The organism is Mesobacillus boroniphilus JCM 21738, assembly GCF_000517385.1.
GTDB lineage: Bacteria > Bacillota > Bacilli > Bacillales > Cytobacillaceae > Mesobacillus > Mesobacillus boroniphilus.
In genome coordinates this window covers 1-57,671 of sequence record NZ_BAUW01000005.1, presented here as the reverse complement: position 1 = coordinate 57,671, position 57,671 = coordinate 1, and the positions used below count along the sequence as shown (strand labels likewise).

Annotated in this window: 49 protein-coding genes and 12 pseudogenes (1 of these 61 running past the window's edge); 49 read left to right on the top strand and 12 right to left on the bottom strand. The window is 41.0% G+C overall.

Annotated features, from left to right (window positions below):
• From JCM21738_RS02965 to JCM21738_RS02955, 3 genes are all read right to left on the bottom strand, one after another.
• Nucleotides 1–7: the 5' end (the start) of an N-acetylmuramoyl-L-alanine amidase family protein gene (locus JCM21738_RS02965; protein ID WP_023613742.1), read on the bottom strand. Its footprint begins 2,222 nt before the window's first position; 7 of the gene's 2,229 nt are visible here — the first part of the coding sequence; its start codon is at nt 5–7; its stop codon lies beyond the left edge, outside the window.
• Between the two features lie 242 nt (nt 8–249).
• Entirely contained in the window at nt 250–1,254 is a 1,005-nt protein-coding gene (locus tag JCM21738_RS02960; protein ID WP_023613743.1) for an LCP family protein, read from the bottom strand.
• Nucleotides 1,255–1,334: 80 nt separating this feature from the next.
• Nucleotides 1,335–1,982: a YigZ family protein gene (locus JCM21738_RS02955; RefSeq protein ID WP_023613744.1), complete on the bottom strand. Its 648-nt coding sequence runs from the start codon at nt 1,980–1,982 to the stop codon at nt 1,335–1,337.
• A 420-nt stretch (nt 1,983–2,402) separates the two neighbouring features.
• Here JCM21738_RS02955 and JCM21738_RS02950 point away from each other — a divergent pair, with 420 nt between their 5' ends.
• The 26 genes and pseudogenes from JCM21738_RS02950 to JCM21738_RS27620 form a co-directional block, all read left to right on the top strand.
• A complete protein-coding gene (locus JCM21738_RS02950; protein ID WP_023613745.1) occupies nt 2,403–3,545 on the top strand; it encodes a sensor histidine kinase in 1,143 nt (380 codons plus the stop codon).
• A 55-nt stretch (nt 3,546–3,600) separates the two neighbouring features.
• Nucleotides 3,601–4,284 (top strand): response regulator, encoded by a 684-nt coding sequence (locus JCM21738_RS02945; protein ID WP_023613746.1) that lies wholly within the window; start codon nt 3,601–3,603, stop codon nt 4,282–4,284.
• Nucleotides 4,285–4,421: 137 nt separating this feature from the next.
• Nucleotides 4,422–4,583: a sporulation histidine kinase inhibitor Sda gene (gene sda / locus JCM21738_RS22965; RefSeq protein ID WP_081742020.1), complete on the top strand. Its 162-nt coding sequence runs from the start codon at nt 4,422–4,424 to the stop codon at nt 4,581–4,583.
• 261 nt (nt 4,584–4,844) lie between these two features.
• A complete protein-coding gene (locus JCM21738_RS02940; RefSeq protein ID WP_023613747.1) occupies nt 4,845–5,684 on the top strand; it encodes a DegV family protein in 840 nt (279 codons plus the stop codon).
• A 552-nt stretch (nt 5,685–6,236) separates the two neighbouring features.
• Nucleotides 6,237–7,582, top strand: a pseudogene (locus tag JCM21738_RS02935) (ATP-dependent helicase ComFA).
• A gap of 292 nt (nt 7,583–7,874) precedes the next feature.
• A complete protein-coding gene (locus JCM21738_RS25175; RefSeq protein WP_243462863.1) occupies nt 7,875–8,285 on the top strand; it encodes a ComF family protein in 411 nt (136 codons plus the stop codon).
• A 28-nt stretch (nt 8,286–8,313) separates the two neighbouring features.
• A complete protein-coding gene (locus tag JCM21738_RS02925) occupies nt 8,314–8,718 on the top strand; it encodes a TIGR03826 family flagellar region protein (protein ID WP_023613750.1) in 405 nt (134 codons plus the stop codon).
• Nucleotides 8,719–8,796: 78 nt separating this feature from the next.
• Nucleotides 8,797–9,066: a flagellar biosynthesis anti-sigma factor FlgM gene (gene flgM, locus JCM21738_RS02920; protein WP_023613751.1), complete on the top strand. Its 270-nt coding sequence runs from the start codon at nt 8,797–8,799 to the stop codon at nt 9,064–9,066.
• 206 nt (nt 9,067–9,272) lie between these two features.
• Nucleotides 9,273–9,743 (top strand): flagellar protein FlgN, encoded by a 471-nt coding sequence (locus JCM21738_RS02915; protein WP_023613752.1) that lies wholly within the window; start codon nt 9,273–9,275, stop codon nt 9,741–9,743.
• Between the two features lie 18 nt (nt 9,744–9,761).
• Nucleotides 9,762–11,344: pseudogene (flgK, locus tag JCM21738_RS02910) on the top strand (flagellar hook-associated protein FlgK).
• A gap of 10 nt (nt 11,345–11,354) precedes the next feature.
• A complete protein-coding gene (flgL, locus tag JCM21738_RS02905) occupies nt 11,355–12,245 on the top strand; it encodes a flagellar hook-associated protein FlgL (RefSeq protein ID WP_023613754.1) in 891 nt (296 codons plus the stop codon).
• 43 nt (nt 12,246–12,288) lie between these two features.
• Entirely contained in the window at nt 12,289–12,879 is a 591-nt protein-coding gene (locus JCM21738_RS02900) for a DUF6470 family protein (RefSeq protein ID WP_023613755.1), read from the top strand.
• A gap of 14 nt (nt 12,880–12,893) precedes the next feature.
• Complete coding sequence (gene fliW, locus JCM21738_RS02895) at nt 12,894–13,334, top strand: flagellar assembly protein FliW (RefSeq protein WP_023613756.1); 441 nt, start codon at nt 12,894–12,896, stop codon at nt 13,332–13,334.
• A 6-nt stretch (nt 13,335–13,340) separates the two neighbouring features.
• Nucleotides 13,341–13,559 carry a carbon storage regulator CsrA gene (gene csrA, locus JCM21738_RS02890; RefSeq protein ID WP_023613757.1) on the top strand — a complete coding sequence of 73 codons (219 nt, stop codon included), beginning with the start codon at nt 13,341–13,343 and terminating at the stop codon, nt 13,557–13,559.
• A 141-nt stretch (nt 13,560–13,700) separates the two neighbouring features.
• Nucleotides 13,701–15,014 (top strand): flagellin N-terminal helical domain-containing protein, encoded by a 1,314-nt coding sequence (locus tag JCM21738_RS02885; protein WP_023613758.1) that lies wholly within the window; start codon nt 13,701–13,703, stop codon nt 15,012–15,014.
• 342 nt (nt 15,015–15,356) lie between these two features.
• Nucleotides 15,357–15,470 (top strand): annotated as a pseudogene (locus tag JCM21738_RS25170) (flagellin); the annotation flags it as partial.
• Between the two features lie 97 nt (nt 15,471–15,567).
• Nucleotides 15,568–16,221 (top strand): hypothetical protein, encoded by a 654-nt coding sequence (locus tag JCM21738_RS02875; protein ID WP_023613760.1) that lies wholly within the window; start codon nt 15,568–15,570, stop codon nt 16,219–16,221.
• A gap of 223 nt (nt 16,222–16,444) precedes the next feature.
• Nucleotides 16,445–16,747: a hypothetical protein gene (locus tag JCM21738_RS02870; protein ID WP_023613761.1), complete on the top strand. Its 303-nt coding sequence runs from the start codon at nt 16,445–16,447 to the stop codon at nt 16,745–16,747.
• 227 nt (nt 16,748–16,974) lie between these two features.
• Nucleotides 16,975–17,889 (top strand): tyrosine-type recombinase/integrase, encoded by a 915-nt coding sequence (locus JCM21738_RS02865; RefSeq protein ID WP_081742019.1) that lies wholly within the window; start codon nt 16,975–16,977, stop codon nt 17,887–17,889.
• A gap of 5 nt (nt 17,890–17,894) precedes the next feature.
• Entirely contained in the window at nt 17,895–18,209 is a 315-nt protein-coding gene (locus JCM21738_RS24125) for a DUF960 family protein (protein WP_031307683.1), read from the top strand.
• A 646-nt stretch (nt 18,210–18,855) separates the two neighbouring features.
• Entirely contained in the window at nt 18,856–19,341 is a 486-nt protein-coding gene (locus JCM21738_RS02855) for a hypothetical protein (protein WP_023613765.1), read from the top strand.
• Between the two features lie 106 nt (nt 19,342–19,447).
• A complete protein-coding gene (locus JCM21738_RS22140; RefSeq protein WP_023613766.1) occupies nt 19,448–22,027 on the top strand; it encodes an AICE element replication initiation protein in 2,580 nt (859 codons plus the stop codon).
• A gap of 142 nt (nt 22,028–22,169) precedes the next feature.
• Nucleotides 22,170–23,027, top strand: a complete 858-nt coding sequence (locus JCM21738_RS02845) for a tyrosine-type recombinase/integrase (RefSeq protein WP_023613767.1) — start codon at nt 22,170–22,172, stop codon at nt 23,025–23,027.
• Nucleotides 23,028–23,041: 14 nt separating this feature from the next.
• Nucleotides 23,042–23,854, top strand: a complete 813-nt coding sequence (locus tag JCM21738_RS02840; protein ID WP_243462862.1) for a hypothetical protein — start codon at nt 23,042–23,044, stop codon at nt 23,852–23,854.
• A gap of 218 nt (nt 23,855–24,072) precedes the next feature.
• Nucleotides 24,073–25,380, top strand: a complete 1,308-nt coding sequence (locus tag JCM21738_RS26535; RefSeq protein WP_081742025.1) for a flagellin N-terminal helical domain-containing protein — start codon at nt 24,073–24,075, stop codon at nt 25,378–25,380.
• Nucleotides 25,381–25,724: 344 nt separating this feature from the next.
• Nucleotides 25,725–25,781: pseudogene (locus tag JCM21738_RS27620) on the top strand (hypothetical protein); the annotation flags it as partial.
• Nucleotide 25,782: 1 nt separating this feature from the next.
• Here JCM21738_RS27620 and JCM21738_RS02830 read toward each other — a convergent pair.
• Nucleotides 25,783–26,796 (bottom strand): hypothetical protein, encoded by a 1,014-nt coding sequence (locus JCM21738_RS02830; RefSeq protein WP_023613771.1) that lies wholly within the window; start codon nt 26,794–26,796, stop codon nt 25,783–25,785.
• Nucleotides 26,797–26,932: 136 nt separating this feature from the next.
• Between JCM21738_RS02830 and flaG the strand changes: the two genes are divergently transcribed.
• The 10 genes and pseudogenes from flaG (at nt 26,933) to prfB (ending at nt 35,716) form a co-directional block, all read left to right on the top strand.
• Nucleotides 26,933–27,298: a flagellar protein FlaG gene (gene flaG, locus JCM21738_RS02825; protein ID WP_023613772.1), complete on the top strand. Its 366-nt coding sequence runs from the start codon at nt 26,933–26,935 to the stop codon at nt 27,296–27,298.
• 21 nt (nt 27,299–27,319) lie between these two features.
• Nucleotides 27,320–27,748 carry a flagellar cap protein FliD N-terminal domain-containing protein gene (locus JCM21738_RS25150; protein ID WP_052019547.1) on the top strand — a complete coding sequence of 143 codons (429 nt, stop codon included), beginning with the start codon at nt 27,320–27,322 and terminating at the stop codon, nt 27,746–27,748.
• A gap of 155 nt (nt 27,749–27,903) precedes the next feature.
• Nucleotides 27,904–28,897, top strand: a pseudogene (gene fliD / locus JCM21738_RS26995) (flagellar filament capping protein FliD).
• 26 nt (nt 28,898–28,923) lie between these two features.
• Nucleotides 28,924–29,325 (top strand): flagellar export chaperone FliS, encoded by a 402-nt coding sequence (gene fliS, locus JCM21738_RS02815; protein ID WP_023613774.1) that lies wholly within the window; start codon nt 28,924–28,926, stop codon nt 29,323–29,325.
• The gene (gene fliT, locus JCM21738_RS02810; protein WP_023613775.1) at nt 29,325–29,669 is read left to right on the top strand and encodes a flagellar protein FliT; all 345 of its coding nucleotides are present in this window, start codon (nt 29,325–29,327) and stop codon (nt 29,667–29,669) included. The genes fliS and fliT overlap by 1 nt, the downstream gene beginning before the upstream one ends.
• Complete coding sequence (locus JCM21738_RS02805) at nt 29,670–30,059, top strand: DUF8042 domain-containing protein (RefSeq protein WP_023613776.1); 390 nt, start codon at nt 29,670–29,672, stop codon at nt 30,057–30,059.
• A gap of 175 nt (nt 30,060–30,234) precedes the next feature.
• Nucleotides 30,235–30,779: pseudogene (hpf, locus tag JCM21738_RS02800) on the top strand (ribosome hibernation-promoting factor, HPF/YfiA family).
• 117 nt (nt 30,780–30,896) lie between these two features.
• Nucleotides 30,897–31,739, top strand: a complete 843-nt coding sequence (locus tag JCM21738_RS02795) for a DUF1028 domain-containing protein (RefSeq protein ID WP_023613778.1) — start codon at nt 30,897–30,899, stop codon at nt 31,737–31,739.
• 207 nt (nt 31,740–31,946) lie between these two features.
• Nucleotides 31,947–34,457 (top strand): annotated as a pseudogene (gene secA, locus JCM21738_RS26530) (preprotein translocase subunit SecA).
• Between the two features lie 149 nt (nt 34,458–34,606).
• Nucleotides 34,607–35,716, top strand: a pseudogene (prfB, locus tag JCM21738_RS02785) (peptide chain release factor 2).
• A 96-nt stretch (nt 35,717–35,812) separates the two neighbouring features.
• Here prfB and JCM21738_RS24120 read toward each other — a convergent pair.
• From JCM21738_RS24120 to JCM21738_RS02775, 3 genes and pseudogenes are all read right to left on the bottom strand, one after another.
• Nucleotides 35,813–35,986 carry a hypothetical protein gene (locus tag JCM21738_RS24120; protein ID WP_156315497.1) on the bottom strand — a complete coding sequence of 58 codons (174 nt, stop codon included), beginning with the start codon at nt 35,984–35,986 and terminating at the stop codon, nt 35,813–35,815.
• A gap of 139 nt (nt 35,987–36,125) precedes the next feature.
• Nucleotides 36,126–37,082, bottom strand: a complete 957-nt coding sequence (locus JCM21738_RS02780; protein ID WP_023613781.1) for an NERD domain-containing protein — start codon at nt 37,080–37,082, stop codon at nt 36,126–36,128.
• A 315-nt stretch (nt 37,083–37,397) separates the two neighbouring features.
• Nucleotides 37,398–39,970 (bottom strand): annotated as a pseudogene (locus JCM21738_RS02775) (CoA-disulfide reductase).
• A 599-nt stretch (nt 39,971–40,569) separates the two neighbouring features.
• Between JCM21738_RS02775 and JCM21738_RS02770 the strand changes: the two are divergent.
• From JCM21738_RS02770 to tnpA, 10 genes and pseudogenes are all read left to right on the top strand, one after another.
• Complete coding sequence (locus JCM21738_RS02770) at nt 40,570–41,433, top strand: YitT family protein (protein ID WP_023613783.1); 864 nt, start codon at nt 40,570–40,572, stop codon at nt 41,431–41,433.
• A gap of 50 nt (nt 41,434–41,483) precedes the next feature.
• A pseudogene (gene cccB / locus JCM21738_RS02765) lies at nt 41,484–41,797 on the top strand (cytochrome c551).
• A gap of 446 nt (nt 41,798–42,243) precedes the next feature.
• Nucleotides 42,244–42,930, top strand: coding sequence for a cell division ATP-binding protein FtsE (ftsE, locus tag JCM21738_RS02760; RefSeq protein WP_023613785.1), 687 nt, complete (start codon nt 42,244–42,246; stop codon nt 42,928–42,930).
• A pseudogene (ftsX, locus tag JCM21738_RS02755) lies at nt 42,920–43,812 on the top strand (permease-like cell division protein FtsX). Before ftsE ends, ftsX begins: the two are co-directional and overlap by 11 nt.
• A 99-nt stretch (nt 43,813–43,911) precedes the next feature.
• Nucleotides 43,912–45,237 carry a murein hydrolase activator EnvC family protein gene (locus JCM21738_RS02750; RefSeq protein WP_023613787.1) on the top strand — a complete coding sequence of 442 codons (1,326 nt, stop codon included), beginning with the start codon at nt 43,912–43,914 and terminating at the stop codon, nt 45,235–45,237.
• Nucleotides 45,238–45,440: 203 nt separating this feature from the next.
• The gene (locus JCM21738_RS02745; protein ID WP_035208856.1) at nt 45,441–46,895 is read left to right on the top strand and encodes a S41 family peptidase; all 1,455 of its coding nucleotides are present in this window, start codon (nt 45,441–45,443) and stop codon (nt 46,893–46,895) included.
• Between the two features lie 439 nt (nt 46,896–47,334).
• Entirely contained in the window at nt 47,335–47,685 is a 351-nt protein-coding gene (locus JCM21738_RS25125) for a hypothetical protein (protein WP_243462860.1), read from the top strand.
• Nucleotides 47,686–47,785: 100 nt separating this feature from the next.
• Entirely contained in the window at nt 47,786–48,256 is a 471-nt protein-coding gene (locus JCM21738_RS25120) for a hypothetical protein (protein WP_243462859.1), read from the top strand.
• The gene (locus JCM21738_RS25115; protein ID WP_243462858.1) at nt 48,253–48,525 is read left to right on the top strand and encodes a zinc metalloprotease; all 273 of its coding nucleotides are present in this window, start codon (nt 48,253–48,255) and stop codon (nt 48,523–48,525) included. Before JCM21738_RS25120 ends, JCM21738_RS25115 begins: the two co-directional genes overlap by 4 nt.
• Nucleotides 48,526–48,768: 243 nt before the next feature.
• A pseudogene (gene tnpA / locus JCM21738_RS22940) lies at nt 48,769–49,250 on the top strand (IS200/IS605 family transposase).
• Nucleotides 49,251–49,495: 245 nt separating this feature from the next.
• Here tnpA and JCM21738_RS02720 read toward each other — a convergent pair.
• The 5 genes from JCM21738_RS02720 to JCM21738_RS25110 form a co-directional block, all read right to left on the bottom strand.
• Entirely contained in the window at nt 49,496–50,962 is a 1,467-nt protein-coding gene (locus tag JCM21738_RS02720) for an IS1182 family transposase (protein WP_031307689.1), read from the bottom strand.
• A 433-nt stretch (nt 50,963–51,395) separates the two neighbouring features.
• Nucleotides 51,396–51,782 (bottom strand): DUF6262 family protein, encoded by a 387-nt coding sequence (locus JCM21738_RS02715; RefSeq protein WP_023613795.1) that lies wholly within the window; start codon nt 51,780–51,782, stop codon nt 51,396–51,398.
• A gap of 21 nt (nt 51,783–51,803) precedes the next feature.
• Nucleotides 51,804–53,777 (bottom strand): tyrosine-type recombinase/integrase, encoded by a 1,974-nt coding sequence (locus JCM21738_RS02710; protein WP_232215846.1) that lies wholly within the window; start codon nt 53,775–53,777, stop codon nt 51,804–51,806.
• Nucleotide 53,778: 1 nt separating this feature from the next.
• A complete protein-coding gene (locus tag JCM21738_RS02705; RefSeq protein WP_243462857.1) occupies nt 53,779–54,498 on the bottom strand; it encodes a phage lytic cycle repressor MrpR family protein in 720 nt (239 codons plus the stop codon).
• 113 nt (nt 54,499–54,611) lie between these two features.
• Entirely contained in the window at nt 54,612–54,851 is a 240-nt protein-coding gene (locus JCM21738_RS25110) for a transposase (protein ID WP_052019543.1), read from the bottom strand.
• A 602-nt stretch (nt 54,852–55,453) separates the two neighbouring features.
• Here JCM21738_RS25110 and JCM21738_RS02700 point away from each other — a divergent pair.
• The 3 genes from JCM21738_RS02700 (at nt 55,454) to JCM21738_RS02685 (ending at nt 57,545) form a co-directional block, all read left to right on the top strand.
• Nucleotides 55,454–56,005 (top strand): sigma-70 family RNA polymerase sigma factor, encoded by a 552-nt coding sequence (locus tag JCM21738_RS02700; RefSeq protein ID WP_023613799.1) that lies wholly within the window; start codon nt 55,454–55,456, stop codon nt 56,003–56,005.
• A gap of 224 nt (nt 56,006–56,229) precedes the next feature.
• On the top strand, nt 56,230–57,030 hold the full coding sequence (locus tag JCM21738_RS02690) for a hypothetical protein (protein ID WP_148296046.1): 801 nt from the start codon (nt 56,230–56,232) through the stop codon (nt 57,028–57,030).
• 89 nt (nt 57,031–57,119) lie between these two features.
• The gene (locus JCM21738_RS02685) at nt 57,120–57,545 is read left to right on the top strand and encodes a hypothetical protein (protein WP_035208848.1); all 426 of its coding nucleotides are present in this window, start codon (nt 57,120–57,122) and stop codon (nt 57,543–57,545) included.
• Nucleotides 57,546–57,671: the final 126 nt, after the last annotated feature.

The following is a 57,671-nucleotide window of genomic DNA, read 5'->3' as shown; positions in this document are numbered from 1 at the left end:
TTTTCACATTATCCCTCCGTTTGGTATTTTTCGCTTCAATTACACATTCTATCAAAATATGACAAATGTTCCAATCGTAATAAAGTGCTAGTTGTCTTGGTAATATTTGCATACAGATAGGATGATAGATGCTTCATAGACTTTTATCGGACAAAAAAAATCTAGGTTAAGAATATATAGAGAATTCCCAAATGGTAAATTTAACCGAAAATTAGACAAAAAAAGAAACCTATCAAAGGTTTCTACAAATTATTCATTATCATTATCCGAATTTTGACTTTCGTGAACGACTGATCTTTTGTCCAAAGTATAATTTACTTTCTGGCTAATCTCATCTAAAGAAGCTTGATCAGGGATATAATAATAAACATCATTAATATTATCATCGTAGCCCTTCAGCGATAAGTTCTGGATATTATTGTCTTTTAATTTAGAATAGAGCTGAATGAAACTGACAAATTTGCTTGGTGGTATATCAGTCCTGACGTTTTCGCCAAGATCATTCATAATATCATCAACCTTGGTTATTGATTTGAAAGATGTTCCTTTGTCGATAATTGCTTTTATGACTTGCTGTTGCCTTTCATTTCGCCCCATGTCACCCTTAGGGTCAGATTTTCTCATTCGAACATAAGCCAAAGCTTCATTCCCATTGAGGTCCATTTCTCCTTCATTGTATGTTTTCCACTTCAAGCTGCCTGTAAGCTGAGCTTTAAATGTGAAAGGCACATCTACTGTTACTCCACCAAGTGTATCGACGACATCTTCAAATCCATCAAAATTTGTTGTGATATAGTAATCGATAGGAACATCAAGCATATTTTCGACAGTTTTCATAGTCGCTGATATGCCGCCATGTCCGTATGAATGAGTGATTTTTGAGTCATATCCGGCATCTGGAATATACGTCCTCGTATCTCGTGGAATACTCAAAAGATATATTTCTTCCGTTTTTGGATTGACTGTAACTAACATCAAGACATCCGACCGTCCTGTTCCGCCATCCTGATTTTCTATTCCTGCTAATAATATAGTAAAAGGATCTTTTGTTACTCTAATATTCTCTTTTACTCCGTCTTCATCTTCTGACGAAAGTTTTTCATATATGCTATCCGTTGCTTCTTTAGCATCATAAAACAAATCAAATGCATAGTATGATAATCCCCCAAATGATATTAAAAGGAAAAGAAAGAGGGTAACGCGGATAAAACGTTTAGCTCTGCGTTTCTTCCTTCCCATTCTCGTCTTGGACATATTAATCCCTACTTTTATATGGAATAATGTTTGGCACAATACTTTATTTTATAGGATAAAAAAAGAATAGTAAATATGGGTTAGTTGTCTAAAATGCTACTTTCTTCTTCAAGGTAAGTGATTTCGCCTTCCCATAAAGTACTTTTGCCATTTGTTAAATCTACCATCCATTCTTTAAAATCTTCTTTTTGGTTATCCTTAACGTACACTTCGAATTCAACTAGCTCATTGTAATGAATTTGCTTTACAGTATAAATAGAAGACCTTAATTCATTTTCTATTTTCCCCAGCAAAGTATACTCCATCGAGACATGAATTATACTTGTTAATGTTCTCTTCACTATACCAGTAGTTCGGATTCCTTCCGAAGTTGCCTTGCCATAAGCGCGAATCAAGCCCCCGGCTCCAAGTTTGATGCCGCCGAAGTAGCGGGTGATTACAACAACCGTATCCTTTAAATGCTTCTTTTTTAAAACCTCAAGGATTGGGACACCGGCAGTGCCGCTTGGTTCTCCATCATCATTGGCCTTCTGGATGTGGTCATTCTCGCCAATAAGGTAGGCAGAGCAATTATGATTCGCGTTCCAGTTTTTTTTCTTGATGGACTGGATGAATTCTTGGGCCTCTTCCTCTGTTTCCGCTCTATCTATATATGCTATGAACCGGGATTTTTGTATCTCGAATTCATTTTCTCCATAGCCTGTAACTGTATAATAAGTTGGAAGCAATTAGGTTCGGTCCTCTCTTTTGAAAATTTCCCAATACTCTATATGGTCATTTTGACATAGTGCTTGTTTTCGTTATCGTTATTTAGTGCTACAATTCATTATAAGTTTAAGCCATACATCGGACAATTCTTGTCTTATGATTGTAATATAACTTTAATACAGTAAAAATGTATGGATGTTATAATGTTTAGTGGTCCTACCAGTAGGGGAATCTCCAATAAATATTTTCGGAAAAATGTTTTAATTTTCATTGAGGAGTTTATTTCCTAAAATTATAGGATATAAGACTTAGAATGGTAAATCCTTTATGTGTCTTTATGACGATTTTTATCAAAATTGGCATGATTTTCTTGTTGAAATTAGTAACCATCCATGTTTCGCGATAAAATATCTATGTGTGCCACCCGTGGGGGAATTTAAATGGTTATTAAAATGTTCGACTCAAAAGCACTTGACCTGATTCTTGAAAAAATGATAGAAACCGTTGGCGAAAGTAAAGACGAAATTTTTCGAATTGGCGAGGAATGCCGCTCGGATTATGAGTCGATTACAGATGAATTGAGAGAAATTAAACGAAAGGTTGCCCAAACGATCAATGAAGGTGACTTTCTTGATACCCAGGTAAGAGCAGCGAGAAAAAGGCTGTCAGAAGTAAGCAAGCACTTTAAGGATTATACGGAAGTGCAGGTCCGTGAGGCATATGAGGTTGCTCATAAGCTCCAAATGGAACTGACGCTTAACAGGCAGATTGAAAAACAGCTTCGGGAAAAACGGGATGATCTTGAACGAAGGCTTCTAGGGTTAAGTGAAACAATTGAAAAGGCTGAACACCTTGTTTCTCAAATAACCGTCGTCATGAATTATTTGATGAGCGATATCAGACAAATGGGTGAAGCACTTGAAACCGCGAAGCAGAAGCAGGATTTTGGCCTGAAAATCATCGAAGCCCAGGAAGATGAGCGAAAAAGGCTTTCCCGTGAGATCCATGACGGTCCCGCACAAATGCTGGCGAATGTGATGATGCGATCAGACCTTATAGAGAAAATCTATAAAGAACGCAGCGCAAGTGAAGCGATCAATGAGATCAAAGACATGAAAAAGATGGTTCGTTCGGCACTATATGAGGTCAGGAGAATCATCTACGATTTGAGGCCAATGGCTCTTGACGATTTAGGTTTGGTTCCTACCCTCAAAAAATATTTACAGACAATCGAAGACTATCATAAGACGACAAAAATAGAATTCTCAAATATGGGTGAGGATAAAAGGCTCCATGCCAAATATGAAGTTGCGCTGTTCAGGATGATTCAGGAATCGGTACAAAACGCGCTGAAGCACGCCAATGCAACGATCATCCAGGTTAAGCTGGAGATAAAAAGAGACCTGGTAATGGCAGTGGTAAAGGACAATGGCAGAGGCTTTGATGTCAATGAAGCCAAACCTGAATCATTTGGTATCCTTGGAATCAGGGAAAGGGTGGAGCTGCTCAATGGCGAACTGAACATCCATTCCAAAATTGGCACAGGGACTTTAGTCATCATCCAAATTCCAATGAATCTATAGAAATATAAAATTAGATAGATAAAAGAGTTAGAAGCCGTAAAGGGAGGCGAATGTTATGACAACAAAGATTGTCATTATTGACGACCATCAACTTTTCAGAGAAGGTGTAAAACGGATCCTTGATTTTGAACCAACATTCGAAGTAGTGGCAGAAGGTGACGACGGCAGCGAAGCTATCTCACTTGTAGATCAGCATCGGCCGGACGTAGTCATTATGGATATCAATATGCCGAATGTGAATGGTGTTGAAGCAACAGAAGAATTGATTGAAAAGTACCCTGATTCCAAAGTCATCATATTATCGATTCACGATGATGAGAACTATGTGACCCATGCTTTGAAAACAGGAGCAACAGGCTATCTATTAAAAGAAATGGATGCCGATGCACTGGTTGAAGCAGTTAAAGTCGTTGCAGATGGAGGATCATACCTTCACCCTCGTGTAACGCACAACCTTGTAAAAGAATACCGCCGATTATCCGCTGATGAAGGCGGATCGGATAAGTACATATCCCCGGTAGAGATTCGCCGGCCTCTTCACCTGCTGACACGCCGCGAATGTGAAGTCCTCCAGCTGTTGGCAGATGGAAAGAGCAACAGAGGCATTGGCGAAGCACTGTTCATCAGCGAAAAAACAGTCAAAAACCATGTAAGCAATATCTTGCAAAAAATGAACGTAAACGACCGTACCCAGGCTGTGGTCGTCGCAATTAAGAATGGCTGGGTAGAAATCAGATAAAACTAAAAAACCACATTTGTCGACAAGACAGATGTGGTTTTTGTCGTTTTTTGGTGGAAAAATGCGACAAAAAATCCTCCAGAGATTTACAAATCCTTAACAAATTCCGATATAATTAGGGAAAGTAAAACGAAGGGGTGGTCAAAATATCTTCTCTATGGGAACTGACAGATGAAAAATTGATAGAAGCTTACCAAAAGGCTACTCTATTGAATTTGGATGAGACCTTTATTGAAATGCTGATAGAAGAAATATGTAATCGTGGCCTAGAGAGCTTAGAAAACCAATATGTCTCTTAATTTTGTGACACTGTGCAATCGATTGCGAGTGTTTTTTTTGTGGAGTTAGCTATTATTTGATTGATTTATCGATAAAAAGAGATTGTATTCAAAGGGAGTGTCTTCTATCAAATCAGGAGAGAAAGCGGTTATTTCTTTGCTAATAGGATTTATTAACCCTTTACTAAAATAGTTTTCCCGAAAGAATGCATTTTGCATAAAGTTCATATAAAATGGGATTGTACAAACTGTAGAGAAAAACATAAGGATGGTAATATAATAATGAAAACGGCAGTTATAACGGATAGCACTGCGTACATCCCGAAAGATTTGCGGGAGAAATGGAATATCCACATGATTCCGTTAAGCGTGATTTTTGATCATGAGACATATAGAGAAGAAATAGACATCAGCGCGGAAGAGGTTTATGAGGAAGTGAAACAGCGTGATCTTCCGACGACTTCGATGCCGCCAATCGGTGAGTTTGTGACGCTTTTTGAAAAATTGGCCAAGGAATACGATGCAGTAATCAGCATCCATCTTTCCAGCGGAATCAGCGGCACTTACCAGGGGGCAGTGAGTGCAGGCGAAATGGTAGAGGGTATAAAAGTATATCCATTTGATTCTGAGATCAGCGCAATGGTTCAGGGTTTTTATGCTCTCGAAGCTGCAGAGCTGGCAGAGCAAGGAATTGAACCTGAGAAAATCATCGAGCGCTTGAATGAAGTGAAGAAATCCATTCGTGCTTACTTCATGGTGGATGATTTAAGCCATCTTCAGCGCGGGGGCCGATTGTCCAGTGCCCAGGCGCTGATTGGAAGCCTGTTGCAGGTGAAGCCTTTGCTCCATTTTGAGGACAAGAAGATTGTACCGTATGAAAAGGTCCGTACGCGTAAAAAGGCGATGAACCGTGTCGTCGAATTGCTTGCCGAAGATGCGAACAGCGGCGGTGAGTACCGGGCGGTTGTCATCCATGCCAATCGTAAAGCAGAAGCACTTGAATGGAAAAGCGAGTTAGAAGCTCAGTTCCCGAATGTTGAATTTATGTTAAGCTACTTCGGTCCGGTCATCGGAACCCATCTTGGAGAAGGTTCGATGGGGATGGGCTGGTATAAGAAATAATTCACGGACAAGTTCTTACAACAATGATGAAGCGCCGAATCCGTAAGGGGAATTGGCGCTTTTTTATTGGTTAGGAAACTATAAAATTTATTTAGTTGTGGATAACTACATGTAGTATTCTTAATCTAGCTCCAGCGCCTAACCCCTCGAGACGTTTCGGTCCGCGCAATGAAGTCAAAGAACGACTTCACCGGTCGGCCCTCCAACGCTTGTCGGGGCTGAACAAGGCGCTTGCGCTTTTTTGATTATCCACATAAAAACAGTAGTTATCAACAAAATGATCCACTTATTAACAGGTGATTTACCACTATCCTCAATTTATCCACATCAATAACCGCTTACATTGAGTTGAACAGGAACTTACCAACAAATTAACCCACATTATCCACATAATAATCGTGTTATCCACAAAACAATCCACAAAAGGCTGTGATTAACTTTGTTGAAAGAAGAAAATTTAATCCCCAATACTGTTGATGAACCTTCATTCACTGAAACTCCCCCCTCTTTATCCACAGATCGTTTTTTCAATACAATCCTGAACTGCAAGAAATGCTGACTGGAAAACAGCTGCTGCTTGAGGAATTGCCCTTCCCTAGGGACGAAATATTGAAACACCATCAACATGGTTATTTGGTGTATCGCAAAGGTATAAATCGCGAACCAATTTCATGCACAAGATGCGGAACGACTGATCATACTTGGTTTGCAGAAATCCCATGTTCACGTTGTGGAAAAGTCGAGTTCTATTGCCGCAAATGCTTGATGATGGGAAGGGTGAGTGAGTGCACGCCGCTTGTCAGCTGGGCTGGACCGAATCCGGATTTTAAAAGGATTACTGAACCACTTCATTGGGACGGTCAATTATCAGCAGGTCAGAATGCTGCTTCCCGACGAGTTTTGGAAGCTGTGGAAAACTCATCAGAGCTCCTTATCTGGGCAGTTGCGGGGCAGGTAAAACGGAAGTGTTATTTGCCGGGATTGCCCAGGCCTTATCCGCAGGCAAGCGGGTATGCGTGGCTACTCCGAGGACGGATGTGGTTCTCGAACTTGCGCCTCGTTTTCAAAAAGTGTTCCCGGGTATTAAAATTACCGCTCTTTACGGCGGCAGTGAAGGCCGCCACGAATATGCCCAACTCACAATCACGACAACGCATCAGCTGCTCCGCTTTTACAAGACGTTTGATGTCATGATTGTTGATGAAGTCGATGCCTTCCCTTATTCAATTGATGAAACCCTTCAATATGCAGTCCAGCAATCGAGGAAGCTCGAATCATCGATGATTTACTTGACTGCCACGCCTAAAAAACAATGGCAGAAGGAGTGCCGTCTGGAAAAAAGAGATTATGTCACGATTCCTGCCCGCTACCACCGTCATCCTTTGCCGGTCCCACAGTTTCTATGGTCCGGGAACTGGGAGAAGAAACTCACTAAAGGGAGACTGTCAACTCCAATAAAAAAATGGGTAGAATCCAGATTAGCCAGCGGAAAACAGGCACTGATTTTTGCCCCGAAAATAAGTGCCATGGACAAAATCCTCACCATCCTTCAACAATTGCATCCTCTTATTGAATCGGTACATGCTGAAGATCCTGAAAGAAAAGAAAAAGTAATGAAGTTCCGGAACAAAGAGTTCCCCATTTTGCTTACCACCACAATTCTTGAACGCGGTGTTACGGTCCCAAATATTGATGTTGCAGTCATAGGATCGGAGGACAGAATTTTTACCGAGAGCGCTCTAGTGCAAATTGCGGGCCGGGCAGGAAGAAGTGCGGAATACCCGACAGGTGACGTGACATTTTTTCATTATGGCAAAACAGAAGCAATGCTCAGTGCCCGCAGCCAAATTGTGATGATGAACCAAGAAGGAATCAAGAAGGGGCTGATTGATGCATGAAAGGGAGTCATTGTCTGATATGCCATGTGGAGATTGAATCTGCTTTGTCATGGAGAACTCTATTTGGGAAAGCAGAAACACCAAAGATATGCGGAGAATGTAACGAAAACTTTGCGCCAATCACAGGGAGGTATGTGAAATCTGCGGAAGGCCATTTGCCTTTTTGGAAGGAGAATATCGGTCGGGAAATCTATGCTTCGACTGCAAGCGGTGGGAGGAGGACGAGCATTGGACCGGGAGCCTCGATCAGAACCGCTCGCTGTATCGCTATACCGATTTTACCAAAGATGTGGTGGCGAAATTCAAGTTCCGCGGGGATTTTGTACTTGCGGAGATTTTTGCAGAAGATCTCTGCCAGGCTTTGCAATCTTTCCAATATGATTATATTGTCCCCATCCCGCTCAGTGAAGAACGACTCTACGAAAGAGGCTTCAACCAGGCAGAAGCCCTCATCACCACTGCCGGCTTCAAACCAATCCACTTGCTCTCCAGAGTCCATACAGAAAAACAGTCAAAAAAATCGCGCTCAGAAAGAATTCACGTACAGCAGGTCTTCGGATTGGAAACAGATCTAAATCTTAACAGTAAAACAATCTTGCTTATTGACGATATATATACTACAGGCTCAACGCTGAGGCATGCGGCCAAATTACTAAAAGAAAACGGAGCAGCGAAAGTGTATTCATTCACTTTGGCGCGCTAGATGAGATATTATTGAAGGAGGAAGGACATTGGACCTTCAAAATTGCCCAAAATGTGATTCACTTTATGTGAAAAATAAATTTCGTGATGTATGTGAAAAATGCTGGAAAGAAGAAGAGACTGCTTATGATACGGTAGCTAAGTTTATGAGAAAACGAGAAAATAGAGCAGCGACCGTCATTCAAGTCGTGGAAGCGACCGGTGTACCGGAAGATATGATATTAAAATTCATCAGAGCAGGCCGGTTTCAGCTGACTCAATTCCCTAATTTCGGTTATCCTTGTGATAAGTGCGGTTCCGTCATCCGTGAAGGCAGGATCTGTGTTTCGTGCGCCGGGGAGCTTATGGCTGACTTGCGGACAGTCCAGAAAGAAGAGCAGCGTAAAAAGGAAATGGCAGACCGTCATGCGACTTTTTACACACACAAAGATTAGGCTAAAAGATTTATTAAATAAAGGCTCATGACTGCCGATACTATAAGTAGAAATCGTTCTGAAAGTGAGGTTTAGACGATGAAAATCAACAATAATATAGGACCATCAGGGATCAATCCATATAAGCGCCAGATGAACAAACTAGATGCGACAGTAACTTCGCAAAATAAAAAGGCTGATAAGGTGGAAATTTCTTCAACTGCAAAGGAAATGCAGCAGCTTTCTCAAGTATCCGTTCAGCGCCAGCAAAAGGTGGAAGAGCTGAAGCTTCAGGTTGAAAACGGTACTTATAAATTGAATCCTCAAGAAACAGCTAAAAGCATCATTAATTTTTATCATAATAAATAGGGTGAATACTCGTCTTCCTGGCGAGTGTTTCTTTATGCGGTAAAGGTGAATTTTTTAACTTAGAGTAGTGTCCAGCTCCAGCACCTAGCCCCTCGAGTCGCTTCGGCCCGCCCAATGAAGTCAAAGAGCGACTTCACTGGTCGGTCCTCCAGCGCTTGTCGGGGCTGACCAAGGTGCTTGCGCTTTTCACAGAAGGAGGGCAGTCCATGTCAGCTGAATCACTTGTTGTCATCATGAATAAAATGCTCAAATTGCATAAAAGCCTTTACGAACTGACCGTGAAGAAAACGGATATCGTGAAAAAAGGAGACACAGCTGCCCTCGATCAGCTTTTGAAGGATGAGCAAGCACATGTAGCTGCGATCAATAAGCTGGAGCAAGAGCGGCTGGCGGTATCTAAAGATATTTCCACTGATGCGTCTTTACAGGAAATAGCAGAGGCAAATCCTTCAGAAAAAGAAGAGCTTTTACAAATCAAAGAAGATTTGTTGGGAGTTATTTCAGAAATAAAAGTACGAAATGAACTGAATCAGCAATTAATCCATCAGTCACTGCAATTCATCAATTTTTCCAAAAGCCTTGTGATGCCCCAGGAAAAGGAATTCAATTACGGACCGCCTGCCGGCAAGAAAGCAAAGCCTGGCCAATCGCCGGGGATGTTCAACTCAAAAGCATAATATTTGGAGGAACGAAAAATGCGTTCAACCTTTATGGGATTAGAAACAGCGCGCCGCGGAATGTTCACGCAGCAGAGCGCTTTGCATACAACAGGTCACAATATCGCCAATGCCAACACGCCGGGTTACTCTCGTCAGCGTATCAATTTTGAACAGACCGAGCCATACCCCAATGCGGCGCTTAACCGCCCGCAAGTTCCTGGACAGGTTGGTACAGGCGTAAAAGCAGGCTCAGTCCAGCGAATCAGGGAAAGTTTCCTCGATGTCCAATACCGGAACGAGAACAATAAGCTTGGTTATTGGGAAGCGCGGACAGAGGCCTATACGAAGCTGGAGGAAGTGTTAAATGAGCCTTCAGAGTCTGGTTTATCTAAAACCATGGACCAGTTCTGGCAGTCGCTGCAGGACCTGGCGGTTAATCCGACAAATCCGGGTGCACGTTCGGTTGTCCGCCAGCGCGGGATCGCCGTTGCAGAAACATTTAACTACTTGAATCACTCGTTAACGTCCATCCGTGCGGATTTAAAGAATGAACTATCCGTAACAGAAAAAGAAATCAATTCGATCACATACCAGATCAGCAAGATCAATGGCCAAATTGCCGATGTCGAACCACATGGTTATCTGCCTAATGATTTATATGACGAACGCGACCGGCTGATTGACCAGTTATCTTCTCTTGTGAATATTAAGGTTGATTACACTGGCTCAGGCGGCGGCTCCTTGAAAATCGCCGAAGGACAGGCTGTCATTAAGATGGTCAGCGATAAAGGGAGCGAACTTGGGATACTCGTGAGCGGAGATCAAAATAATGATGTCACTGTGAATTATGATCAAAATGATGGCTCTGTCACAGGGATTTCTGTTGGGGCGAATCCCATTGAACTTGTGGATATGAATAAAAATGGCAAGCTGAAGTCTTTAGTAGATTCATATGGATATAAAGATTCAAGTGGTAAGGTTGGTGGCGTGTATCCGGAAATGCTGACGAATTTGGATGACATGGCTTACACCTTTGCTACGCAGTTCAATGCCATCCATGAAGCAGGAGTCAGTCCAAACGAAATACAGACTGGATTGAAGGTAGAAAATTCATTTTTCGTCGATCCTGGCAAGACGAAAATCACCCATGATGGATTTTCAGGCAGGATTCAATTATCCCAGGAAATCACCGACAGTATTGATAACATTGCCACAGCTAAAGGCGAGCAGAAATATGATGAAAACAACGATCCGTATGTGGATGCCACTGTTGGCGATTCATCCAACGCGCTCGACCTTGCGAATGTTTTTACGACTCCATATAAATACAATGAAACAGCCCCTGATACCGAGAAGGGGAACTTCAGGAATTATTATGAAGCGTCATCGGCGGGATGGCCGTACTCTCTCAGGAAGCAGTCAGGCTTTCGCAAAACAGCGGTTCACTGAGAGAAGCGGTAGAAGGCCGACGCCAGTCTGTCAGTGCCGTTTCATTGGATGAAGAAATGACAAATATGATCCAGTTCCAGCATGCCTATAACGCGTCAGCCCGGATGATTACCCTCCAGGACGAGATGCTCGACAAAATCATCAACGGCATGGGAACCGCAGGAAGATAGGTGAAATGAAATGCGCGTAACGCAATCAATGCTTTCTTCTAACTCGCTTCGGAACTTAAGCGAAAGCTACCGCCGAATGGGCCAGTACCAGGACCAGCTTTCGACTGGTAAAAAAATTACTAAACCCTCTGATGACCCTGTTGTTGCGATGAAAGGAATGTTTTATCGCTCCAATCTGACAGAGGTAGAGCAATATAAACGTAACCTGTCTGAACTTTATCTTTGGATGGAGAACTCAGAGGCGGGAATTGAGCAAGCGAACAATGGTTTACAGCGTGTTCGTGAGTTGGTTATCCAGGGGAAGACCGGTTCATTAAGTCCGACTGACCGCGATGCGATTGCCCGTGAAGTCGAGCAACTTAAGGATGACCTCGTTCAGGTCGCTAACACACAGGTGTCAGGTCGGTATATCTTCCATGGCACCGATACGGATCACCCGCCGGTGCCAACAGCGAGTCCGCCAAAGGTTGCTGCGAACCTTGCTGATCCTGATATTAACTCGTACAAAGTGGAAATCTCACGTGGGGTTTCGTTAAGAGCGAATGTCGATCCAAATGGCGTCTTCAACCAGGAACTTTTTGATGTCGTCCAAGGTATACAGACAGCATTGGAAAGTGACAACACAGCGGAACTAGAAGATTTGCTTGGCCAGTTGGATGGATCAATGGACAAGCTTTCAGCCGAACGTTCTGAGCTGGGTGCACGATACAATCGTCTTGAAATGATTGATGATCGAATAGCTCAGCAAGAAATAATGGCCAACCGTGTCCTGTCAGAAAATGAAGACGCGGATATCGAAAGTGTCATCACCGATTTGAAGACCCAGGAAAGTGTTCACCGTGCTGCGCTTGGAGTCGGAGCCCGAATTCTGCAGCCTACACTATTAGACTTTTTAAGATAGCTATTCTCATTGGGAATAGCTTTTTTTCTAGGAGGAGTACAGAATGCAATTTCCTCAAATACGCTTACAAGCTACGTTTGGTCAAACTGAAATCCGTACCCAGCAGTCGAAGCTGGAAATGGAGCAACCCAAAGCACAATTGAGCATCCAGCAGCCTTCAGCTGAGCTGAATATCAATCGCAAGTCGGCAAGACTGACGATTGACCAGACAGAGGCGCGGGCTGATATGGATTTAAAGCATATATCCCGCCGGATTGAAGAAGCAGCACAGCAGGGATACCAGGATTGGCTCGCGGGTCTTGCGCGGGTTGCCCAGGATGGAGATGAGCTGATGATGATTGAGAATGGCGGCCATCCGATTGCAGATCAGGCGAAGCGGAACAGCGAGTCGCCGATACTTGATTTTAATATTGGCTGGATTCCGTCAGTGGGCAGTGTGAAGCTAGGCTATGACCCTGGTAAAGTCGATATCAATTGGAAAACAAACCGGCCAGTGATTGAAAGTCAAATCAATAAGCCGGTGATCAGTTATACGCCAGGCAAAGCCGAGATCAGCTTGAAGCAGCATCCATCATTGGAAATTGATTTTGTTAATCTAAAGCATGTCGGAATTAATTATGAACAATCTATTTAAGGAAGGGTTCTAATATGAAAATAAACACAAAGTATCATGGTGAAGTAGAAGTTGAAGTTGAAGAAATTTTAACTTTTGAAAAAGGGATACCGGGTTTTGTTGAAGAAACGCAATTTGCTTTGCTGCCCTTGTCTGATGACGAATCCTATTTTGTCCTCCAATCCGTATCGAACCCAGGACTAGCGTTTGTATTGACGAATCCGTTCCATTTTATGAAAGAGTATGACTTTCAGTTGGAAGATGCGACGGTCGAGGAATTGAACCTGGAGAGAGAGAAAGATGTCGCAGTCTTTTCCATCCTCACCGTTCAGGACCCATTCGAAAAAACAACCGCAAACCTGCAGGCGCCAATTATCATTAATCAGAGAAACCGCAAGGCAAAGCAAGTCATCCTGCACGAGGAACAATACAAGACCAAACACCCAATCTTTAAAAAAGCAGAAGCGAAGGGGTGACCAGACATGCTCGTACTCACAAGAAAAAACGGCGAAAGCATCAAAATTGGCGATGACATCGAAATCACTATCGTCTCCGCAAAAAATGACCAAGTAAAAATAGGCATCAAAGCACCAAAAAATATTGAGGTCTTCCGAAGTGAAATCCTAGATCAAATCCAGACAGAAAACGAACAAGCATCAAAAGATATTACTTCTCTATTAAAATTTATGAAAAAAAGTTAGAAACACTATTAAACAATCAAACAAGCCAGACGATAAAACTATTGTAAGAGAAAATAAGGGCGGCCGACCTTATCGACTCAGACAAATAAAAAATATTGTTCACAAGGATGTGAACAACAAATTCAAGGAGGAAATTAAGCAATGAGAATTAATCATAATATTGCGGCACTTAACACTTATCGTCAGTTGGGTAATGCAAGTGAAGCACAAAGTAAGTCAATGCAGAAATTATCTTCAGGACTTCGTATTAATAATGCAGGAGATGACGCTGCTGGTCTAGCAATCTCTGAAAAAATGCGTGGACAAATTCGTGGTTTAGATATGGCTTCTAAGAATGCGCAGGATGCAACTTCTCTTATCCAGACAGCAGAGGGAGCTTTGAACGAAACACATTCCATTCTTCAACGTATGCGTGAATTAGCAGTTCAGTCATCTAATGGAACAAATACAGATGCAGACCGTAATGAAATCCAAAAAGAAGTAAACCAACTTACTCAAGAAGTTGACAGAATTAGAAATACAACCGAGTTCAATACAAAGAAACTATTAAATGGTGATATGGCAGTATCAGGTTCATCTAGTACAACTGGTATTCAAAAAGTTTCAGTAACTAATGATAGCTTAACTGCAGGAACTTATTCAATTACAGCCGCAGCTACAACTAATGTTACACTTGATATGCAGGTAAAATCTTCAACAATTACTGGATTTGATGCGGCTGCTGACATGACATTTGCTGCAGATGCAGACTTTGAAAATCTAGAGTTAGGTACTTATAAGTTAGTATCTACAGATGTAGGTGGCGGTAACTTTAAACTTGAATTACAAAATGACCAAGGGAAAGTAGTTGCCTCAAATTCATCTGTTGCAGCAAATGCTGCTGCTACATTATCAGGAAGCAATGGGGAAACATTTAAAGTTGCAGCAAATGGTGTTGGTTCTGCTGGTGAAGCTACATTTACTTTGGAAGCTAAGACTGCAGCAGCTTTAAACTTAGTAGATGCGGGTGGTAGTACTGTTGCAACAATAGCAAGTGGCACAACTTCAAAAAATGGTGCTTTTGATGTAGGCGGATTAAAAATTGAACTTAATTCTGAAGCATTTGCGGATTCAGGTAATCTAGCAGCTGCGGCTATGTTCTCAGGTACAGTTACGAATAATGCTGAAACTTTCCAAATTGGTGCGAACCAAGGTCAAATAACTAAGCTAGGTATTGGAGATATGAGTTCAAAAGCTTTAGGAATTGACAAGTTAGACCTTACAACTAGTGACGGTGCTCAAGCAGCTATTACAAAAATCAATGATGCAATTGAAACAGTTTCAGGAGAACGTTCTAAACTTGGTGCAAACCAAAACCGCTTAGAACACACAATTAACAACTTAGGAACATCTTCTGAAAACCTAACTGCTGCGGAATCACGTATCCGTGACGTAGATTATGCTTTAGCTGCTTAATGCAGTGACAAGCACAGTCGTCCTAGCTGGTAACGGCTAGAGATTATTATCGGGTGAATTGCTGGAAAACCCTTAGAGCTTTTCTTACCACAACGTAGTTGGAAACGACAAGTGTGAAGGTTTGAAAAAAGAAAAGATTGGGCAATCAGCAGCCAAGCTCCTGTGAGGAAACTCTGGAGAAGGTTCAACGACTAGGAGACCGTCTAAGGCAAAAGCTATGGTGATGAATCCATAGGTGAAACAATGTCCATCAGCATTGTGAATCCGAAGTGCCCGACCCCTACTAGATTACTAGAGGGTGAAGATATAGTCTGGTCATTTGTGAAAGCAAATGTTCGCACGATGGCGAAAGAAATGATGGAACAAACTAAGAACTCAATTCTTTCTCAAGCAGCACAAGCAATGCTGTCTCAAGCTAACCAACAACCACAAGGAGTTCTACAACTTCTTCGTTAATTTTAGACTTTTGACAAGGGACTCTAGTTATGCTAGGGTCTCTTTTATGTATTGGAAAAGTTTAATTAGCATTAACTATAGGTGCTGGGGGGACGATGTGAAACTTTTAGAAGGCTTTCTTATAATCATAACATGGTTTTTGACGATTCTTTTTATTCCTCTTGTGGGTTTGTTTTTTTATACACCTGAATATGAATTGATTAAGAATTTTTTAGATTACAAAGTATCTATTTCAATTTTACTTCTTTTTGTGCTCTTATTTGCATTATTACTTGTTTTCTCACAATTAATTTTATTTATCATAAGGTTAAAAAAGAAAATAAATTTTATTGACTTAGATAGAGAAGTACTATGCAAAATAAAGGAATTAATTCCAATGGATTATGCTAGGAACTTCTTCGAAAGGTATGATTTTGGGTCAGGAGGTTTCCCTTTTGAAAATATTAGAATCTTGCATGATTTTATTGAAACTGAAGGTAATCCAGAATTTGAATTCACTGACAATGATTTGGAAAAAATAAGAATAAATTTATTAGAAGATTTAAAGAAATTAAATAGAATACTTGCTGAACATACCGTTAGAGCCTCAAACACAAATAGTGAGGACTACTGGAGAATTGATAAAGGCTTAAAAGAAAAAGATGTTGATTTATATATAAAAGTTATTCGAGAGGCAAATCAAGTTGCAACAGATATTTGGGAAAATTACAAGAGGTTAGTTGAAGTTGGTCGAAAAAGGTTTGGAATATAAAAAGAATTTGGTAGAGCACTACCCAATATGATTTGGGCAGCAGTTGTGTTCAAAGTACCTACCATATATGTGGACAAAACTGGACAGACATTTCTGTATTTACCGAGCAAACGGAAAAATCAAGCATATATTATATTATTGAGCATTCATGTACATAATGTTCATCAAAGTGGGGCTTCTCTCTTCGGAGGGAAGTCCTTTTTCTATTTTAGGAGGAGAAAAGATGATGTATTTAGACTGGTTTGTAGGAACAATGAAAAAGACATTTAACATTGAAGTCAAAAGAGAGGATGTAGGCTACGAAGCACATGATTTCTATCATGAAGAAATAGATGATTTGCTCATCCCAGCCGAACACTTAGAAAAGCTACCCAACCCATTGCTCATTGAAGCAATTTCGTATGTAGATGATAAAGGGTACGAGTGGATTGCTGGTTATGTACTTGAGGAGGAAACGAGAGAGAAGCTGTACGAAGTATGGATAAAGAATGGGGAACAAATTGTTTATGAGATTTATGTTGACTAAAAAAATCATTTGAATCATCCCAGTTGAATTCACGACATTACTTTTGGCAAACTTACGACAAAACTAATGGGACATATATCGTTATTTACAGAATGTATGAGAGACAAAGAAAAGGAATGGTTTCTGTATGAAAAAATTACCGACATTATTATATAACTGTCGTGATTAGCTAGGAAAGGAACTGGAAAATGAATACAAGGAAAGCGTGAAAGGCTATTGGTGTATAAATGTGTACATCAATAGCCTTTTTTATTTTTGGAGGTGAATCAATCTTGGATATTGATGAACTTAAGCAATGGCTCTTTACAGAGGGGAAAGCAGCCAAAACAATCGAGTCATATGTGAACGATGTCAAAGGGTTCCAATCATATTTGGCAGAGAAGTTGAATGATGTTCCAGTCCTATCCCGCTTTTCATTTGTGCGGTACAAGGAACATCTGACAAAAGAGGGTTATGCTGTTTCAACCATTAACAAAAAGATTAATAGTCTAAAAGTTTACAACGATTTTCTAAGAACCAAAGGTATCATAAGCGAATCCTTCATTCAGTTGAAGCGGGATAGAATCAAAATTGCCGCTGGAAGTGAGGATAATGTGGAAGCTTTGTCAGAGGAACAGGTGGAACAATTGCTATTTTATGTTGAAAACAGGAACAAAGTTAGCACTCGTAACAAGCAGATTGTTTATTTGCTTCTTTATACGGGTGTAAGGGTTAGTGAACTGATTGGAATCAAGATAGCAGATGTTGACTTTCTGACAAGCCAATTGACGGTAATTGGAAAAGGCGGTAAGAGACGTGAAATCGGGCTTAGGCAGGATGTGCTTCAATTAGTAAGGGACTACATGAAGAAAGAGCGTTCTGAGTCTAATTTCAGCCATAGTGACTATCTTTTAGTGAGCCAACGAGCAGAAAAAATGCATCGTGATGCAGTAAGGGATTGGTTAGCAAAAATTTCAAAGGAACTAGGGTTCAAATTGCATCCACATTTGTTTCGTTATACGTTCTGCACAAGGCTGTTAAAAAAGGGGGTAGACCTAACAACCGTAAGCAAGCTAGCAGGACATTCTACAGTGAGTATGACAGCAAAGTTTTACATTCAAACAACCAAGCAAGAGAAGATGGATGCGGTCAATCTATTATAAGGGTAGTGGAAAAAGTGTTTGAAAAGGACAAACCGAGATACGTAACAAGACAAATTGCTTCAAATGTGAGTGTTGAAATACAAGTATTGCTTTGGAGGATAATGGATGTCCGTAGGAACAATCAAGAACCATTGGACTATTTACAAGTGTTTCATCTTCAAAGAATCGGTGATATGCAAATGATTACGAACAAGCAGGAGCAACCGCCAATGGAAATGGTAGTCCGATTAAAACTGAAGAAAAGTCAACCCATTGATACAACTATTTGGATTATTGATGATGGTTCCCATTGTACCATGTTGTTTCCGAATGACTACTGATTGGAGGGGAAAAAGATGGATGCTAAGCAAATTGTTATCGTTAAAAAAGTGGTTTGTGCTATTTTAGCAGTTGCCTTGGAAGAATTGTCTAAGATGAATAGAAGGTAATAAGTTAGTAATGTTTGAACAAGAATCCTTTGTAGGTTCTTGTTTTTTTTGTAAACTACTTTGACTTCTAACGAAGAATCAGAAGGGAAAGTAGAGACGTATCGATGCTACTGACGCTACTTTAGGTAATAAGTGGTTCCTGTTGTCTATTGAATAGACGTTTAACGTTAGAAAAAGATAGAAGTACAATCTTGCAACAGAACTTCTTTAAAAAATATTTTAATTTGTGTCCAAAATGTGACATTCAGCAAGAGTTAGTCTACAAGTCTGTATGTATTAGATTTAATACACTAAATATTCATAATTAATTTACTTTAAATACGAATCTGTAGTAACTAATTTTTAATTATTTCAGTCTGGAAGACTCGTTAACTAAGTGTAAACGACTGAAAGAATCTCTTTGTAAATTTGTCCAAAACGTTGATATATCAATGTTTATTGTCGATTTGTATTATTTTTTTGGTGTATTAATATGACTCTTGCAAGAAGGTTACAAAAACTATTCCAAAAAAATAAAAAACTCATTGGAGGGTCATAAATGAATACATGTCAATCAAAATTAGTTCGTCCTTCAAAAAAATCAAACAAGTATGTCTTAAGTGAAGGAGCACAAGAAGGAAGAATTTTTTCAGTAGAAGTTAAAGAGTTTCCTAGTGTCTATCACGATTCAGGAAAGCGAGATGCTCTTAACACAAAAGTAGAGTTTATTAAACCAAATGGTGAGTTTGTTTATTTGTATTATGCTCCAACTATCACATGGTCTGAAAAAGGAAAATTGATGAAAATGCTTCATGACTTAGATGTTGTTCCAGCGGAAGATGAGGAACTAGACATTAATTCACTAATCGGTATGAAGGTAACAGCTACGATTGAGAATGTGGAACGTGACGGTATTGTTTATAGCAACATTGTCAGAATCCAGAAAAGAGTAACTCGCAATCCAGCTAAGGAACCAAATAAAGATGATAGTGAAATGATGAAGCAATTATCTGATGTTGATGACATTGATTTCGATGATATGTAATGTAATACCCTAACGAAGCAACAGAACCGACTATAGCGTCAGTGGTTGCTATAGTCCCTACTGACGCTACACGAGACAATAAAAACAAAAAGGGAGACTAACAAGAATGACATATATAGAAGCAAAAACAACAAAAGAAATGATTATGGAATCTCTTTCTATCCTGAAAAGTGAAGAAGAAGTAACAGAATTGCGTATCTTGAAAACATCCAAGGGTACAGTTAGCGGCTATTTTAATGATAATAAGGAGTTAGCAGAAAATGCAGAGGACTATGACAAAAATGTTCCTGCAATCTATTTCACATTAAACCCTGTTAAGTCTGACTTACTTTCTAGGGCGGCAAACCGAGTTGTGCAACGAGCTAAACTTACGACTGCTGATGCAGACATTGATTGTAGACGATGGATTCCAATCGATTTTGACCCAGTGCGCCCAGCAGGTATTTCATCAACGGATGATGAACATCAAGCTGCCTTAACAATGGCAAAAGAAGTGCAGCAGTTTTTGACAGAGAAAGGCTGGTGTGAACCTATTTTCGCAGACAGTGGAAATGGTGCTCATCTATTATATCCTATCAACCTTCCAAACGATGATGAAAGCAAGGAACGTATCAAAACTGCATTGGAAACATTAGACTTTCTATTCAGTAATGAAGCAGTCAATATTGATAAGGGTGTATTTAATGCTGCACGAATTTGGAAGCTTTACGGAACGATGGCTTGCAAAGGCGAACATACAGAAGAACGTCCACATCGATTGTCAAAAATTATAAATTGTCCAAAAGAGCTAAAAGAAGTGTCCGTAGAACAACTGAAGGCATTAGCAGGTTTATGTCCTACGATACAGACTAAGGGAAAATCAGCTACTAAAAAGAGCAACACAGAAGCAGGTTTTAATCTAGAAGAATTTATTGAACGACATGAACTAGATGTTGCCTTTTCTGCTCCTTGGAAAGATGGAGCAACCAAGTATGTATTATCCACTTGTCCTTGGAATGAAAGTCATACGAATAGGAGTGCTGTTATTATTCAATTTGCTAACGGTGGAATAGCGGCTAGATGCCTTCATAACAGCTGTTCTGAAGAAAACTGGCAAACATTACGGAAGAAGTTTGAGCCAAATTGGACTCCATCATACAATAAAGAAGAATCAAAAAAGGAATCACAAGCAGACATTTTGATTCGAGTGAGTGAGGAAGCCGAGTTCTTTCAGAATGATTTAGGTGAAGCTTACGCAGCGGTTACACTCAATGGTCATAAAGAAGTAATGAAAGTGAAGAACAGGAAATTTAAAATGTGGTTAACCAAGCAATACTTTGATGCAACGAAAAGAGCACCAGGCAGTGATGCAATGAATCAAGCACTTGGTGTAATGGAAATGAAAGCGGCATTTGAGGGCGATGAACATCGGTTGCAGTTACGAATGGCAGAAAAGGGTGGGGCTTTTTACTATGACCTTGCAAATGAAGATTGGAGCGTTGTAAAGATTGAGCCTAATGTTTGTCATGTATTAAATGAACCTCCAATTCTATTTACCCGAAACAAGAATACTAAATCACAAGTTTTGCCTGACTTTGCTGGAGACTTGAACCTATTACTAAATCACATACGAATTAAAAATGAAGATGACCAAATTCTTTATCTTACCTATGTTGTCACATGCCTTATTCCGAGTATTCCGCATGCCATACTTGTATTCAGTGGTGAAAAGGGAGCGTCAAAATCAACATCCATGCGATTGACTAGACAAGTTGTTGACCCAGCCGTACAGGATTTGTTAACAATGCCAAATAGTATGCAAGACTTGGCAATATCATTGGCTAACAATTACATGCCATCTTTTGATAATTTGGATGGTTTGTCAGCCGAAAAAAGCGACCTATTATGTATTGCGTCTACAGGTGGAGGATTTAGCAAGCGTACATTGTTTACAGATGATGATGAAACCCTACTTGACCTTCGTAGATGTGTTGGATTGACAGGTATCAATGTAGTAGTTACAAGAGCAGATTTAATCGACCGTTCCATTATTATTGAATTAGACCGTATTCCAGAGGATGAAAGGAAAGAAGAACGAGATGTGTGGGAAGCATTTGAAAAGGATAGAGCATGCATTGTGGGTGGAGCATTACAGACTTTAGCAAGAGCAATGGCAATCTACCCGAATGTAAAGTTAGACAAGCTTCCAAGGATGGCAGATTTTACTCGCTGGGGTTATGCGATAGCAGAAGTCTTAGGGTATGGAGGAAACCGTTTTTTACAAGCTTATCGTAAAAATCGTAATCAATCCAATGAAGAAGCCATTTCTTCGCATCCTGTAGCCGCTACAGTTGTTGCTCTTATGAGAAACAATCAAACTTGGTCAGGGTCTGTTTCAATTTTGCTTAGTGAACTAGAACGTGTAGCCGAACAAGAAAAAATTAATACCAAAGTCAAAACATTCCCGAAAGCGGCTCACATCTTAAGCAGAAGGCTAAAGGAAGTGAAATCTAATTTAGAGGATGTAGGAATTACATTTGACATCCGACATGCAGGGGATTCCAAAAAGATAACCATTCAAAAGTCTGGTAGCAATGTTATTCCTATTCGTCCTCAACAAGGAACAGTGCAACGGACAGGAACGGAATCAAACATAGTCACAGATATTGAACTATCGGAAGATTATGATGAATTTGCGGGATGGTAATCATCCCTTTTTGTACCTACAGTAGCGTTGGTAGTGAAAGAAAGGGTTGCTACTGACGCTATGTGAGGCTAATTTTACCCGAATCAAAACAAGAATCCAAAATTATATTATTACCTTGATTAATCAGAAAGGGGATATTGATATGTTATTCATGGAATCAGTTGAACAGTTTGGAAAATATCAAGCAAACATTGAACGGAGTCCAGTTACTATTAAAGCCTATCATGAGGATTTGACACTTTTGAACCGTTACCTTGAAGAGAAATACAACAGTCCAGTTTATCTTGAGGACATTACACAAGAAGATGTGGAGGAGTATCTTTATTATCTAAAGGAGGTCAAGGGTTACCAACCGATTAGCAGGAAACGTGTGTTAGGAAGCATGCGGTCATTTTTCGGATATGCCTATAAAAGCGAATGGTGTGATAAGAACGTTACAGCAAGACTAGAGCCAATTAAATGCCAGCAGAAGGAGCGACAATATCTTTCAGAAAAAGAGGTCAATCAGTTTGTGAATGCGATTCAACATAAATTGATTCGATTAGTGGCACAAACTCTTTATTATACAGGAATGCGCATTTCCGAATGCCTAAACCTTCAAGTGGATGATGTCGACTTATATAAAAATCTCATTCATATTAGGCATGGAAAGGGAAACAAAGACCGCTTTGTTCCAATCAATTCAAAATTGAAAGAGTTGCTAGTGGATTATACGGAGAACTGGAGGGTGAATTCAGACTATTTCTTTGCTACGAGAAACACAGGTACACTTTCAAAAACTAGGGTAGCAAAGGTGTTTAGGGATACGAATCAAGCATTAGGATGGAAAAAGAATGTGACTGCACACATTCTTCGTCATTCATTTGCTTCTAAGCTTGTCCAAAATGATGTTCACTTGGTTAAGATTTCAAAATTGCTTGGTCATAGCAGTTTGAAGACAACCAGTATTTATGTCCATAGCAACATGGATGATTTGAAAGATGCAGTTAACACGCTGTAAAGGAGGAGTAACCAATGTCTAATGCAGAAGCATTGCAACCTATTTATGAAGATAAGGTCAAAAAGATATTACAATTATTAGGTGAAGGTCTTTCAAGAGAAGAAGTAGCTGAACAATTTCAGTATGCAACCTACCGCTCAATGGATAGCTATATGAGTCGTAAGAACTTTGTTTGGGACAAGAAAAAAGGGACATATATACCAGCAGATGCTAGGAAAGCGTCACTTGAAACAATAGTGAATTTCCCATCCGATAAAGTCCGAAGAATTGTGATGGAATTGAATAAAGAAGGAGCGGATTTGAAGAAGGTTTCCTTGAAGGTAGGATTCGAAAACCATTTGGAAATGGCTCGTTATATGAAATCCAAAGGGTTTGAATGGTCGCAGGTAGCAGGGAATTATCTCTCTACTTCCCCGACAATGACTAACGATGAGGAAAGTGTTGCTACTGCCAATAGTGACGCTTCATTAGAAGGCTCTCTTTCTATTGGAAATGGTGGAGTTGAACAATTTCTACCATTACTCGAATGGCTAGCTTCGAACAAGGAGGGCTTGCAAAGCCTTTTAGGAGCGTCAGTAGCGTCAAGACAAATTCCTCGCTTTACTTTACCAGGTTCATTTGTTACAAAATCCGTTCACATGACGAACACATTAGACCTAATGGTTCGAGATTTTAGCAAGGAAAAGAACATCAATCAGCGAGATATTTTCGAGGTGGCTTTGATAGAGTCTTTCAGAAGTATGGTTACGAGCGAGAAGTTGAAACACTGTTACAACAAAATGCCTAGCAAATGGATTTCTAATGGAAGAAATGAAGAACAGCTCTAATGGTTTCCAAATGAACTGCTGTTTTTCGTTCTTCCATTTTTTATGATTTCCTAATGTTTTGGAACGAGTTCTTTCCATTAAATTTGGTTTTCCTAATGATGCAACTTCACTTTCTGCAAACACCTTGGGTCACATAGGTTTCTCGATTAGGGTGATTTTTGAATTTCGAGGTTGCTTTTCGTCAGTTAAACAGTGCTACTGGTGCACAATCAAAGTCCATGGAGAAGTTATCTTCTGGTCTTCGAATTAACAAAGCAGGAGATGACGCAGCAGGTTTAGCAATTTCTGAAAAAATGCGTGGGCAGATTCGTGGATTGGACATGGCTTCAAAAAACGCACAAGATGCAAATTCTTTACTTGCAACTGCTGAAGGTGCTTTAAACGAGACTCATAGTATTTTACAGCGTATGCGTGAATTATCAGTACAAGCTTCTAATGATACTAATACTGTGGATGACCGTTCAGAGATTCAAAAAGAAATTGATCAGCTTACGGACGAAATAGATCGTATTGGAAATACTACAGAATTCAATACAAAAAAATTATTAAATGGTGGTGCAGGTGTTCAAGCGACTGTAACTGACCAATCTGGTGTTGCTCTCACAACGGGTGGTGTTGCTGTAGTAGGTGGTGGTGCTGGTATTAAAGCAGGCGGACAATTAGATTTAAATAACATAAAAGCCGCTGAATCTGCTAGTATGATTTTTGATGGTACTGCAGCAATCACTATAGGAACTGATACTTCATTCTCTGTTAATGGTGTGACAATTAATTTAAATGCTGGTGGTACTGGAGCGGATATTGCTAGTGCGGTAAATAATGTATCTGGTCAAACTGGTGTTACAGCTACTTATGATTCAGCTGCCTTCAAGTTAACCTTCTCTACAACTGCAGTTGGTTCAGATGCACAATTAGATGTATCTGGATTAACTTTGACAGATGCTGTTCCTGGTGATACATTTACTTCTACAGCTGCAATTGCAGTGACAGATCAAAATGGAACTGATTTGTTAACAGCAAACGTAGCAAATGCTGATATTACATCAATTATTGGTGATGATGCTACAGCTACTCTTAATGCTGCCACTACAGGAGCAGATCCAACTTCTCTAACATTTGAAGGGAATAAGATAACTGTACACGGTGGAGATTATGATGGACTTGAACTGAAAGTAGCATCTACTGAAACTGCTGGTACTACTAATGTTAGAGTTAAAATTGATGCAAATAATTCATTAAATTTCCAAATTGGTGCAAATGAAGATCAGGAAATGAATGTATCAATTCTTGATATGAGAGCTACAGCACTAGGTGTAAATAACCTTGATGTGACATCACAAGTAAATGCAAAAGCTGCAATTACTACAATCGACGATGCAATCAAGTCTGTATCAGCTGAACGTTCTAAACTGGGTGCTGTTCAAAATCGCTTAGAACACACAATCAACAACCTAGGTACATCTTCTGAAAACTTAACTGCTGCGGAATCACGTATCCGTGACGTAGATTATGCTTTAGCTGCTTAAGCAGTGACAAGCACAGTCGTCCTGGCTGGTAACGGCTAGAGATCATTATCGGGTGAATTGCTGGAAACCCCTTAGAGCTTTCTTCCCCACAACGGAGTTGGAAACGACAAACGTGAAGGGTTAAAAAGAAGAAAGATATGGGCAATCAGCAGCCAAGCTCCTGTCTCGAAAGAGTGGAGAAGGTTCAACGACTAGGATAAACCATCTAAGGCGAAAGCTATGATGATGAAATCTATAGGTGAAACAATGGTCATCAGCATTGTGAATCCGAAGTGCCCGACCCCTACTAGAATGATAGAGGGTGAAGATATAGTCTAGTCATTTGTGAAAGCAATGTTCGCACGATGGCGAAAGAAATGATGAACCAAACAAAGAACTCTATCCTATCTCAAGCTGCTCAAGCTATGTTAGCGCAGGCGAACCAGCAGCCACAGGGAGTTCTACAACTTCTTCGTTAATTCTATCTTTAAGAGGTTTGTCCTTTGGACAGGCCTCTTTTCTTTGTGAAAACAGAATTGTAATGATCTCACTCATCCGCAACCCAGTTCGACTTTGCGTCTTAAAGATTTTATTCCGTTCCATTTTGTTTAAGGTAACTTGGTGACTATATTTGAAAGCGGTAAGTGTTAAATGGCTTTTATATAAATATCTGTACCAATTAGTTATAAAAGTTTCGGGATTAAATTTAAATAAAATCTCTCTTATTTCTTTTGTGGGCTTAGTTAACTGAAACGGTAAATAAATAGTAGTTCTTTTTTGCTGTAATTTTATAGGAGAGGTGATTTGACTATACGGTGGCAGTTTCCTCGCCATTGATGGATGAATATAATCTTGTACTAAAAATAAAAAATATAATATTTGTGGTTGGTCATAAAGGCACAATCTATTTTGACCATCTAGAGAAAATTCTAAATGAAGTAACTCTCTTAATATCTTAATTAGACCCAAATTCTCCTCTCTAGTAAAATTATCAGTCGACAAAATAATTTTTCGTGGTGAACCATTTTCCCACACTAAGTGTCCATCATCTTGGTACCACCATGCTAAAGACTCTGGGTTTAGAGTTTGTTCTAATAACTGTAAAGGAATGATTTTTTTCTTGCCTGCATACCAAGAGTTTTTTAAAAGGGTAAGTACTGGAGAAGTCCTGGATTGTACATATAATGTTTCGGAAAAGCCTGCATTAACTCTTGGGTCAATATTCCTTTTATATCTAGGAGGATTGACTGGAATGAAACTGTGAAGACTTTCATAGCAGAAATGACACCAACCTCTGTCTGCATAACTGTGCTGGAACCTGAACCTTGGTTGTTTGAAACCCTCAATAGTTAAATTACCATCTCCTAATAGCTTGGCGTTGATTAAAGAAAGTGATCGTAACGGTATATGTTGCAGGAGTTCTTCGAGCAGCTCCATTTAATTTACCTCCAATCATATAGGAACACGTGTTCTCTATTATTATATATCATTCTAAATAGATAATAAACTAAACAAACCTGACATCACTCCGATATAAATAGTAAAAGAATAATCATTCCAGGGGGATACCGAGATGATTGACCGCATATCATCCAATCAATTTTCCTCACAGCTAAGAACAACCGAAATCGGTGAAATTACAAACCAGACTAAGGAAAAAGGTTTTGAAGTATTTAAAGCAGCAAATGAAGATATCCAAGAAGGCATGACTTTTCCAAAAGAAAAGGTTAAAGAGATTGTAGGCAGCATGAATATATTCATGGAAGCATCACCAACTGCCTTGAAATTTGAGTTCCATGAAAAGCTTAATGAATATTATGTGAAAATTATTGATGAGAAAACGAAAGAAACGGTACGGGAAATTCCGCCAAAGAAAATGCTCGACTTTTACGCGGCGATGACTGAGTTTATCGGACTCATGGTGGATAAAAAGATCTGAAGGTGAGGATGAATGTCAACTATGAGAATAGGCGGGTTAGCCAGCGGCATGGACATTGACCAGCTTGTTGGCGATTTAATGAAGGCGGAGCGTATTCCGCTTGATAAAATAAAGCAAAAAAAACAGACCCTTGAGTGGCAGCGTGATGAATACCGTGAGATGAATAAGCTAATGTACGAGATGCAGACGGCCGCCCGGGATATGAACTATGAAAAGACCTATGCCTCTAAAACAACGACCAGTTCAAATGAGGGAGCAGTTTCAGCAACGGCTTTTCCAAGTACATTAAGTGGTACTTATAAAGTCAAAGTAGATCGTTTGGCATCTGCAGCTGTCAGGGTGAGCCAGGATACTGTTTCAGCGGTAGGCCAGAAGATTGATTCAAGTAAAGCGTTTAAGGATCAACTAACTAGTTTTAAGACGGCACCAGACTTTAGCGTTGGCCTATAAGCTTTACGTTAGCGACCTTCAAAGAGGATGGAACAAAGGTTGAGAAAACTTTCGAAGTTTCCGAAGCTGAGACATTAAATGATGTCTTGAAAAAAATCAATGACTCAGAGTTGGGAATACGTGCTTTCTATGATTCAACAGCAGATAAAGTTGTCATGGAACGAACAGTTACTGGGGATTTTAATAAGGACCCTCACACGTTCCTGGGTGCTGAGATTGGTTATAATGGGACAAATGCAGGGTTTATTGCTAACGTGTTACAGATGAAAGCAGGAGCAGAATCACCTGCTGGTTCAGGAGTGTGGAAAACGACTGAAACAGGGGGCACAAATGCAAAATTTACCTATAATAGTTCTTTAACCGTTGAACCTCCTACTAATGAATATAAAATTAACAACATCCAATTCAATTTTAAGCAAGTAACAGCAGGCGAAGAAACTGTTACTGTGGGGAACAACACGAATGCTGCCTTTGATAGTATTGTAAAGTTTGTCAATAAATATAATGAAATGATAGAGAAGATTAATGGTAAGTTAGATGAAAAGAGATACCGTGATTATCAACCACTTTCCGATGACGAAAAAGAAGTTATGGAAGAAAAGCAAATTGAGTTATGGGAAGAGAAGGCGAAAAGCGGTTTAATCCGAAATGATTCTACTATCCAATGGATTGAATAACCTGAGACTTGACTTCTATTCACCACTTGAAGGGGCTTTAAAGGGCTTTGGCCAGCTTGCTGAGTTGGGGATTAAAACTACCTCAAATTATGCTGATAAAGGTAAACTTGTAATTGACAACGAAGAATTATTAAAAAGTAAGTTGGCAGAAAACCCAGATGCGGTATATAAGTTGTTTGCTACAGATGGTGATGGGAAAACAAGAAGCACCATGGGTATTGCCGAGCGTTTAATAAAAACGATTGATTCAACGATTAAACAGATTGAAGAAAAAGCTGGTAAGTCTACTTGGGTTATTCAAAAGTTTACATTGGGAAGGAACCTGAATGACGTAGACAACCAGATTAATCGATTCGAGGATCGATTGATTCAAATTGAGGATCGCTACTGGCGCCAGTTCACGGCGATGGAAAAAGCAATCCAGCGGGCGAACAGCCAGTCGATGTATTTGATGCAGCAGTTCAGTATGTAAGTTTTTTTAAAAAGGAGCGTTCTAAAATGGCACTAAATAATCCTTACCAGTCTTACCAGCAAAGTTCTGTGAATACAGCTTCGCCTGGGGAATTGACATTGATGTTATACAATGGATGCTTGAAGTTTATCAATCTTGCGAAGCATGGTATTCAGTCGAAGGACATCCAGGCGAAGAACTTGAATATCCAGAAGGCGCAGAACATCGTCCAGGAGTTGATGGTGACGCTGAATATGGATCTTGAAGTCTCACAAAATATGATGTCTTTGTACGATTTCATGAACCGACGCCTGATTGATGCGAATATCAAAAATGACCTTCAGGCTCTTGAGGAAGTGGAAGGGCTAGTGACTGAATTCCGTGATACGTGGAAACAGGTAATCCAGCTGAATCGCCAAAAGCAGCATAGCCAGGGTGGCATGGCGTAGTGAGCGCTGTAAAGAAGTTTTACGAGGCAACGAAAGAATTGATTGAGATCCTGCAAAAGCCTCAGGAAGATCGGGATGAGAAGATTTCAAAGGTGGAAGAGCTGTTGGACAGACGCGAATTCCTTATGAAAGAAATCGTCCCTCCCTATACTCCTGAGGAAATGGAGTTGGGCAAGCAAATCGTCCAACTGAACGCCAGGCTTGAGCAGCTTTTAAAAGATGAAAAGGTCTTGATCCAGAAGGACATCAAGAACCTGCAGGCGAAAAAAGAATCCAACACGAAATATGTCAATCCATATCAGAACCTTTCGACAGATGGTATGTTTTACGACAAGAGGAAATAGGTGAATGGATTGAATGCACTAAATGAAGAGAAAATGCTCTTGGTCAGGCAGTATATTGGTTTATTGGATACCATTGAAGAAGCTTTTGGACATATCTTTCGTTGTCTAGAAAAACTGAGGCTGGAGGACGCTGATCACTTGTGGGATGACATCAGTTTGGCGTTTGGGCAAATCCATCTATCCAACCAGGTACTTGCAGAACATTTTGCGGAGCGACCGGAAGTCCTGACTCAATTTACTTCTTTCGAGATAGTTTGGAAAAAGGCTCAATTACTTCATCATTCCGATTACAGTATATGGGAAGAAGTAATTGGTGAAAGTATTTATCCTGCTTTTTCGGAATGGTCCAGGGAAATTAATAAACATTTCAGGCCTTATTACATCAACTAAACCGCCCAATTCCAGGCGGTTTTCCCATTTTTGGACAAGCCTCAACAAATTATCCACTATTCCGACGGTAAAAACAGACATAAAAATGTCAAATCTTCAGACTGTTTTTGCAGGAGTTCTTTGGGGTAAAATAGAATTAGTAATACATAGTCATATCCCAAAGGAGGAGTTCACTATGAACTACAACATTCGTGGAGAAAACATTGAGGTAACGCCAGCAATCAGAGAGTATGTTGAGAAGAAGGTTGCGAAGCTTGATCGGTATTTTACCGAGTCACCCAATGCCAATGTGAACGTTAACCTGAAAGTTACCAGGATAAAAAATCAAAAGTTGAAATTACGATTCCGATGAAGAACCTTGTGCTTCGCGCTGAGGAAATTCATGAAGATATGTATGCTGCGATCGACTTGATTACTGATAAGCTTGAGCGCCAGATCCGCAAGCATAAGACAAAGGTCAACCGCAAGTTCCGTGAAAAGGAGAGCCTGAAGGATTACGCTCCAATTTTCACTGAAGTTGAGCAGGTTGAAGATGAAGAGGATCTGGAAGTTGTCCGTACTAAGAGCTTTGACCTGAAGCCAATGGACAGCGAAGAAGCGATTCTGCAGATGAACATGCTGGGCCACAGTTTCTATGTGTTCACAAATGCTGAAACAAACCAAACAAACGTTGTTTACAAGCGTAACGACGGCCGTTATGGTTTGATTGAAGCTCAATAAAGTTTTGTAATCTTAAACTCTACCCACAGTCAGAATTTGGCTGTGGGTTTTAATTTGTTCTTTTGAAGGAACTATTATGCCGAGTGCCGAAATATTTTTTACAGGAGGCGATACATAATGACATTTTCAATCGTAGGTTATGACCCGCAGGAAAAAGAATGGGGAATTGCGGTACAGTCTAAATTTCTTGGAGTAGGGGCAGTCGTGCCTTTTGCTAAAGCGGGAGTAGGTGCTGTGGCTACCCAGTCATACGCAAATACCGCGTATGGTCCGCAGGCGCTTGAGTTGATGGCACAGGGGATATCCGCTGAAGAAGTTATGGAGCTGATCACGAAGGATGATCCCGACAAGGAGATGCGCCAGGTCGGCCTGATTGATGCTGAAGGAAAGCCAGCAACTTTTACCGGTACATACTGCTATGACTGGGCAGGCGGAGTGACTGGGAAGCATTTCGCTGCACAGGGTAATATTTTAGTAGATGAGAATACTGTAAAGGCAATGGCGGAAACGTTTGAGTCGACGGAAGGTTCGCTCGCTCACCGGTTGCTGCAGGCGCTTAACGCCGGTCAGAAAGCTGGAGGGGATAGCAGAGGCCAGCAGTCGGCGGCGCTTCTTGTCGTCAAGGAGAAGGGCGGTTATGGCGGATACAACGATCGTTACATCGATCTGCGTGTCGATGACCATTCGGAGCCAATCGCCGAACTGATTCGCATCTACGGCCTTCAGCAGCTCTATTTTGCAAAATCAAAGCCAGAGAACATAGTTGCAATTGAAGGTGAGGTTAAGGACACAGTCGTCCAGCATCTTAAGCGTCTTGAGTACCTGAAGGCAGATCCTTCTGACGGAGAAGAATTCCACAAAGCGCTCACTTCCTACATCCACACCGAAAACTTTGAGGAAAGGGAGCAGGAGAAAGGCAAGATTGATTTAGAAGTGCTGGAGTTTATGAAAAATCAATAAATCCATCGTCCCTCTGTCAGCCGGCAGGGGGACTTTTCGCATACCTCGATTGGTTGTCACCCCTTGTTGTAAGTGGTAAGATAGTATTTAGCAATAAATCGAATTTTTCTAAAAGGGATTCGGTGCGTTTACAGCGAATCTTTTTTCTTTGGGACAATTTTTAACAATCGAATTCAACGAGATTCATTAGATAAAAGGAGCGTCTGTATGGGGATTTTAACGAAAATTTTCGACCAGAATAAACGCGATATCAAAAGATTGACGAAAATGGCGGATCAAATCGATGCACTTGCAGGCGATATGGAAAAGCTGTCAGACGATCAGCTCAGGGAAAAAACGGAGGAGTTCAAATCCCGTTACCAGAACGGCGCGTCTACTGATGACCTGCTGGTTGAAGCGTTTGCAGTCGTCCGTGAAGGTGCCAAGCGTGTCCTTGGTCTGTATCCCTATAAAGTCCAGCTGATGGGTGGTATTTCCCTCCACGAAGGGAATATCTCTGAGATGAAGACTGGTGAAGGTAAGACCTTGACCGCTACAATGCCGGTTTACCTAAACGCGATCACTGGACGAGGCGTGCACGTCATCACGGTCAACGAATACCTCGCCAGCCGTGACGCTGTTGAGATGGGCAAGCTGTATGAGTTCCTTGGCCTTTCTGTCGGCCTTAACCTGAACAGCATGACGAAGGAAGAGAAGCAGGAAGCATACCGTGCAGACATCACTTATGGTACGAACAATGAGTTCGGCTTCGACTATCTTCGCGATAACATGGTGCTGTACTCAGAACAGAAGGTTCAGCGTCCGCTGCATTTCTGTGTCATCGATGAAGTTGACTCCATTTTGATCGATGAAGCGCGTACGCCGTTGATCATTTCCGGCTCTGCGCAAAAATCTGCCGCGCTATACATGCAGGCAAACGCATTCGTTCGCACATTGAAGCGTGAAGAAGAATACACATATGATGAAAAAACGAAGGGTGTCCAGCTGACTGAGGAAGGGATCACGAAGTCCGAGAAGGCATTCGGCATCGAGAACCTTTTTGACATCAAGCATGTGACATTGCTTCACCACATCAACCAGGCGATGAAAGCCCAGGCGAGCATGCACAAAGATGTGGATTATGTCGTCCAGGACGGCGAAATTGTGATCGTTGACCAATTCACTGGCCGTCTGATGAAAGGCCGCCGTTACAGCGAAGGCTTGCACCAGGCGATCGAGGCGAAAGAAGGCCTTGAGATCCAGAATGAAAGTATGACGCTTGCGACAATCACATTCCAGAACTACTTCCGTATGTACGAAAAGCTATCTGGTATGACGGGTACAGCGAAGACTGAGGAAGAGGAATTCCGCAACATATACAACATGAACGTTGTCTGCATCCCGACGAACCGTTCGATTGCGCGTGACGACCGTCCGGATTTGATTTACGCAACGATGCAAGGTAAGTTCAAAGCAGTCGCTGATGATATCGCCGAGCGCCACCAGGCTGGCCAGCCAGTACTTGTTGGTACGGTAGCGATTGAAACGTCTGAAATCATTTCTGCGTTTTTATCGAAAAAGGGCATTAAGCATAATGTCTTGAACGCGAAAAACCATGAGCGTGAAGCCGAAATCATTGCTGAAGCCGGTTCGAAGGGCGCGGTTACGATTGCTACTAACATGGCGGGCCGTGGTACGGACATCAAGCTTGGCGAGGGTGTTAAAGAAGTTGGCGGTCTTGCGTTATTGGTACAGAGCGCCACGAGAGCCGCCGTATCGATAATCAGCTCCGCGGACGTTCTGGACGGCAGGGAGACCCAGGTGTGACGCAGTTCTATCTTTCCATGGAAGATGAACTGATGCGCCGCTTTGGTTCCGACAATATGAAAGCAATGATGGAGCGCTTGGCATGGATGATACCCAGCCAATCCAGAGCAAGATGGTTTCCAGAGCCGTTGAATCTGCGCAAAAACGTGTTGAGGGCAACAACTTCGATGCCCGTAAGCAATTGCTTCAGTACGACGATGTTCTTCGCCAGCAGCGCGAAATCATCTACAAGCAGCGTGACGAGGTACTTGAATCTGAAAACCTCCGTGGTATCGTTGAAAAAATGATCAGGTCTGCTTTGGAACGCAATGTCTCTGCCCATACGCCAGCAGGCGAGGATATGGAAAAATGGGATCTGAACAGCATCATTGACTATGTGAACGGCAACCTGCTTCACGAAGGTGACATCACTGCTGAAGACCTTCGCAGCAAAGAGGCGGATGAAATCATCGAAGCATCATGGCGAAGGTGAAAGAGCGCTATGATGAAAAAGAAGAGCTGTTGACTGACGAGCAAATGCGCGAATTTGAAAAAGTAATCGTACTTCGTTCGGTTGACTCAAAGTGGATGGACCACATCGACCAGATGGACCAGCTTCGCCAGGGTATTCACCTGCGTGCGTATGGCCAGATCGATCCGCTGCGCGAGTACCAGCATGAAGGCTTCGCGATGTTTGAGAATATGATCCTTTCCATCGAAGACGATGTTGCGAAATATATCATGAAAGCTGAAATCCGCAGCAACCTTGAGCGCCAGGAAGTAGCGAAGGGCCATGCGGTGAATCCAAAAGAAGGCGAAGGCGGCAAAGTGAAGAAAAAGCCTGTCGTCAAAACAATGGATGTCGGCCGTAATGACCCATGCATCTGCGGCAGCGGAAAGAAATACAAGAACTGCTGCGGCAAAGCGGAATAAGCTTTACTGCACTACCGCACCGGGGGTCAGACCCCCGGTGCGGTGATGCGTTAAAGGGACTACAAGAGGGCGCGGGTAACCGGCTCTCTTTTTCCTTGCAGCATAGAATGAGGTATAATAGTAATTAACTTTCTTTTGAGGTGAACGATATGGAATTAGCAGATATCAGGAATGAGCTTGAGAAAACAGCTAAGAAATTAGCGGACTTCAGGGGGTCTCTTTGACCTTGAAAATAAAGAAGCGCGAATCGCTGAGCTGGAGGACGGCATGCTCGCGCCCGACTTCTGGGATGACCAGCAGAAAGCCCAGGTCGTGATCAACGAAACGAATGCGCTTAAGGAACAGGTTAACGAGTTTAACGAGCTGAACGAATCATTTGAAAATCTCGATTTGACTTATGAGCTTGTAAAAGAGGAAAACGACGCGGACCTTCGGAAAGAGCTGGAGAAGGAGCTTGTGGAATTCAGGGAGCGGATGAGTGAGTTTGAACTCCAGTTGTTGTTGAGTGAAGAGCACGATAAAAACAATGCCATTGTTGAATTGCATCCGGGAGCGGGCGGAACGGAATCCCAGGACTGGGGTTCTATGCTGCTTCGGATGTACACGCGCTGGGCGGAAAAGCGCGGCTTCAAGGTGGAGACGCTGGATTATCTGCCGGGAGATGAAGCGGGAATCAAGAGTGTCACTTTGAAAATTAACGGACACAATGCATACGGTTATTTGAAAGCGGAAAAAGGCGTTCACCGCCTCGTGCGAATTTCGCCGTTCGACTCATCAGGACGCCGCCATACTTCATTTGTATCGTGCGATGTTATGCCGGAATTCAACAACGAAATTGAGATCGAAATCCGCACGGAAGACTTGAAAATCGATACGTACCGTGCAAGCGGCGCCGGCGGCCAGCACATTAACACCACTGACTCAGCCGTACGGATTACTCACTTGCCAACCGGGGTAGTCGTATCTTCCCAGGCAGAACGTTCACAAATCAAGAACCGTGAAATGTCGATGAAAATGTTGAAAGCTAAGCTATACCAGCGCGAAATCGAGCAGCAGCAAGCCGAACTGGACGAAATTCGCGGTGAGCAAAAAGAAATCGGCTGGGGCAGCCAGATTCGCTCCTACGTATTCCATCCATATTCCATGGTAAAAGACCACCGCACAGCGCCGAATCAGGCAACGTGCAAGGAGTCATGGACGGGGATATTGATATGTTTATTGATGCTTATTTAAGGTCTAAGTTGAGTTTGGGAGAGTAAAATGGATCCGCATATGAGTTTTGGGAGTCCCCCGCCGGGTTTGCGGGGATTTTTAATCTTATAAGAAAGCATAAAACTTTTTACTTAGATTAGTGTCTAGCTCCAGCGCCTAGCCCCTCGAGACGTTTCGGTCCGCCCGATGAAGTCAAAGAGCGACTTCACCGATCGGCCTCCAACGCTTGTCGGGGCTGACCAAGCGCTTGCGCTTTTCTTAGTGCCTTTAGCTGGAATCTCTCGGCAAACAGCTATAATCTCTCTGCATATGCTCATAATCTCTCACCTGCATATGATAATCTCCCACCCATGAACCAAAATCTCTCTCTTATATTTAAGATTCTCTCATTTATTCAATTTAAGGGAAAACATAAAATGAAGAAATCCCCTGCCAAATTAAAGGCAGGGGATTTCTTCATTTGGGATAGTATACTCTGTCTTTCGTAGTTCCGGTAAATGGGAGATTCATTTTAAGAAGTATTCTAGAGGCTGTTTTATCTGAAGTAAGCCGTAATAGTATTCTAAGCTGCTTGTTTGTGATGGAAGGGTTGCCGACCAAAAAGTAATCCATTACTGCTTGTACGTGTGCGTCATCTGACCTGGCACCACAACTTGTACAATGCCAGCTCCCTGAAATTCGCTCCATATAAAATTGGCTGCAAGATGGACATTGGACACCTTGGAGGAAATCGGAGGGGGAAAGTTTAAATTTACTTATATGGGATCCTTCGGGCTCATGACTTTTTATTAGAAGTTTAATCAGCTTTTTTATTTCTTTTTGCGAAAAGATTTCGCTCTTGTGCCTACTCTTGAACTCTTCCACTTTCATTACTACTGATCCGCCCTTACAAACTCTTTTAAAGATTTCTTCATTTTTAGTTGGATTTTTAAGAATAGAGCCTTGATTGCTGTATGTGACGAGGAATTCTATGGGAGGGATAGTGAAGTGATTGAGTTTTAGCCAATGCACAAGTTGGATTAATTGCCTTTTTACTTGCATGACTGGATCATCATATATTTCAATTTTATCATTATATGTTCGAATGACTTGGTTAAAATCGGGGTCGAATTCAATGATGCCTGGCATATTTTTATTTTCGATTAAAAGGATGAAATAAGTTGATAGAATGAGGAAATCGATTTGGAAGTGATTTTTTCCTAAGGGGATACGAAGATCTTGGAGAATATAGAAATCAGAATCATTTAGAAGGCTTAAATAGTAGTCCATGTCCTGTTCACCTTTGAAACCTGCTCTTCGAATCAAGAGATCTTGTAGGATTTCGCTCCTTTTTGGGTGGTTGAGCGAAATGCGCCGTAGTACAGCTTCATCAATCAGGATACGTAAAGGTATTGTTCTTTTTTTGACAATCAAAATATGATCACTCCTTATTATTTTGTTGGTTATATTCGACTTACTTGTATAAAAATCCTTCTTTATGAGAGGAGGAGGTGCAAATACGTGGTTCTGGAAAATGAATCTCTCGTTAAATTAGGATAATCTCTCGCCGAATAGGTAAAATCTCTTAACTTCATTAAATAATCTCTCGGGTAATTACAATAATCTCTCACAAAAGAGACCTAATCTCTCATTTTACCTGGATAAGGAAAAACCAAAGGCCAATTACCTTTTTTATTAACCCCATACACCTAAAAAGCGGCCTCCATAAAGGGAAGACCGCTCCCCATATTAGATAAACAAATTCAATCCAGAATCCTCCGCATCGCCGAGATACGCTGCTACGCCGCCGATTTCGACTCCGTCGATGAGTTCTTCTTTTGCGATGCCCATGATGTCCATGCTCATGCCGCAGGCTACTAGCTTCACTCCGGCGTCCATGGCATTTTTCATCAGGGTTTCAAGGCTGTCGACGTTTTTGTTGGCCATGACGGTCTTGATCATCTTGGAGCCCATGCCGCCCATGTTCATCTTGGACAATGGCAGGTCATTCGCTCCTTTCGGCATCATCAAGCTGAACATCTTCGCCATCATGTCTTTCTCGGTGGACGGTGCGTCGCTGCGCTTCAGGATGTTCAGTCCCCAGAAGGTGAAGAACAAGGTTACTTCTTTGCCCATCGCCGCCGCACCAGATGCGATGATGAATGTTGCGATTGCTTTATCGAGGTCGCCGCTGAACACGACCATCGTTGCGCCATTTTTAGCAGGAGCAGCGGTTGGAATGCCAGTCGGAACCTCAACAGGAGCTGCCATTGTATTCATAGGCACGACCACATTGCCTTTCATGATCTGCGCTTTGAACTTCTTATCTTCAAACTTGATGCTGATGAGTTTGTTGCCGGTCTTCTCACACCAAGCCTTAATGTCCTTCGCGAAGCCCGGATCTGTTGCGTGGACTTCCATAACCTCGCCGTCCTGCATATCGCCAAGTGTTTTATACACCTTCATGATCGGGCCAGGGCAAGACAGGCCGCAAGCGTCAAGTGTGGTTTTTACAGTCGGCGGTGCAACTGGAGCAGCAGGTGTCTCAGATACAGGAGCAGATTCAACAGCCAATCCTACACTGGCCTGTGAAGCGCCAGCAGCGATTTCTTCCATCGCAGCATTATGCTGAGCCACGCCATTATCGCTGATTGGAGTACCACAGTTTTCGCTTGCATCTGGCTCGAACACGCAAGAGTAAGTCTTGTAGCCGCCATCCAGGTTCTTCACCTTGAATCCAGCCTGCATCAGGATACGTGTAGCAAGGTAACCGCGAAGGCCGACCTGGCAGTATACGTACACTTCTCTCGTCGGGATTTCACCAAGACGGTCGCGAAGCTCGCCAAGTGGAATATTCACAGAACCCTCAATCATACCCATGTCGCGTTCGATTGGTTCACGAACGTCGATCAAGTAGCCGCCATCAGCCAGAATGTCATTGATTTCATGCCATTGAACAGTCTCAACAAGACCTTCAGCAAGATTCTTCGCTGCGTAGCCAGCCATGTTGACTGGGTCTTTTGCAGAAGAGTATGGCGGTGCGTAAGCCAGTTCAAGATCTGGCAGGTCAAAGATTGTCAGGCCGCCCTTGATTGCTGTAGCCAAAACGTCGATGCGCTTGTCGGCGCCATCATATGATACAGCCTGTGCACCGAAGATTTTGCCTGTCTCTCGGTCAAAGATTAATTTTAGCGCGATCGGAAATGCATCCGGATAGTATCCAGCGTGAGAGCTTGGGTGAACGTGTACAACATCATAAGAGATGCCCAGGCGCTTCAACGTCTTCTCGTTATTTCCTGTTGCCGCAACGGTCATGTCGAACACCTTCGCGATGGATGTGCCGAGCGTGCCCTGGTACTTTGAATCGATGCCGTTGATATGATCGGCAACGATGCGTCCCTGGCGGTTAGCCGGCCATGCAAGCGGAATATGAGTCGCATGTCCGTTGATATAGTCTTTTACTTCAATCGCGTCGCCGATCGCGTAGATGCTTTCGTCAGCCGTCTGCAGGCGCTCGTTGACACGGATTGCACCACGGAGACCAAGCTCAAGGCCAGCTTCTTTAGCCAATTTATTTTCAGGCGCAACGCCAATCGCAAGGATGACCAGGTCAGTATCAATTTGCTTGCCGCTGTTCAGGTTGATCAGCTTGCCGTTCTTCTCAAAAGATTTCACGCCATCTTCAAGAACAAGGTTCACGCCTTTTTCACGAAGATGCTGATGTAAAATTGAAGCCATTTCAAAGTCGATTGGCGCCATGATCTGGTCAGCCATCTCGACAAGTGTTACTTCAACCCCGCGTTCCCAAAGGTTTTCGGCCATTTCAACACCGATGAATCCGCCGCCGATGACGGTTGCCTTCTTCGGTTTTTGCTCATCGACATATGCTTTGATTTTATCAGTGTCAGGAATGTTGCGAAGCGTGAACAATGCTTCAGCTTCATTAATGCCTGGGATAGGAGGCTTGATTGGGCTTGCACCTGGTGATAAAACAAGCACATCATAGCTTTCCTCATAAGTTTCGCCGGTTTTAAGGCTCTTGATTTCAACCACTTTGCGCTCGCGGTCGATGCGCGTCACTTCGCTCAGGTTGCGGATGTCCATGTTGAATTTCTTGGACATGCCTTCAACAGTCTGAACAAGCAATGCGTCACGCTCCTGGATGGCACCGCGATATAATAAGGAAGGCCGCAGTTTGCGAAAGAAATATATTCACCGCGTTCGATCATCACGATTTCTGTTTGTTCATCCAATCTTCTTAAACGCGCCGCCGTTGTAGCTCCGCCAGCAACTCCACCTACGATAACAACTTTTTTAGCCAAATTAATTACCCTCTTTCTGAAAAATTTATATAGTTTCGAGTTTGTTTTTGGTTAATTGCCATTACAATCCGCAACCTACAGTCTGGCCAGATGCTGGACTCGGATATTGTGTAATGGTGAGCATGTAAGGTATTAAAAAAAATGTATTTTTCTTTTTTACAGGAAAGACTAATCAATATGACCGCCTCCTTATACGTGAAATATATCACAAAGTACGACTAGGGGTAAGGGTATTTGGATAATCGTCAAAAAGTGTTCATAATTTCACAAACTTAGAGAGTCAGGATAAAATATTGCTTGCAAAAATAGTGGGACTAATTGTTTCTATAATATAGACTCAATAAAACCAGGCTAATTCTGATAATTCGTGTTGCTATATGCGTAGAAACAAAAGTATAAGGTCTAAATGACAAGTCTGAAAGCAGGGAATTCGAAGATCGAGACTCTATAGAAACTTTAAAAGTAGCACAACACAAAGTAGTTTTTTGAGCACTGAAAAAAAACTTTTGCCCTTTAACACGGCGCACTATTAGCGTTTACAGAAAATTCGACACGTGCTATACTCACTGACGGCATTAAAGGAAAAAGGGGATAGGACTTTGAAGAAAAGGCGTAATCATACATTAAATCCAACTATAGAAAAGCTTTTTGAATATGTATATGTGCTCATTGGATCGGCGATTGTGGCAATCTCGTTCAATGTGTTCTTGCTGCCGAACCGGGTTGCTTCCGGCGGAGTCAGCGGGATCAGTACGATTTTAGATGCGACACTTGGCTGGGAGCCAGCCTATGTTCAGTGGGCTTTTAATATACCGCTGTTTATCGCAGGGGTTGTTTTACTTGGGAGGCAATATGGGTATAAAACTCTTGCAGGGACCATTTTCCTTCCATTTGTAGTGTTCCTCACCAATGACGTAAAGCCGTGGACTCTCGATCCTTTGCTTGGTTCATTATTTGGCGGCATCGGAGTCGGTCTTGGTCTTGGAATTGTTTTTAGAGGAAATGCGTCAACTGGCGGTACGGATTTGGCAGCGCAAATTATTAACAAGTATACGGGTCTATCTCTTGGTACTTGCGTAGCGTTGATTGATGGACTGATTGTATTATCAGCAGCGATTGTGTTTGATATTGAACGAGGCCTTTATGCTTTGATTGGGCTTTATGTGACTAGTAAAACGATTGACCTGGTGCAGGTCGGCATCGGGCGCTCGAAGATGGCGATGGTCATTACAAACCGTCAGGATGAAGTTCGTGAAGCAATTTTGAATAAAATAGACCGCGGAGTGACAAAACTATCAGCATACGGCGGCTATACGGACCATGAACGGCCAATTATCATGTGTGTTGTGGACCAGACGGAGTTCACAAAATTGAAACAATTGGTTCAATCCATTGACCCTGCTGCATTTGTCATTGTAATGGATGCTTCAGAGGTATTGGGCGAGGGTTTTAAAAGAGCTTGATATTGGTATAAAATAGTCGTGTATGCAAAATTTTATTAGGGGGAGTTAAGGTGAAGAAGAAATTATTGGCTCTATTAATGGGAACCTCCTTGGCACTGGCAGCTTGCGGTGGCGGCGGCGATGAAGCTGGCGGCGGAGATACGGCTGGTGCGGATCCGGAAAAGCTCTATAATCAAAAATGCTCTAGCTGCATGGTGGCAATCTAGAGGGCGGCGTAGGGCCTAAGCTAAGCGATGTAGGTTCACGTTTATCGCAAGAAGATATTGAAAGTGTTATCGCGAACGGCCAGGGATCAATGCCTCCAAAACTTCTTGAAGGCGACGATGCCTCAGCAGTAGCAGAATGGCTGGCAAACAAAAAATAACAGTTATAAGGAAACGTCCTGAAATCGTCGGGACGTTTTTTTTGTGTCATTTTTTCCAATACATTGACGGTAGAAATGCTGTCCTTATACATTTTTGCAAAATCGCCAAATTATTTAGCAATTCAGCAAGCTTCACATTTTGTACATACAAGTTATGACAAAAGGTTGTTACACCACGGTAATATAACTAAAAATTCTACTAAATAAGAAACTCGACAACAGGGGGATTTCACTAGGTAAATAGCTAACTTAAGAGGACAAACAACCGGCAAGCAACTAGATTTAATAACCTCTAGAGGAATTAAATGGAAAAAATAACTGCATTTGAAAAGAAACTGTAATATTTAAAAGGGTTTTTTTGATAGAGTGAGATGCTATAATAGGTTTGTTACAAATTGTCGAAGTTTAGCCGAGTGATAAGACTAACTATCTAAGGTGATACAAAAATGATAGATATGCAGGATGTTTACAAAACATACCGAAACGGCATAACTGCCGCTAATGGGATCAATGTTCATATAGATGCAGGTGAATTTTTATACGTGGTAGGACCCAGCGGCGCTGGAAAATCTACTTTTATAAAAATGATGTACCGTGAAGTTAAGCCTTCTAAAGGTTCCATCATTATAAATGGTGTCGATCTAGCAAAGCTTAAGGACAGCAAAGTACCATTGCTGCGCCGGAATATTGGCGTCGTGTTCCAGGACTTTAAATTGCTGAATACTCTTTCAGTCTATGAAAATGTGGCTTATGCGATGGAAGTAATTGAGGAACAGCCTCAATATATCAAGAAGCGTGTCATGGAAACTTTGGAACTAGTAGGACTTAAGCATAAAGCAAGAGCGCTTCCTACTGAGCTTTCAGGCGGGGAGCAGCAGCGTGTTGCCATCGCTCGTTCAATAGTGAACGCACCTAAAGTGGTAATCGCTGATGAGCCTACGGGAAACCTTGACCCTGATACTTCATGGGAAATCATGAACATTTTCGAGGAAATTAACTTAAGGGGAACTACGATCGTCATGGCCACCCACAACAAAGAAATCGTCAACACAATCACCCATCGCGTCATCGCGATCGAGAACGGCAGGATTGCCCGCGACGAAATGAAAGGTGATTACGGATATGAAAGCTAGAACATTTCGCCGCCATGTCCGAGAAAGCTTTAAGAGTCTGGGGCGGAACGGCTGGATGACGTTTGCATCCGTAAGTGCCGTTACAGTTACTTTGCTTTTGGTCGGTATCTTTTTCGTCATTATGATGAATTTAAATAAAGTCGCAACCACGATCGAGGAAGATGTAGAAATCCGAGTCCATGTGGATATAGCAGCGAATGACAAAGATAAAGAGGTATTGGAGCAGCAAATCAACCAGGTTTCCGGGATAAAAAATGTGACTTATTCTTCCAAGGAGCAAGAACTTGAGAGCTTGATAAAAAGCCTGGGAGATGAAGGGGAAGCCTTTCAGTTGTTTGAGCAAGATAACCCTTTAAATGATGTCTTCGTCGTAAAGACGAAAAATCCTACTGATACAATGAGAGTTGCCAAGCAAATTGAGAAACTCAATTATGTCTCTACAGTAAAGTATGGGCAAGGCAAGGTGGAAAAACTATTCAGTTTTATAAAAGTAAGCCGAAATGTGGGACTCATATTAATTGTCGGACTTCTTTTTACAGCAATGTTCTTAATCTCTAACACTATTAAAATTACGATTATGGCACGTAAACGAGAGATTGAAATTATGAGACTTGTGGGCGCTACGAACGGTTTTATCAGATGGCCGTTCTTCCTTGAAGGTCTCTGGTTAGGAATACTGGGAGCGATTTTGCCAATTGCAGCCGTATCCGCAGCTACTATTATGCTTACGATTACTTAAACGATAAGCTGAAAGACCATTTTATAAAATTGCTTGAATTCAATCCGTTTGTTTACCAATTATCAGCAATCCTGATCATTATGGGAGCTGCTATTGGAATCTGGGGAAGTCTCATGTCCGTCCGCAAGTTCTTGAAAGTGTAAGGGAGATTTTCATTCTTCCTTTACACTACATAGCCAATAGATGATAGATAGAAAGACAAAGTTACGAAACTATCATGAGTAAGAGAGGGGAAAAATCTAGTGAAAAAGCAGATACTCTCACTAGCAATAGTCAGTACTTTAAGCCTGGGTTCTTTGCTAAGCCCATTATCCGCAGATCAAGTAACAGCAAACAGCATCACAGAAATGCAAAAAGAGAAAGATGAACTAAAAAATCAGCGTTCGGGCATCAATGCTGAAATCGGTCAAAAGAAGTCCCAAATCGGTGTATTGCAAAACGAGCAGCAGAAGCTTAATGACCAAATCAAAAAACTCGATTTTGCAGTAAGTGACGCAGAACAGAAAATCGAAGCAAAGAACGCAGAAATTGCACAGACAACCGAGGAAATCGAAACGTTAAAAGTTGAAATCGCGGAATTGATGGAGCGCATCGAAAAACGCAATGAGTTGCTTAAAGATAAGGCACGCTCCTTCCAGGAAAATGGAGGAACTGTTAACTATATTGATGTATTGCTTGGAGCCCAAAGCTTCAGCGACTTTGTTGACCGCGTGAGTGCGGTAACGACAATCGTTCAGGCCGATAAGGATATCCTTGAGCAGCACAAAAAGGATAAGCAAGACCTTGAAACGAAGCAGCAACAAGTGGAAGCTAAGCTTAACAGCTTAAAAGACATGAAGAAAGATCTTGAGGTTTTAAAAGTACAACTGAACAACCAGATTAAAGAAAAGAATAAGCTTATGAGCACGCTTAAGCATGAAGAAGAGCAAATGCATGCCGAAACTATCGAAATGGCAGAAGCTGCGGAAGTCTTGGCGGCACAAGAAGCTGCAATGGCTCAGGCGATCGCACTTGAGAAGAAGCGTCAGGCGGAAATTGCAGCAGAAAAAGCAAGACAAGCTGAACTTGCGAGACAAAGAGCTGCGGCTGCAGCAGCTGCTAATAAAAGCAGCGGCGGTGGTGGAAGCTCGACTCCGGCTCCTGAACCAGTTTCAGCGGAACCACCAGCATCAAGCGGCATGCTTCAAATGCCTGCCAATGGCCGTATAACTTCAGGAATCGGACAGCGTTGGGGAACTTTCCATGCCGGTATTGATATTGCTAACAAAGCTGCTAATGTACCTATTGTCGCAGCTGCAGATGGTGTTGTAATCCGTTCTTATTATTCTTCAAGCTACGGAAATGCCATTTTCATTGCCCATTCAATCAATGGCCAAACGTATACAACCGTTTATGCGCATATGAGTAATCGCAGCGTTAGCAGCGGACAAGTTGTATCCAGGGGACAGCGCATCGGAACGATGGGGAATACTGGACAATCTTACGGTCAGCACTTGCACTTTGAATTGCATAAAGGCTCTTGGAATGCATCGAAGTCAAATGCAATCAATCCAATGCCACACTTTTAAGCAATCCTTCAGGAAGAGACAAACGTCTCTTCCTTTTTCTTTTTCCCGATTAAAAGACTCAGAAACTTGTAAATTATAACCATATGGAAGTCCGCTCCAAAATTAATCCTTCATACCCTGTCCCTGTTCGTCATATAATTGGAATCATAGAAATTTTTACGGCAGAGGAGCAGTAGATGCGGTAAACAGGGAGGAGTTTGGCAATGGAACGCAAGTGGATTGCCTTTTTGATGGCGGGCTCGCTGCTTACAGGTGCGGGGAGTACATACGCCGGCATGCAATGGTATGAAAGCAAGGCGGGGGTTCTGGAGCGCCAGATTGTGCCCCTAAAGGATCATGTGGGTGCACAGGCAGGTGATGCAAGCAGTCTCGAAAAAGTCGAGCAGGCCTACAGTTTGATTTTTAACAGTTACGTTGAAAAGGTGAAGGAAAAAGAGCTGATTGAAGGGGCGATCCAAGGTATGCTATCGACCCTGGAGGATCCGTATTCCGTCTATATGGACAAGGAAACGGCCAAACAATTCAATGAGACGCTTGAGTCTTCTTTCGAAGGAATTGGTGCCGAGGTCAGTACGGTCGATGGAAAAATCGTGATTGTTTCGCCTTTTAAAAATTCCCCGGCAGAGAAAGCCGGCTTGAAGCCGAATGATCAGATTTTGAAGGTCGACGGTGAAAGTATCGAGGGACTGGATTTATATGAAGCGACTTTGAAAATTCGCGGCAAAAAAGGAACTCCGGTTGTCCTGGAAATTGAGCGCAAGGGCTTGAAGGATCCGCTGAATGTAAAAGTGATCCGCGATGAGATCCCACAGATTACCGTCCATGCTGACATGAAAATGGTAAATGGAGAGAAGATTGGTTACATGGAGATTACCTCGTTCTCAGAAGATACCTCCAAGGAGTTCAACAAGGAACTTAAGGCTTTTGAAAAAGAAGGGATGGATGCGCTGCTGATCGATGTCCGCGGTAATCCCGGGGGACTGCTCTCCAGCGTGGAAGAGATTTTGCGAGAATTGATTTCGAAGGAGAAGCCTCTCTATCAAATTGAAGAACGCAACGGCGATAAGACTCGTTATTTCTCCAATCTGGAAAATGCTAAAAATTATCCGATTGCTGTGATGACAGACGATGGCAGTGCATCAGCATCAGAAATTCTGGCCGGTGCCTTGAAAGAAGCAGGAGGCTATCCGGTCATTGGCGAGAAGAGCTTCGGCAAAGGGACAGTCCAGCAGGCAGTGCCAATGGGGGATGGCAGCAATATCAAGCTGACACTGTTCAAATGGCTGACACCTGACGGCAACTGGATCCATAGAAAAGGCATCGAGCCAACAGTCGAAGTCAATCAGCCGGCGTTGTATGATACCCATCCAATCCAGGCGGAAGTACCTCTCAAGCTGGACATGAATAATGAGCAAGTGAAAAATGCCCAGGAAATCCTCGCTGGACTCGGTTTTGAGCCGGGGCGTACAGATGGCTACTTCAGTGGAATGACAGAAATTGCCATCAAGGCATTCCAACGGAAAAATGACATGACCGTTACGGGTGTGATTGACGCTAAAACTGCCACCGCACTCGAGGATGCGGCAAGAGAAGCAATGAAACAAGAAGAAAACGACCTTCAGCTGCAGACCGCGTTAAGGCTGCTGGCGAATCAGTAAAAGAAGCTGTACCCCGTCAAAATGGGGTACAGCTTTTTCCTTAATTTGGATGACGGCACGATTATGGCTTCAGTTTGGGCAATTACGGCAGAGTTTCGGGCAATTGTGCCGATTGTTCGGAAATTCACTCTGTTGATCGGGAGAATATAGCGTCTGACTAAGAGAATAATTTTTCCAGCGACCTTTTTTAAATGAAACCCTCTGAATTCACTCCAAAATTGAATGAATTTCATACTTGGAAGTGCAATTAATGCCTGACTTCACCAAAGGCCGACCTATAGTTCACCAAATTCCTTATCCCCTCGCAAGATTCAGTCCTAAAACAGATCCACAAGAAAAAAATCCCACCAAGTTTCCACAACAATTAATAGGTTTTACCCCACAGATTTGATAGAATAAGCTTAATATCATGTAATCTACGAAGGCTGGTGACATAGGGGTGGCACAGGATTGGTTCATTGAACTTTTGAAAGGGACGGGCAGGCTTCTGCTTCACCCTGTGTTCTATTATTCTATATTTTTGGCTGCAGTCCTTGGTATATCGCGCGTGAAGCGGGAGCGGAAGAACTTTACGGTGAGGGCTAAGGATGCTTATTTTGAGCTAAGACAGCTGTTTCCGCTAGGATTGCTGGTCGGTCTGATCATCTCAATCATAACCATTGCGGCGGGAATCGCGATTCCATTCGGAGCAATAGTTTTAATTGCTACAGCAACTCTGCTATTGAGTCTATTAACAAAAGTCAGGCTCCTTACGCCTGCATACACAATCGGCGTTGCATTTTTCGCTTGATCTTCCTTTCAGGAAAAGAAATCGATCTTCCTTTAGTCGGCGACTTATTTTCAAGCTAGATGAAACAATCTATCCATCCATTGTGATTTTGTTAGCATTAATGACGATTGGCGAAGGATTCCTTATTTTACGAAATGGAAAAAAGGGAACTTCTCCTAAATTGATCAAGAGTAAGCGTGGCCAGACGGTTGGTGTCCACGAGGTTAAACGCCTCTGGGTCGTGCCGGCATTCATGCTCATCCCGGGCAACATCCTGTCAATGCCATTCGAGTGGTGGCCTGTGTTCACACTTGGAGACAATACATATTCACTGATTCTTATTCCGTTTGCGATTGGTTTGCATCAGCAAGTCCAGGGGATGCTGCCAAAAGAAGCTGTCAGTCAGCTGGGCAGACGTGTGGTTGGTCTCGGCATTCTGATCACGCTGATTGCCGCGGCCGGCTACTGGTACCCGATAGCAGCCATCGTTGCTGTCGCGATTGCGATTATTGGTCGAGAAGCCTTGACGTTGACACAGCGGATGCAGGAAGAGAACATGCCGTTCTATTTTCGAAAAAGAACCATGGCGTGATGATTCTCGGGATCCTGCCGGAATCTCCTGCTGATAAAATGGCACTTGGTGTAGGCGAGCTTGTCACAAAGGTCAACGGCACCCATGTCCATGATGAACAAACATTCTATGAAGCTCTGTCACGCAACAGGGCGCATTGCAAGCTGGAAGTCCTTGATACAAACGGGCAAATCCGCTTCGTGCAAAGGGCGCTATATGAAGGCGATCACCATGAACTAGGCATCCTTTTTGTTTTGGATGAGAAGAAGTGGGACAGCGCAGTTGTTTAATTGTAGGTTTTCAAAATTGATTGGAAACTTGTCAAAATTAATTGGAAAAATTGTAAAAATTCTTTGGAAAACTGATTAGTCCTTTGAGATAATTATCTCGAAGGACTTTTTATTTGTAAAATGAAAACCCCGGGCTAGGCCCGGGGTTCCAAAAATCTTTCAGCGTGGTATTAAAAAAACTCCCTCATGGTGCTAAAATATTTTATGGTTCGCCAACCAAAATATCAGCACGGAGGAAGTTTCATGTCAAAAGACAATAATAGTTTAGCACACACTACCTGGAATTGTAAGTATCACATTGTATTTGCTCCTAAGTATAGAAGGCAGATTATTTATGGGAAAATCAAAAAAGATATTGGAGAAATACTGCGTAAATTATGTGAAAGAAAAGGCGTAGAAATTATTGAGGCAACAGCGTGCAAGGATCACGTGCATATGTTAGTGAGTATACCACCAAAACTTAGTGTATCCGCATTTGTCGGGTACTTAAAAGGCAAAAGTAGTTTAATGATATTTGATCGACACGCAAATCTCAAATATAAGTATTGAATCGCAAATTCTGGTGTACAGGCTATTATGTAGATACCGTTGGGAGAAACAAAAAGGTGATAGAAGAATATATACGCAATCAAATTCAAGATGATATAGTGGCAGAACAATTAACGATGATGGAATACATTGATCCATTCACCGGTGAAGAAGTAAAGAAAAAGAAACGAAGTTAAGAGGGAAGAAGGCCTTTGAGGTCTGGCCAGTAGAAGTAGTACAAATGGCGAGCCCTTCAGTAGCCCTTTAGGGTTTGGTCAGTAACAAAGGCTTTCAGCCGCAGAGAAAACCACCCGTTCTCACCAGGCCACTGAAAATCTGCCGATTTTTTAGATTTTCTTGAGCACCTAAATGAAAAAGCCGATGCAATTCCATATTTTTGGAATTGCATCGGCTTTTTTGTTATTTTTTGTCCTCTTTTGCTCTATTGTTGCTCTGTCAGTTTTAGAATTCTTTTTAAATTGACCGTAAAAATGGCCATTGCACCTTGCATCTCCATGCCCAATAGACCCGAGGATTTGGCTACATCATACCCGTGTCTGTGTTTTAACTCGCTATTTTTCGCCTCTATTTTATACCGTTCCTTGGATTTCTCCTTAAAGTACTCACTTTCCTGAAACTTTGCCTGCTGTGAGTGTTCAGTCGACTTTATTGAAACGGAATACGTCTTGCTTTTCGCTCCTTCTTTATAACAGCCATCACTAAATGGGCAACGCTTGCACTTTTCAATATCAAAATAATAGGTATCCACCTGATTCTTACCGTTTTTGCCAGTGTTTTTCTTTCCGTTTCTTGCCTTCCTGATTGCGAGGTGTCCTGCTTTACAAACATACATCCCAGCGTCTTTATTGAATTCGAATTCATCTTCCTTACTACGAGCGCCTTGGGTAATATTCGGATTCAATTTTGCGACCAAGTTGATTTTGTTTGTATTACTGTAGATAATATTCTCTTTTTCTGAATACGCTGCATCGCCAATGACAGCCTCGACTTGGATGCCTGCTTTTTCGCTTTTCTCAATCAGGGTTTGAAGCTGTTTGCCATCATTTTTCTCACCCGTCGTAAGGACAGCTGCCGTAATGATTCGTTCCTCGCTCATCGCCAAGTGTGTCTTGTATCCAAAGAAAGAAGAATCTGAGGTCTTGTGGCCAACTTTTGCATCCTGATCTTTTGAACAATTTAGCTGTTCAACATCATCTGCGACCGTCTCTTTCAATAGGTTAAGCTGCTCCTTTATGGCTGGGTATTGAATGAGGGTTTCTTCCTTTTCTATTACTTCAATGAGTTTTTGTGAATAGGCAATCTCATCCTCCAACACATCCGTCCTTGTCTTGGAAGGGAATTTGGATTTCATGGATTCATCGATTTGGTAGATTGCCTTCCTCAACTTCTTGGAACGCTCCATTAGGACTTCCTTCGGTTTCATCTGATTATATCGGGATTTTGTATGAGTCGCGTCGACAATAATGGACTTACTTTTGATAATCTCTTTTTCTAAAGCAATCTCAACCGTTTTATTAATAAGCAAGTCCAGAAGATTAACATTCTTCAACCTTAATTTACGGAATTTAGTGAGGGAGCTCGGGTCAATGACTTCCTCTTCTGGAGTCATGTCCAGGAAATATTTGAAGGACATGTCGTATTTGGAACGATCCACAATATCCACGTCTGAAAGGTCATGGATGGTTTTTAATAATAGGTATTTGAACATACGAATGGGGTCAATTGCGTTCCGACCATTATCAAGACAATAATTATCCTTAAGCTCTTTATAAACAAAGGAAAAGTCGACCAGATCATTTATCCGTCGCAATGTATTATCCTTTGGCACGATGAGGTCATAGAGACCCATATAAGGACTTAGCTTGATCGATTGTTGTACTGGCATCATTGGAACCACCCATTTCAAATAGTCTAACTCCATTATAAAACAAAGAACGTCCAAATCCCTAAAAAGATAGGAATCTGGACGTTCTATTAAAGTGATTGGTTTATAGCTCTAGGTTGATTGGAACGGAAGGTGCGTAGACTCCTGCGGGATCAGCGGGACAGGTGAGACCCCGCAGGCGCTTTAGCGCAGGAGGCTCACCGCACGCCCCGCGGAAAGCGAAGCATCCTGGAGTGGAAATCAACCGGCCAATTTTTCTAAGCTATTCTTTAAGGACTTTTTCAGTGGCCTCGTTCTCACGGGTGGTTTTTATTTTTCGAAGTTGTGAAGCATTACACTTAAACTAAACTGCCCCTTATATATAGTATCATGGGTAAAAATGAGGTTCGACGGAACCTCATTCTATGTTTACATGTTATTAAAGATATGGTTTACTTTAATCGATTTCATTATAAATTGCTGCCCAATCGACCTTTAATTGGTCCTTCAATTTCTTATTTTCTTCTTCGAGATGCTTCACTTTCTTTCGAAGGGATGCAATTATCACATCCTTAGAATGTTCTGTCATGTTTCGCTTTACTTGATTCGGTGAATCTAATTTTTCTTCCTGTTTTCTTAATGTTTCAATCCTAGACTTGATCTCGATGTATTTATATAAAAAAGGTTTCGATACTCCCGATTTTGCTGATACAGAATTAAAATTTATCTTTTCGTTTTGTTTAATCATTTCTTTAATGGTACTTTCAACCTTCTGCTTTGCTTTTTGCTTCTTATCTTCGATACTTCGAAGTAGTGGTTCTGTATTCGGATTCTTATTTGCCATGTATTTCATCTCTTTCTAAATTCAGTTTCTCAATTCTCTTCTTGTTTTGGGGAGTCCATAAATCCCACCATTATTTATAATTCCATCTCTAATTTCTTCGTACTTTTTCAATTTTGGCTCAATAATTTCTGCTGATCTATTTCTACCTGACTTTTGATATATCTCAATATCAGATTCCATTTTAAGAATTTGGTCGTTATAGAAATCTAGAAACGTCTGATCTACATGGAAACTGCGACAACTGTTTTTTATACAGGGTGGCTCTATTGTCTGCTCTAAATAATCACAATTATTTTTTGGACTTTTAATACAAAATCCATGATCCAACCGAATTGAATTTAAGTTATGACGGATCCATTCCAGCTCTAATCCATTATCATCAGCTTGTTGTTCTAATGTAGTAGAGACTACTTGACCTCCTTGCTGAAGCTTTACGGCTCCATTATTTGAAGCCTTTTCCCATTCTTTACGAAGAGTAGTATCATGAATCTGGGCATAAACTAGTGTCATCTCTGGGCTCGCATGAGCCATAAGCTTTTGTACATGTATAATATTCATTCCGTTATTGATTAGGTTCACTCCAAATCGATGCCTGAAGGCATGTGGCTTGCATCGGTATATACTCCCTTTTTGATCGACTATATTATTTTCTAAAGCTATTTTATTTAGATTATTGACTACGTTTTCTCTTGAAATTGGTTGACCTTTTCTACTACCACTATAAGTGGGAAATAGATAATTTAAAGGATTATTTTCAAGTGTTGATTTACGTTTAGTTAATTCCTGTTGTGTAAGGATTACTTTTGCTATCTCTTCAGAGATAGGAACTCGATGTGCTTTATCCTTAACTTTACGCTGCTCACCAACAATCCACCAACCATCTTCCTTTTGAATCAAGCAATCTATCTTTAGAGCGCAAGTGTCTGAAATTCTAAAACCAGTTGCCTCTAATAATAATATAATTTGTCTTATTTCTTCAGGTAGCTTTTCCATATGATTCATTATCTGCTCCCACACAAAGTCGGATATATATTTAACATTATCCTTCGATTTAGGAGGTAATTTAGGTTTGTCTTCAGGGAAAATCAGTAATCTAACAGGCTTTATTGGAGCTTCATCCCATTCAAATCTTTGTAAATATTCAATGAAAGTCTCCAGGAAAATTATAGAACGGTTTATATAGTTGTCCGAAGGGGCTTGTCCCTTATAGTGACTATTTCCTCCCATAGGGTGAGTTCGTAAGAATTCAATAAACTGCTCAATATCATTTCTGCTTAATTGCTCCAAGCTTACCCAATTAGGATACTTCTCATGAATGAAGTTGAAGAAGACTGGTAGCTTTGCTATATTTTGAATCGCTGATCCCCAGCCAAGGCTTTCTTGTATTAAGACACGGTTTTTAATATACTTTTTTAATAGATCCTTAAAAGGAGTAGGGACTAAATTGAAATTCAATGTACAATCATTAGAGGTGCTCTGATTGTAATCAATCCCTAATTTACGGACATTCCAGATGTCCTTTTCAGTTTCGCTCCGTTCATCATACCAATCAAGAAAGAATGCATGAATTCGATTATATAACTGCACATAACCTTTTACAGTTAACTTACTACAACCATCTTCGAAAAGGTAAGTTTTATAGTGGAACAAAAATTTCTCGTATGAAATGTCTAGTATTGAATTGGTATTTGGATAAAACTTCAAAATAAACTCTTGTAATCTATTTATTGCTGAAGACCTTCCCCATACTGTCTCCATTTTTAAAACTGATTCAGTTAGACGTTTGAAAAAATAGTATTTCAATTCATTTGTTATTCTAGTATTTAATTTGGAGTTAAACTTAACAACTTGTTTATTGATATTGGTTTCGCTAGTGTAAAGAGGGCATTCTATTGAATCCCAACGGTCATCTTTCCAATACCCTTGTAGCTCTTTCTCAATTTGTTCGTGTCGTAGGTATTTTGCTTCCTTTTTAATTTCTTGGTTTAACTTCACCTTAATTCTCACCCTTCATGTTCTCTTGGGCTTTCAGCCACTCTTTTCGAATTGTTTCATCCGTTGGATGGACATATGTTTGTATCGTTGTTTGTACTTGTGCGTGTCCTAACAGCTTTTGTATGATTGATACCTCTACTCCTTGTTCATGAAGCTCAGTGGCATAAGTATGCCTTAACATATGAGGTGTAATATCAATCTGAGTTTTCTTTCTTATACGTTTAATTACATCGAAAGCTGCTTGATAATTTAATGGTTCTCCCTTATTAGGACCAGTTAAAATTATAAAGACATGATTGGTATCTGCATCATGATAATCAATTAAATAATCTTGAAAAACATTCATTGTATCGCCAGATACATATACTTTTCTTCCTCTGCCATTAACAGTCTTAGACTCACGTACTTGAATAGAGGTAGAGCTAATATCAAAGTCCTCAATCCATAAAGATAATGCCTCTCCAATTCTAAGACCACCTTCATACAAAATACGAACCAATAATGCATCTCGAATATTGCTACACGCATCATGAATAATTTGGACCTGATTCTTTGTAAGTGTTAAAACTGCTCTTCGAGGTTCTTTGATTTTTAAAATGTTTTTATCAAGTGGCTTCCCCTTTGAGATATGATGTAGAAAGGGTTTGAATGATCGGTGATTCCCAATCACCTGCTTTTTTGTCTTTTCGGATAGATCCTTTTCATAATCTTCAATTCGCATCAGATAATCGTAGAAACTCTGAACGCAAGTCACCATAGTATTAACTGTTCGTTCAGATCTCCTCGCTTTTGTTGGTTGAAATTGAACTACTTTAGTAGATTGATATGGGCTTCTCAGCAAGATATATACTCCGCCAGAAGGTTAAGATCTACTTCTTTGTACTCTTTTTTCTTTTCGTTTAAAAATTGAAAGTAAAATTTTAAATAATGACAGTATGACTTTAATGTATTTTCAGCTTTTCCAATGTTATCTAGATATTTAAGAAACCTTAATACAGGAACGACAGGTTTGTTATCCCCATCAAGAAGCAAATATCTCCTTTTGTCATTAATTAAAACCTCTTGCACTTTCATTAACATCACCTCCAGATACAATAGTGATGTATTCTTGTTATTCTTTCTATGGTAACTATGTTTACTATATTTCTCTACTAAATATATGTTGTAAATAAAGAAACAAAAAGGGCGTAATATCTAACGTTATTAACGTTAAATACTACGCCCTGGTATACTACATATAACCAGCTTTTAGTTTAAGAAGGAAACATTTTGGAGGTGCTCCTTTTAAATGTTTCCTTCTACTTTTCCATTGATTTTCTTATATTGCAGAGCAGGGGAAAAGCCGGAGATTACATCAAACGCTTACCTATTGCTAACTCTAGCGGAACAGGGACTGTTGAATTCGGCAGTTCCTTTTGCGTTTTAGGTGCAGTTAGATGAATAGGAAAATATATTATATGTTGATTAACTATTAATTATGTTCTGTAAGTTCTTTTCTGTTGAGGACAAGTGTTGGCTATTCAACGACTTATCTTTCACCATAAAATCGAAATGCTGATCTAGTGTAGATGTTTAAAATGGTTAGAAGTTACGTTTAGTTGAACTTTTCTAACGTTCCTATAAATTTTACAACCATTTCTTTCGGGATTCGTCTAAAGTTTGAGAGGGTGTGAATCATGTTAATAAAAAAGAGGTTAGAAATGGATCCAATTCGCTATTCAAAAGAAGAAACCGTTGAATGGTTGATGAATGAATACGGAAAAAAAATCGTCAGACTTGCATTTACATATTTAAGAGAGGAACAACATGCAGAGGATTTAGCTCAAGAGGTGTTCATTAAGTGTTACCGAAATTTGGATACCTTCCGTAATGAATCATCTTATCAAACGTGGCTCTACTCAATTACAGTAAATCTATGTAAGGATAGATTAAGAAGTTGGAGCTTTAGGAATATTGTAATTAATAATTTCTTCCCTAACAGTAGTATTAGTAAAAAAACACCAGAGTCGGATTTAGTCGACAGTGAGTTCAGAAAAGAACTTTCACAGTTTGTATTAGAATTACCAGTTAAGTACCGTGAAGTCATCATTCTTTTTTATTATGAAGAATTTACTTACCAGCAAATAACTCAGCTATTAGGGATTAGTAACCAAACAATTAAATCTAGGCTATTTAGAGGAAGGATTCTATTGAGAAAGAAGTTAGAGGGAGGGAGAGGCAATGACTGATATGTTTAAAAGTTTAAAGAAAGACATGGATGATACTGTACTGAAAGAATTGGATTTCAAGGAAAAAAACAAAGCAATAGTGAGAAAAAGTTTTGGTAACAAGTACTTTCAAAGTAAGAAAAGACGTTTCCCTCAAGTGGGGTTTGTACTAAGTATCTGCTTCACTACTTTTTTTTATTGCAGGTATTAGTTATTTTGTAGTGGATAATTTAGGTCAATCTGAAATGGAGAACCTTGCAAGTAACGATAAGACAGAGGATCCAAAAGAAAAAGAGCAGTCCTCCACTATTACTCTCCCTGAACCAAAAGAGAATTTGGATAATTTGACTAAGGAAGATATAGTAACAAGGCTACTGAATTCGGTAGATTTTTTTAAAACTGCATCTGGATCATTTGAAACTTTTGATTCTTTTTATGATGGCTCAATAAGTAAGACAAAAGTAGAGTACAAATATAGTAATACCACCGTAGTTGGTGGATATGAAAAAGTAAACAATTTCGCCGAAGATAAAAATTCTGTGACCTATGAAAATGAATATTATTATAACCACCAAATGGTTTGGACTTTAGATCAAAATCAAAAAGATTATGTTTCTTACAACTATGAGTTAAGTGGTAAAAAAGATACAGTTACTGCAAATGATGTCTTTGAAATCGATTTATATAAATTATATGATTCAGATGAAAAATTCAGAGAAAGGCCACCATTCAGTGGTAATCTATTCGATTATGAATTTACGGCAAAATATTTGAGAGATGTTGAACAATGGAAGATTGAAAAACAAAACGAAGAATTCATCGGCCACAACACAATTGTTATCTACGGTAATATACCTGAAAGTATTAGAGAGACAAACTTTGCCCAGCCAAATGAAAAACGCTTTCGTATTTGGGTTGACAAAGATACAGGAATCATTCTGAAAAAGGAAATTTATAATAATGCAGGAGATGTAATAAGCTATTTACGTTCTTCTTCCCTTATTATTAATAAGTTTTTGAAGAAGAAGAGTTTTTACCTATTTTAGACAACTATAAAGAACGATTTATACAGGGTAGCATTACAAAAGATGAAAGAGAAAAGGATATTGAAGTTATTGAACATGCTGACACAGTTATGAGTAGCGTAAAAAAAGTACTAGAAATTCAGCGAGAAACAATTCCTTATTTATATGAGTTTAAGGATTCAAAATTAACGCCTTTTTCGTCTAGTATTGAGGAATATAAGGGGCAAAAACAAGCTTATGTTGTATATAGCTTTAACAAGCCAGAAACAGAGCAAGGCTCGGGATCCCGGTTACTTTATACAAGGATTTATCCTAATGAGTCTGCAGTAAGAACAACAGGAGATTTTAACACTGAACTTGGAGAAAAGAAAGAGAACTTTACTTTGAATGAAATAAAATGGAGTGTATACGAAATAAATGGGACACCTAATATACACCTGAAAGGAGAAAAAGATGGGATTGTGTATGAAATAGTTACGCAAGAGGTCTCTTTGAGAGAAGTTAAGGAGCTACTAGCTACTTTTATAAGTAATTAATAAAGTAAACAAGAGCGTTATCCCTTTATATTAACAGCACCCCAATTTATAGACACATTATCTAACGATTGTGGTGCAGTTCAAGAAGGGTTGACGCTTTTTTGTTGAATTCCTTCTTAAGCTAAA

Bases quoted from the DNA above. Each gene is read 5' to 3' on its own strand.
- JCM21738_RS02940 (WP_023613747.1), top strand. From the start codon at position 4,845: ATGAAAACGGCAGTTATAACGGATAGCACTGCGTACATCCCGAAAGAT.
- JCM21738_RS02795 (WP_023613778.1), top strand. From the start codon at position 30,897: ATGACATTTTCAATCGTAGGTTATGACCCGCAGGAAAAAGAATGGGGA.
- JCM21738_RS02845 (WP_023613767.1), top strand. From the start codon at position 22,170: ATGTTATTCATGGAATCAGTTGAACAGTTTGGAAAATATCAAGCAAAC.
- JCM21738_RS02855 (WP_023613765.1), top strand. From the start codon at position 18,856: ATGAATACATGTCAATCAAAATTAGTTCGTCCTTCAAAAAAATCAAAC.
- JCM21738_RS25150 (WP_052019547.1), top strand. From the start codon at position 27,320: ATGAGAATAGGCGGGTTAGCCAGCGGCATGGACATTGACCAGCTTGTT.
- JCM21738_RS02715 (WP_023613795.1), bottom strand. From the start codon at position 51,782: ATGGCAAATAAGAATCCGAATACAGAACCACTACTTCGAAGTATCGAA.
- JCM21738_RS02900 (WP_023613755.1), top strand. From the start codon at position 12,289: ATGCAATTTCCTCAAATACGCTTACAAGCTACGTTTGGTCAAACTGAA.
- ftsE (WP_023613785.1), top strand. From the start codon at position 42,244: ATGATAGATATGCAGGATGTTTACAAAACATACCGAAACGGCATAACT.
- JCM21738_RS02840 (WP_243462862.1), top strand. From the start codon at position 23,042: ATGTCTAATGCAGAAGCATTGCAACCTATTTATGAAGATAAGGTCAAA.
- JCM21738_RS02685 (WP_035208848.1), top strand. From the start codon at position 57,120: ATGAGTAGCGTAAAAAAAGTACTAGAAATTCAGCGAGAAACAATTCCT.
- JCM21738_RS25120 (WP_243462859.1), top strand. From the start codon at position 47,786: ATGACGATTGGCGAAGGATTCCTTATTTTACGAAATGGAAAAAAGGGA.
- JCM21738_RS02960 (WP_023613743.1), bottom strand. From the start codon at position 1,254: ATGTCCAAGACGAGAATGGGAAGGAAGAAACGCAGAGCTAAACGTTTT.
- fliW (WP_023613756.1), top strand. From the start codon at position 12,894: ATGAAAATAAACACAAAGTATCATGGTGAAGTAGAAGTTGAAGTTGAA.
- JCM21738_RS02945 (WP_023613746.1), top strand. From the start codon at position 3,601: ATGACAACAAAGATTGTCATTATTGACGACCATCAACTTTTCAGAGAA.
- flaG (WP_023613772.1), top strand. From the start codon at position 26,933: ATGATTGACCGCATATCATCCAATCAATTTTCCTCACAGCTAAGAACA.
- JCM21738_RS02950 (WP_023613745.1), top strand. From the start codon at position 2,403: ATGGTTATTAAAATGTTCGACTCAAAAGCACTTGACCTGATTCTTGAA.
- flgL (WP_023613754.1), top strand. From the start codon at position 11,355: ATGCGCGTAACGCAATCAATGCTTTCTTCTAACTCGCTTCGGAACTTA.
- JCM21738_RS25110 (WP_052019543.1), bottom strand. From the start codon at position 54,851: ATGAAAGTGCAAGAGGTTTTAATTAATGACAAAAGGAGATATTTGCTT.
- JCM21738_RS02915 (WP_023613752.1), top strand. From the start codon at position 9,273: ATGTCAGCTGAATCACTTGTTGTCATCATGAATAAAATGCTCAAATTG.
- flgM (WP_023613751.1), top strand. From the start codon at position 8,797: ATGAAAATCAACAATAATATAGGACCATCAGGGATCAATCCATATAAG.
- JCM21738_RS02870 (WP_023613761.1), top strand. From the start codon at position 16,445: ATGATGTATTTAGACTGGTTTGTAGGAACAATGAAAAAGACATTTAAC.
- JCM21738_RS02705 (WP_243462857.1), bottom strand. From the start codon at position 54,498: ATGCGAATTGAAGATTATGAAAAGGATCTATCCGAAAAGACAAAAAAG.
- JCM21738_RS26535 (WP_081742025.1), top strand. From the start codon at position 24,073: ATGGAGAAGTTATCTTCTGGTCTTCGAATTAACAAAGCAGGAGATGAC.
- JCM21738_RS02830 (WP_023613771.1), bottom strand. From the start codon at position 26,796: ATGGAGCTGCTCGAAGAACTCCTGCAACATATACCGTTACGATCACTT.
- JCM21738_RS02865 (WP_081742019.1), top strand. From the start codon at position 16,975: ATGTGTACATCAATAGCCTTTTTTATTTTTGGAGGTGAATCAATCTTG.
- JCM21738_RS22140 (WP_023613766.1), top strand. From the start codon at position 19,448: ATGACATATATAGAAGCAAAAACAACAAAAGAAATGATTATGGAATCT.
- JCM21738_RS02885 (WP_023613758.1), top strand. From the start codon at position 13,701: ATGAGAATTAATCATAATATTGCGGCACTTAACACTTATCGTCAGTTG.
- csrA (WP_023613757.1), top strand. From the start codon at position 13,341: ATGCTCGTACTCACAAGAAAAAACGGCGAAAGCATCAAAATTGGCGAT.
- JCM21738_RS24120 (WP_156315497.1), bottom strand. From the start codon at position 35,986: ATGAGCATATGCAGAGAGATTATAGCTGTTTGCCGAGAGATTCCAGCT.
- JCM21738_RS02720 (WP_031307689.1), bottom strand. From the start codon at position 50,962: ATGATGCCAGTACAACAATCGATCAAGCTAAGTCCTTATATGGGTCTC.
- JCM21738_RS02745 (WP_035208856.1), top strand. From the start codon at position 45,441: ATGGAACGCAAGTGGATTGCCTTTTTGATGGCGGGCTCGCTGCTTACA.
- JCM21738_RS02700 (WP_023613799.1), top strand. From the start codon at position 55,454: ATGTTAATAAAAAAGAGGTTAGAAATGGATCCAATTCGCTATTCAAAA.
- fliS (WP_023613774.1), top strand. From the start codon at position 28,924: ATGGCACTAAATAATCCTTACCAGTCTTACCAGCAAAGTTCTGTGAAT.
- JCM21738_RS02690 (WP_148296046.1), top strand. From the start codon at position 56,230: ATGGAGAACCTTGCAAGTAACGATAAGACAGAGGATCCAAAAGAAAAA.